General features: G+C 46.8%; 36 protein-coding genes and 1 pseudogene (1 of these 37 running past the window's edge). 11 read left to right on the top strand and 26 right to left on the bottom strand.

What is annotated here, in order from left to right:
* Positions 1–282 precede the first annotated feature (282 nt).
* Together ACGF7G_RS11220 and ACGF7G_RS11225 are read left to right on the top strand one after the other, a co-directional pair.
* Positions 283–480, top strand: coding sequence for a hypothetical protein (locus tag ACGF7G_RS11220; RefSeq protein ID WP_387465512.1), 198 nt, complete (start codon positions 283–285; stop codon positions 478–480).
* A 3-nt stretch (positions 481–483) separates the two neighbouring features.
* On the top strand, positions 484–675 hold the full coding sequence (locus ACGF7G_RS11225; protein WP_387465514.1) for a hypothetical protein: 192 nt from the start codon (positions 484–486) through the stop codon (positions 673–675).
* A 1,636-nt stretch (positions 676–2,311) separates the two neighbouring features.
* On the opposite strand, the gene nuoN is transcribed toward ACGF7G_RS11225, so the two are convergent.
* The 14 genes from nuoN to hexA form a co-directional block, all read right to left on the bottom strand.
* Positions 2,312–3,769 carry an NADH-quinone oxidoreductase subunit NuoN gene (gene nuoN / locus ACGF7G_RS11230; RefSeq protein WP_132354644.1) on the bottom strand — a complete coding sequence of 486 codons (1,458 nt, stop codon included), beginning with the start codon at positions 3,767–3,769 and terminating at the stop codon, positions 2,312–2,314.
* 6 nt (positions 3,770–3,775) lie between these two features.
* On the bottom strand, positions 3,776–5,296 hold the full coding sequence (gene nuoM / locus ACGF7G_RS11235) for an NADH-quinone oxidoreductase subunit M (RefSeq protein WP_387465516.1): 1,521 nt from the start codon (positions 5,294–5,296) through the stop codon (positions 3,776–3,778).
* Between the two features lie 20 nt (positions 5,297–5,316).
* Entirely contained in the window at positions 5,317–7,164 is a 1,848-nt protein-coding gene (nuoL, locus tag ACGF7G_RS11240; protein WP_387465518.1) for an NADH-quinone oxidoreductase subunit L, read from the bottom strand.
* Positions 7,161–7,463: an NADH-quinone oxidoreductase subunit NuoK gene (gene nuoK / locus ACGF7G_RS11245; RefSeq protein ID WP_036843392.1), complete on the bottom strand. Its 303-nt coding sequence runs from the start codon at positions 7,461–7,463 to the stop codon at positions 7,161–7,163. Before nuoK ends, nuoL begins: the two co-directional genes overlap by 4 nt.
* On the bottom strand, positions 7,460–8,005 hold the full coding sequence (nuoJ, locus tag ACGF7G_RS11250; protein WP_133815970.1) for an NADH-quinone oxidoreductase subunit J: 546 nt from the start codon (positions 8,003–8,005) through the stop codon (positions 7,460–7,462). The genes nuoK and nuoJ overlap by 4 nt, the downstream gene beginning before the upstream one ends.
* Before the next feature lie 12 nt (positions 8,006–8,017).
* A complete protein-coding gene (gene nuoI / locus ACGF7G_RS11255; RefSeq protein WP_036843389.1) occupies positions 8,018–8,560 on the bottom strand; it encodes an NADH-quinone oxidoreductase subunit NuoI in 543 nt (180 codons plus the stop codon).
* 14 nt (positions 8,561–8,574) lie between these two features.
* Positions 8,575–9,552 (bottom strand): NADH-quinone oxidoreductase subunit NuoH, encoded by a 978-nt coding sequence (nuoH, locus tag ACGF7G_RS11260; RefSeq protein ID WP_387465521.1) that lies wholly within the window; start codon positions 9,550–9,552, stop codon positions 8,575–8,577.
* A complete protein-coding gene (gene nuoG, locus ACGF7G_RS11265) occupies positions 9,549–12,275 on the bottom strand; it encodes an NADH-quinone oxidoreductase subunit NuoG (RefSeq protein WP_387465523.1) in 2,727 nt (908 codons plus the stop codon). The genes nuoH and nuoG overlap by 4 nt, the downstream gene beginning before the upstream one ends.
* A gap of 75 nt (positions 12,276–12,350) precedes the next feature.
* Positions 12,351–13,715, bottom strand: coding sequence for an NADH-quinone oxidoreductase subunit NuoF (gene nuoF / locus ACGF7G_RS11270; protein ID WP_387465525.1), 1,365 nt, complete (start codon positions 13,713–13,715; stop codon positions 12,351–12,353).
* Positions 13,712–14,260: an NADH-quinone oxidoreductase subunit NuoE gene (gene nuoE / locus ACGF7G_RS11275; protein ID WP_387465527.1), complete on the bottom strand. Its 549-nt coding sequence runs from the start codon at positions 14,258–14,260 to the stop codon at positions 13,712–13,714. The genes nuoF and nuoE overlap by 4 nt, the downstream gene beginning before the upstream one ends.
* Before the next feature lie 2 nt (positions 14,261–14,262).
* Positions 14,263–16,062: an NADH-quinone oxidoreductase subunit C/D gene (gene nuoC / locus ACGF7G_RS11280; RefSeq protein WP_387465528.1), complete on the bottom strand. Its 1,800-nt coding sequence runs from the start codon at positions 16,060–16,062 to the stop codon at positions 14,263–14,265.
* 90 nt (positions 16,063–16,152) lie between these two features.
* Positions 16,153–16,827, bottom strand: a complete 675-nt coding sequence (locus ACGF7G_RS11285) for an NADH-quinone oxidoreductase subunit B family protein (protein WP_133815965.1) — start codon at positions 16,825–16,827, stop codon at positions 16,153–16,155.
* 15 nt (positions 16,828–16,842) lie between these two features.
* Positions 16,843–17,292, bottom strand: a complete 450-nt coding sequence (locus ACGF7G_RS11290) for an NADH-quinone oxidoreductase subunit A (protein ID WP_023045489.1) — start codon at positions 17,290–17,292, stop codon at positions 16,843–16,845.
* 708 nt (positions 17,293–18,000) lie between these two features.
* Positions 18,001–18,933 carry a transcriptional regulator HexA gene (gene hexA, locus ACGF7G_RS11295; protein WP_387465531.1) on the bottom strand — a complete coding sequence of 311 codons (933 nt, stop codon included), beginning with the start codon at positions 18,931–18,933 and terminating at the stop codon, positions 18,001–18,003.
* Positions 18,934–19,742: 809 nt separating this feature from the next.
* On the opposite strand from hexA, the gene ACGF7G_RS11300 reads away from it, so the two are divergent.
* The 3 genes from ACGF7G_RS11300 (at position 19,743) to yfbR (ending at position 22,249) form a co-directional block, all read left to right on the top strand.
* Positions 19,743–20,957, top strand: coding sequence for a pyridoxal phosphate-dependent aminotransferase (locus ACGF7G_RS11300; RefSeq protein WP_021325725.1), 1,215 nt, complete (start codon positions 19,743–19,745; stop codon positions 20,955–20,957).
* Positions 20,958–20,984: 27 nt separating this feature from the next.
* Positions 20,985–21,191, top strand: a complete 207-nt coding sequence (locus ACGF7G_RS11305; protein WP_387465533.1) for a hypothetical protein — start codon at positions 20,985–20,987, stop codon at positions 21,189–21,191.
* A 464-nt stretch (positions 21,192–21,655) separates the two neighbouring features.
* Complete coding sequence (gene yfbR / locus ACGF7G_RS11310) at positions 21,656–22,249, top strand: 5'-deoxynucleotidase (RefSeq protein ID WP_387465535.1); 594 nt, start codon at positions 21,656–21,658, stop codon at positions 22,247–22,249.
* Here the strand turns inward: yfbR and ACGF7G_RS11315 are convergent.
* Positions 22,246–24,078, bottom strand: coding sequence for an SLC13 family permease (locus ACGF7G_RS11315; RefSeq protein ID WP_387465536.1), 1,833 nt, complete (start codon positions 24,076–24,078; stop codon positions 22,246–22,248). The genes yfbR and ACGF7G_RS11315 overlap by 4 nt on opposite strands.
* A gap of 153 nt (positions 24,079–24,231) precedes the next feature.
* A complete protein-coding gene (gene yfbV, locus ACGF7G_RS11320; protein ID WP_387465538.1) occupies positions 24,232–24,687 on the bottom strand; it encodes a terminus macrodomain insulation protein YfbV in 456 nt (151 codons plus the stop codon).
* A gap of 391 nt (positions 24,688–25,078) precedes the next feature.
* Between yfbV and ackA the strand changes: the two genes are divergently transcribed.
* From ackA to ACGF7G_RS11335, 3 genes are all read left to right on the top strand, one after another.
* On the top strand, positions 25,079–26,281 hold the full coding sequence (ackA, locus tag ACGF7G_RS11325) for an acetate kinase (RefSeq protein ID WP_387465540.1): 1,203 nt from the start codon (positions 25,079–25,081) through the stop codon (positions 26,279–26,281).
* Positions 26,282–26,365: 84 nt separating this feature from the next.
* Positions 26,366–28,492 (top strand): phosphate acetyltransferase, encoded by a 2,127-nt coding sequence (gene pta / locus ACGF7G_RS11330; protein WP_207627342.1) that lies wholly within the window; start codon positions 26,366–26,368, stop codon positions 28,490–28,492.
* Positions 28,493–28,639: 147 nt separating this feature from the next.
* Positions 28,640–28,867, top strand: a complete 228-nt coding sequence (locus ACGF7G_RS11335) for a type II toxin-antitoxin system Phd/YefM family antitoxin (RefSeq protein ID WP_387465541.1) — start codon at positions 28,640–28,642, stop codon at positions 28,865–28,867.
* 20 nt (positions 28,868–28,887) lie between these two features.
* Here ACGF7G_RS11335 and ACGF7G_RS11340 read toward each other — a convergent pair whose 3' ends face one another.
* A complete protein-coding gene (locus ACGF7G_RS11340) occupies positions 28,888–29,670 on the bottom strand; it encodes a TSUP family transporter (RefSeq protein ID WP_387465543.1) in 783 nt (260 codons plus the stop codon).
* A 492-nt stretch (positions 29,671–30,162) separates the two neighbouring features.
* Here ACGF7G_RS11340 and ACGF7G_RS11345 point away from each other — a divergent pair.
* Positions 30,163–30,354 (top strand): annotated as a pseudogene (locus tag ACGF7G_RS11345) (type II toxin-antitoxin system HicB family antitoxin); the annotation flags it as partial.
* Between the two features lie 99 nt (positions 30,355–30,453).
* Here ACGF7G_RS11345 and ACGF7G_RS11350 read toward each other — a convergent pair.
* Both ACGF7G_RS11350 and ACGF7G_RS11355 read right to left on the bottom strand, forming a co-directional pair.
* Positions 30,454–30,849 (bottom strand): DUF1240 domain-containing protein, encoded by a 396-nt coding sequence (locus ACGF7G_RS11350; RefSeq protein ID WP_387465569.1) that lies wholly within the window; start codon positions 30,847–30,849, stop codon positions 30,454–30,456.
* Positions 30,839–31,051 (bottom strand): hypothetical protein, encoded by a 213-nt coding sequence (locus tag ACGF7G_RS11355; RefSeq protein ID WP_387465545.1) that lies wholly within the window; start codon positions 31,049–31,051, stop codon positions 30,839–30,841. Before ACGF7G_RS11355 ends, ACGF7G_RS11350 begins: the two co-directional genes overlap by 11 nt.
* A gap of 863 nt (positions 31,052–31,914) precedes the next feature.
* On the opposite strand from ACGF7G_RS11355, the gene ACGF7G_RS11360 reads away from it, so the two are divergent.
* Entirely contained in the window at positions 31,915–32,682 is a 768-nt protein-coding gene (locus ACGF7G_RS11360; protein WP_133815954.1) for a hypothetical protein, read from the top strand.
* A 155-nt stretch (positions 32,683–32,837) separates the two neighbouring features.
* Positions 32,838–33,179, top strand: coding sequence for a hypothetical protein (locus ACGF7G_RS11365; RefSeq protein ID WP_133815953.1), 342 nt, complete (start codon positions 32,838–32,840; stop codon positions 33,177–33,179).
* Between the two features lie 93 nt (positions 33,180–33,272).
* Here the strand turns inward: ACGF7G_RS11365 and ACGF7G_RS11370 are convergent, their stop codons facing one another.
* The 7 genes from ACGF7G_RS11370 to ACGF7G_RS11400 all read right to left on the bottom strand — a co-directional run.
* Positions 33,273–34,727 carry an amino acid permease gene (locus ACGF7G_RS11370; RefSeq protein ID WP_387465547.1) on the bottom strand — a complete coding sequence of 485 codons (1,455 nt, stop codon included), beginning with the start codon at positions 34,725–34,727 and terminating at the stop codon, positions 33,273–33,275.
* 100 nt (positions 34,728–34,827) lie between these two features.
* Positions 34,828–35,820 carry a succinylglutamate desuccinylase gene (gene astE / locus ACGF7G_RS11375; protein ID WP_387465549.1) on the bottom strand — a complete coding sequence of 331 codons (993 nt, stop codon included), beginning with the start codon at positions 35,818–35,820 and terminating at the stop codon, positions 34,828–34,830.
* A gap of 12 nt (positions 35,821–35,832) precedes the next feature.
* Positions 35,833–37,176, bottom strand: coding sequence for an N-succinylarginine dihydrolase (gene astB / locus ACGF7G_RS11380; protein WP_133815950.1), 1,344 nt, complete (start codon positions 37,174–37,176; stop codon positions 35,833–35,835).
* Positions 37,177–37,202: 26 nt separating this feature from the next.
* On the bottom strand, positions 37,203–38,678 hold the full coding sequence (astD, locus tag ACGF7G_RS11385) for a succinylglutamate-semialdehyde dehydrogenase (protein WP_387465552.1): 1,476 nt from the start codon (positions 38,676–38,678) through the stop codon (positions 37,203–37,205).
* A 3-nt stretch (positions 38,679–38,681) separates the two neighbouring features.
* Entirely contained in the window at positions 38,682–39,713 is a 1,032-nt protein-coding gene (gene astA / locus ACGF7G_RS11390) for an arginine N-succinyltransferase (protein ID WP_387465554.1), read from the bottom strand.
* A gap of 21 nt (positions 39,714–39,734) precedes the next feature.
* Positions 39,735–40,943: an aspartate aminotransferase family protein gene (locus ACGF7G_RS11395; protein WP_387465556.1), complete on the bottom strand. Its 1,209-nt coding sequence runs from the start codon at positions 40,941–40,943 to the stop codon at positions 39,735–39,737.
* A gap of 836 nt (positions 40,944–41,779) precedes the next feature.
* A protein-coding gene (locus ACGF7G_RS11400; protein WP_387465558.1) for an amino acid adenylation domain-containing protein crosses the window boundary here: on the bottom strand, positions 41,780–57,671 show its 3' portion. It continues 3,620 nt past the right edge of the window; 15,892 of the gene's 19,512 nt are visible here — the last part of the coding sequence; its start codon lies beyond the right edge, outside the window; the stop codon is at positions 41,780–41,782.

The raw sequence follows: 57,671 nt of genomic DNA on the forward strand, positions 1-57,671 counted from the left end.
AGCGAGCTAAAATCGGCAAAGTGCACATCGGGGTTTTGGGTTCGCGGCGGTGAGTGCGGTGGGACGAAGTAGCTCTTTAACAGGTTGTTATTAAAGAAAAAATCCCGGTCAAAAAGTATGGTCGTGTCGGGGCAGTCCCTAAGATCCACTTGGGTTAATGATGTTATACAGAAGAATGAATCTTCCTAAATATAATCAATTAATGGAAACCGGGAAATGAGCTGTGGGTCACGGCACTATAGAAGGTAAATGGTTTGCATACTCCTATGAAGATGCCGTAAATTGGGTAATAAAATGGGACATGGAGGAAATTCATTCCAAGTTGTGCAAATAAATGTACCAGATGATATAGCTAAAAATATGCATATAGATCCGCATTTAGATGGAATTGGCCCAGCGAGATACGCTCAGTTGGAACAGTTAAATGATCCAAGAGTTAAAATATCATGGAGTAAAAGAGTTCAAGCTAAAAGGTGCTAAATAATGTATCTGGTTAAAATTAAATGGCTTTCTGAACAAAATGGTGGAAGGAAAAATCCTCCACCTGCTAGGCGTTATTTTGCGGTATCAAGATTTTCTGAAGATATTAAATACAGGAAAAAGGAAAAACAAGAAAATTCTTGGAATGAGAATAGCTTTACTCGATATCACCCTTTTAACAGTGAGCGGATTTAACTATAAATGCCGTTTTTTAAAAAGATGTTAATCAAGTTTAATCGAAATCCATTAACTATTAACAGAAAATTGAAAAAATCAGCGAGAAAAAGAATATTATCCGAAAAAACATAACGGGGTATCTTTATATCACCAAGCTATTTACGGATTGATTTATGAAGATAAAAGACTTATAAAAACTATTCATAATTGCCAGTAAAACAACACTAGTAAAGATAAAAAGCGAATGTGATTAACATTGGTTAAACGTAAAAAACAATATACCATGATGATTAAACTTAATAAAAACAAAATGTTAAAAGCAGTAAAAACAACGGTTAAAACTTTATTATACCAATTAAAACCAGAGATTAAAACCTACCCACCATAAATCTATCAGTGAAAATGAGAAAAAGCATTGGCTTTATTAATGCTTATATACCCTGTAAAAAGATACATAAGAATATATAATAGGTTATTCAGGCAATATATTTAAAAAAAGAACCGACTTTAATAACGCTTTCAATCGGATAGTGAATTCTTTATCAGCCAGTTAAATAATTATTCGTGAAAAATAGGAGTAACAAAATTCACAAATAAATGATTTAATCGAATACAAACTTGTTTACTCACAGAGTAATTATATTGCACTTATTATGTGGATCCGCCAATTCATATTGTTATTTTCTCCAAGATATTTTCATGCTCTGTTAACGCTTAAATCCCCATTTCATCATTATAACCCCTCTGGTAAATCAATTTTACTATTGTTAATATAATAAAGCGTTATTAAATGAATTTACCGATTTATTTAAGCATCATTTAATTAGACAACGTTGAGTGGATTTAAGTGAAAATCTAAAGTCATATGATGAGACTATTTTAATAAATAAACGATTTTATTTTAACAACCCCAATCTTTTCAAAATGATATTGACTAAACGCCCATGCCATTTATTACGCTAAAATGGCCACTTTAATGAAAACAAGACAAAAACCATAAAAAAACATCCCAAATGCAAAATAAATCCCTTTTTAAAAAGTTAAAAGCCTTTTATCTAGAGTTATACTTTGAATAATCAAATCACGTTTTAAATGCGCTATCTCTTTATGGCTTACTTCGTAAAATAACAACAAGAAAGCGCTTAAATAGCCATCTATTCAGATAATATTTTTTGCATGCTGATTTCTTTTCAACTCTTTAATTAATGGTTAATCGACTTAGATTGAATGCAATACATTCTCCTTTTAACAAGTGTATTTATTAAGTTATCAGAGAGGGTAACTAATCCGGTTAAATGTTTTTATTATTGGATTAATGCTGTCATTTTGCCACCTTATTAATCAATTTAAAACCCGTTTTCTCTGATGTTTTCTCCTCCAATGTCAGCAGAACATCGAATCTTTTACCCACTTTAAAAAATCTTTAATCACGGCTTTTTACCGTTAATGATTAAAATTTTTACCTGTTTTTTTCATAATACGCTTGTTCTTTTATCCCAGATTTTAAAACCACATTGACAGACGAAAAACGACTCTTCTTAACCGCTGTTTTATCGCATTCAGATAAGGTGTATCTCATCTTACCTGAATGCGTCCCGGTAAGGACAACCTTACCGGGTTTTAATTATTTCAAATAATTCATAACAACTAACTATTAGAGAATGATTTTCGCTTGCTGTACCACATCAATCAGTGGCTGAGGCCAGATACCCAGCGCCAGTACCAGTAATGCAGAAATCAGCACCACCATCCCGCCGGCAGTTAAGGCCCAATTCCTCGGTGTATCACGGTTAAGGGTTTTCGGAGCATGTAAGTACAGACTCACCATCACTCTCAGATAGTAATAAAGGCCGATAGCACTGCCAAGAACCACCGCCGCAGTCAGCCACCACCGTTCAGCCTGTACACCCACAACAATCACATAGAACTTACCAATAAAGCCCAATGTCATTGGGATCCCCGCCAGTGACAACATCATCACGGTCATTACCGCAGACAAAATCGGCTTATGCCAAAATAGGCCACGGTATGAGTAGAGGGAATCCGCATCCGGTCCTTTATATGGGCTGGACATCAGGCTAACGACACCAAACGCACCGATGCTGCTAAACAGATAACCCGCCAGATAGATACCCACCGTTTCTTCTGCAAGCTGGTTGTTTTGTACCGCGACCAGCGCCACTAACAGATAACCTAAGTGAGCAATAGAAGAGTAACCAAGCAGGCGCTTGATATTCGTTTGGGTCAGCGCCATCAAGTTACCGAACAACATAGAGGCAATCGCAATAACGGTTAATACCGTACGCAGCGCTTCACTGTCCGCCATCGGCGCTTCAACGAACAAACGCATCACCACAGCGAAAATCGCGATCTTACTGGCAGTTGCCAGGAAGGTAGAAACAGGTGCAGGTGCCCCCTGATAAACATCAGGTGTCCAGAGATGGAAAGGGACCAGCGACAATTTGAAGCCAAGACCCACAACCATCATCCCCAAACCTGCCAAGATTAAAGGCTGATAGATATAGCTGTCAGACAAACGATGCCCCAGTGCAGCAAAAGAGAGATCGCCAGATTCCGCATAGAGCAACGCGATACCAAACAGCATGAAAGATGATGCCGCCGCAGACAGTAACATGTACTTAATCGCCGCTTCCAGAGAGCGTCTTTGACGATATGCATAACCAATCAAACCAAATAGCGGCAAAGTAAGCAGTTCAATACCGATAAACAGTGATGCCAGATGGTTTGCACAAGCCAGAAGAATACCGCCCACGGTCGCAATCAGCACCAGCAGGTAGAACTCTTCTTTGTTATCCGGATAGTTTTCCAGCCAAGAATAGGCAAAAGTAGAAGTTGCCAAGCTCGCAACCAGTACCAGACCGATATAGAGCATAGCGTAGCCGTCCACATGAACCAGTGGGGTGACATCCATCGCGTCCTGCTGCCCAACAAAGTAGAGGGACAGCAGAGCCAGATTCAAACCTACTACGGTCAGCGTGGTATTGATAAAGTGATCGCGTCGCCACGCAATGGACAGCATCACAACCACTACCGTCAATCCGACGATCAACAGCGGTAACAGCGCGATCAGTTGTTGAGGAGTTATTGTCATGGCGAATTACGGCCTTGTAGTTGAAATTGAAGCTGAATACCAGGTCTGGATGTTATCCATCGCTGCCGCTGAAGTATCAAGGATAGGTTGTGGGTAGAAACCCATCACCACCAGTAATATCAACAGCAACATGACAATAGATATTTCCCGCATATCCATCCGTCTTAATGGTTCATCTGATTTTGGCGCGCCGTAATAAGCACGCTGCATCATATACAGGGCATATACAGAAGCGAAAACCAGGCCGAACACAGAAATCGTTATAATTAACGTGTATTCACTAAAACTGCCAAACAGAATCATAAACTCACCGACAAAGTTACCGGTTCCCGGCATCCCCAAGGTCGCAACCGCAAAGCACAGCGATAGCGCAGGCAAAAACTGCACTCGTCGCCACAACCCCCCCATTAGAGTCATGTCACGGGTATGCAAGCGCTCATAAAGCTGACCACAGAGAATAAACAGGCCCGCGGCTGATAAACCATGAGCAATCATCTGGATAATCGCCCCCTGGTAAGCAAGCTGGCTGCCAGAGTAAATCGCTATCAACACAAATCCCATATGCGAGATACTGGTATAAGCAATCAGGCGTTTGATATCTGTCTGGCTGAATGCCATCCATGCGCCATAGAAGATCCCAAGCACACCCAGCCACATGGCGATTGGGGTGAATTCATGAGACGCTTCCGGGAACAGTGGCAAGCCAAAACGCAACAGACCATAACCCGCCGTTTTCAGCAAGATCCCCGCCAAGTCAACAGAACCCGCGGTTGGTGCCTGACTGTGAGCATCCGGTAACCATCCATGCAACGGCACAACCGGCATTTTTACCGCAAAGGCAATGAAGAAACCCAACATCAGCAGGTATTGAACGGTATGTGACATTGGCGTATTCAGCAATTTCTCATAGCTGAATGTCCATTCGCCCGTCGCGTTATAGTGCACCAGTACCAGCGCCATAATCGCAATCAGCATCACCAGACCACTCGCCTGGGTATAAATGAAGAATTTGGTCGCCGCGGTGATACGGGTCTTACCACCTGATCCCCTATGTCCCCACAATGCAATCAGGAAGTACATCGGTACCAACATCATTTCCCAGAAGAAGAAGAACAGGAACATGTCGATAGCGAGGAACACCCCCATCACCCCACCCAGGATCCACAGCAGGTTCAAGTGGAAGAAGCCCTGATACGGTTGATTTTCCGTCCATGAGCAGAGAATCGCCATCAGCCCCAGCAGGGCAGTCAACACGACCATCAGCAGGGATAAGCCATCCAGTGCAAGGTGAATACTGATACCAAAACGTGGGATCCACGGCATAAGAAATTCTTCTTGCCATTGAGGTATCCCTTGCGGATTAGCCAAGGTATAGCCCCCCTGCAACCACAATTGCAGTGAAAGCACCAGAGTCAACCCCATCGAAATTAACGCAATCCAACGCGGTACACGAGTACCAAAGCGTTCAGTCTGCCAACTCAGCAAACCTCCGATGAAGGGCAAAAGAATTAGCCAAGGTAATAGCATGGCGCAATGTGTCCCTTAAATTAAACCAGTAGCAGCAGAGCTAAAACCAGCACTGCACCCAACCCCATAGAGGCAACGTACCAACGGACTTGTCCGTTTTCACTCAGGCTAAGACCTTTGTTACTCCAGCGTGATAACACCGCCGGAATATTCATCAGTGAATTTAGCGGATCGTTCTGTAACACACGGGTAATGCTCTTGAATGGCTTAACAAATATCCAGTCATACAGAACATCAAAACCCCAAGCATTAAACCACCATACGGAAAAGAAGCGTCCCGGAGCACTTTGTGCCACGCTATTCACCAACTGACGTTTACCCAAATACAGTGCCATTGCCAGCAAAATACCCGCTATCGCCACCACACCAGAAACCACTTCCAGCATCATTTTACCTGTATCACTGGTTGCATGATCTTCCGGCAATACCCCTGCCAGTGGTGGCGCGATCAGTGCGCCCACAAAGGTGGAAAGCACCAGCAATACCAGTAATGGCAGGTGATGGGTAATCCCTTTGACCGGGTGCGCTTTGGTTTTCGCCTCACCGTGGAACACGATAAAAATCATACGGAAGGTATACAAAGAGGTCATAAACGCGCCTGCCAGCCCAGCCAACATGAGGTTGAGATGACCATGTGACATTGCTCCCCACAGGATTTCATCTTTACTGTAGAAACCGGCAGTGACGATCGGCAATGCCGATAGCGCCGCACCACCGACCAGGAAGCAGATATAAACCAATGGTATGGATTTACGTAATCCACCCATTTTGAAAATATTCTGCTCGTGATGGCAGGCCAGAATGACGGAGCCCGATGCCAGGAACAACAGCGCCTTGAAGAATGCATGCGTCATCAGGTGGAAGATTGCCGCATCCCACGCCTGAACCCCCAACGCCAGGAACATGTAGCCAATCTGACTCATCGTTGAGTAAGCCAGTACACGTTTAATATCGGTTTGCACCAACGCAGCAAAACCGGCCAACACCAGCGTGATAGCGCCAATAGTCCCAACCAATTGCAGGATTTCCGGGGCCATCAAGAACAGGCCGTGACTGCGGGCAACCAGATAAACCCCTGCGGTCACCATCGTTGCGGCGTGAATCAGCGCAGAAACCGGCGTCGGGCCAGCCATCGCATCAGCCAACCAAGTTTGTAACGGCAATTGAGCGGATTTACCGACTGCTCCCCCTAATATCATCAGGGTCGCCCAGGTAATCACCGAAGAACCGGCTTCCAGATGTTGCGGAGCCAAAACCGCCAACTCGCGGAAGTTCAGGGTTCCCAGATTGTCATACAGAATAAACATGCCGATAGCCAGGAAGACGTCACCCACACGGGTAACGACAAAGGCTTTCATGGCCGCAGCACCATTTGCCGGGTTGGTATAGTAGAAGCCAATCAGCAGATAACTGCACAGCCCCACCCCTTCCCAGCCAAGGTACATCAGCATCATGTTATCTGCCAGAACCAGTATCACCATGCTGGCGATAAACAGGTTGGTATAAGCGAAGAAACGGGAATAACCCTCTTCTCCGCGCATATACCATGAGGCATACATGTGGATCAGGAAACCGACACCGGTGACCACACTCAGCATAGTCAGAGACAAACCATCAAGAACCAGAGTGAAAGGAATACTGAAATCCCCGACCTCCATCCAGTTCCACAAGTTTTGACTGTAAACCAGATCACCCGCCACATTCTGGCTGTTGAAATCAATAGCAACCCACAAAGTCACCAGCGCAGCCAGACCAACAGAACCCATCCCAACGGTGGCTGATGTGTTTTCAGACCAGCGGCCACGGGAAAATGCCAACAGCAAAAATCCCAGCAGTGGCAGCAGAATTGTTAAATAGAGTAAGTTCATCCGCGCATCTCACTGACTGTATCAATATTCAAACTCTGGCGACGACGATAAAGCTGCAATAACAGCGCCAGGCCAATACTCGCCTCGGCTGCCGCCAAACTAATCGCCAGAATGAACATCACCTGACCATCTGGCTGCCCCCAATAGCTGCCTACCACGACAAAAGCCAGGGCCGCTGCATTAATCATCACTTCAAGCCCAATTAACATAAACAACAGATTACGACGGATAATGAGCCCGGTCAGGCCCAGAACAAATAGGATTGCCGCCAAAATCAGTCCATGTTGAAGAGGTATCATGGTTGTTCCTCCGCATTTCGGTTACTGAGCACTTCACCCTGTTTGTGTTCACGGCCAATGTGATAAGCCACCACCATACCGGCCAGTAACAACAGAGAGGCCAGTTCAACGGCCAGCACATAGGGACCAAACAGGCTGATGCCCACTTCTTTGGCGCTGACAACTTCACCGGTGATATTGTCAGCAATATCACCATGAGAAACGTTGATAATGGTATACACCAGCACGATAAGCAACACGGCTGACAGCAGACCCGGACCAACCCAGGTTCGCGGTTTCAGCCAAATACGCTCCTGTTCAACCACAGATTTTCCAAGGTTAAGCATCATCACCACGAAAACGAACAGCACCATAATAGCCCCGGCGTAAACGATGATCTCCAGCGCCGCAGCAAAATAAGCCCCCAGCGAAAAAAATACCGCTGAAAGCGCCAGCAGAGAAACAATCAAATACAAAAGCGCGTGTATCGGATTGGTGTGTGTAATCACCCTGATGGTTGCCAATATCGCAACCAGCCCGGCGGTATAAAACGTAAATTCCATGAATATCGCTCCTTACGGCAACAGGCTTTTAACGTCGATAGGTTTTGCTTCGTCGTCGGCTTCACCTTTTGATTTGCCGTCAATCGCCATACCTGTCTTACGGTAAAAGTTATAATCAGGATATTTACCTGGCCCTGAAATCGTCAGGTCATCTTTTTCATACACCAGATCCTGGCGCTTAAACTCTCCCATTTCGAAATCCGGTGTTAACTGGATTGCGGTGGTCGGGCAAGCCTCTTCGCACAGACCGCAGAAAATGCAGCGTGAGAAGTTAATGCGGAAAAATTCTGGATACCAGCGGCCATCTTTATGTTCGGCCTTTTGCAATGAGATACAACCAACCGGGCAAACTGCCGCACACAGGTTACAAGCAACACAACGCTCTTCGCCGTCCGGATCGCGTGTCAACACAATACGGCCACGGTAACGGGGTGGCAAATAAACCGGTTCTTCAGGATACATTTGGGTTTCGCGTTTATGAAAGGCGTGCAGGCCAATCATCCAAATACTGCGTACCTGGGTGGCGAAACCAACCGCTAACTCTTTCAATGTCATGGTTCATTCCCCCCTTATTGAGCGTTGTACAAAATCACTGCCGCAGTCGCTAGCAGGTTTAGTAAGGTCAGCGGCAAACAAATTTTCCAGCCAAATGCCATTACCTGGTCATAACGCGGGCGCGGTAAAGATGCACGTATCAGGATAAACATCACCATGAAGAACGCCGTTTTCAGCGCAAACCAGACAAACGGCGGCAAGAATGGACCATGCCAACCACCAAAGAACATTGTCACAATCAGGGCAGAAACCGTGACAATACCGATATATTCACCAACGAAGAACAGACCAAATTTCATACCGGAGTATTCAATGTGGTAACCATCAGCCAGTTCCTGTTCTGCTTCCGGCTGGTCAAATGGGTGACGGTGACACACGGCCACACCCGCGATAGCAAAAGTCAGGAAGCCAAAGAATTGCGGAATGATATTCCACATGTGTTCCTGTGCGTTGACGATATCTACCATATTGAAAGAGTCGGCTTGAGCAACAACACCCATAAAAGAGAGGCCAAGAAACACTTCATAACTCAGTGTCTGTGCAGAAGCACGCATTGCCCCCAGCAGGGAGTATTTGTTGTTACTTGCCCATCCGGCAAACAGGACCGCGTAGACAGCCAGACCCGCCATCATCATGAAGAATAAAATGCCGATGTTGAGATCCGCAGCCATCCAGTTAGGAGTGATCGGTACAATGGCAAAAGCAAGCAACAGAGAACAGAAACCAATAACAGGCGCTAAGGTGAAGATCAACCGGTCAGCAAAACGTGGTACCCAGTCCTCTTTAAAGAACATTTTGAGCATGTCGGCCACGATCTGTAATGATCCCCCCCAACCGACGCGGTTTGGCCCATAACGGTTCTGGAACAGCGCCAGCAAACGTCGTTCACCAAAGCTCATCAATGCCCCACAGGCAACCACCACCACCAAGATCACCACCGATTTCAGAATAGCGATCAGTACATCAATAACGTCGGAGGTTAACCAACTCATTGTGCCGCCTCCCGCAGATTATTCACTGAAACACCCGCCAGTACCGGAGGAATACCCGGCATTCCCATTGGCAAACCAATCTGACCCTGAGCGAGCTTTTTACTCAGACGGACCGCCAAACGCAGTTGCTGACCAAAACAATCAAACTCCAGAACAGAACCTGTTTTTACACCCAGTTGATCCGCATCTTTGTTATTGAGCATCACATAAGGCTCCGGCATACGTTCCTGAATCACATCGGAACGCTGGGTTAATTCTTCACTGCCAAACAGGTGATGGTAAGGCGCGACGACCCATTGGTTATCCTGTACAGAAAATTCAGCCGGAATCTGATCAAAGTAGTTCAGACCCCCGTCAGTTGTTTCAATCAGGCGTACCCCCGGATCACCAAAGCGCAAATGGCCCCCCACCTCCGCTTGGAATTTATTCCACGCTTGCGGTGAGTTCCAGCCCGGTGCCCAGGCAAACGGAACCTGCTGACGATAGGCATCAGGGCTATTGTTGCCTTCCATTGAGAAAGCAAATGGGGAGTCAATATCTTGAGGTTGACGCTGCTCATGAACACTGAGATTCGCCAGCATCGCAGTACGGCCACTGTAACGGTGCGGTGAACGCGCCAGTTTCTGACCACGGATGCGGAATGTGGAATCAGGCGCGGCATCAACAATGCCCTTAAGCTGTGGCATCACGTCAACACAGGCATTAATAACGTGGTCAAGCTGAGTCCAATCCAAATGACGTTCGGTATGAGTCACGTGCAGGGAGTGCAGCCAACGCCAGCTCTCCAGCATCACCACGGATTTGTCATAGAAAGAGGGTTCGAAAACTTGGAAATAACGCTGCGCCCGGCCTTCCTGATTCACCAGCGTGCCGTCACTTTCTGCAAAGCTGGCAGCTGGAAGGATCAGATGGGCTTTATCCATGATAGCCGTGCGCTGGTGGTCAACCACAATCAGGTTTTTCAGCTTGTTCAGTGCGTCATCGACCTTATCAGCTGCCGCATGTCGATAGAGATCATTTTCCATCACGATAACTGTATCTGATTGACCACTGCTGATACGTTGCAAAGCCACATCCAGTGGTTGAGCCTCCATCATTCCCAATCCAATGCTGTTCGCATAGATCGCGACAAACGACAGACCGACATCTGAGCCTTTATCCTTCAGCGCCCAGGCAACATTAGCTGCCGCCTGAATGATCGCATCACTGCCCACGTTACTGCCGCTGATAATCAGTGGTTTCTTCGCGCCAATCAGTGCCTGCGCCACCATTTCCACTTTGGCTTTCAGTTCGTCAGGTAAATTTTCAACCGCCGGCGCCGTGTTATCCAATGCATGAGCGACTGCAAAACCAAAACGAGCTTGATCATCAACCGGCGCACGGTAATTCCACGCCGCGATATCATCCAGACGGGTATCATCCACGTTAGTCACAAACAGGGGATATTTAGCACGCTGGCCAATATTCATCACCGCGGCAATCTGCCAGTCAGCAACTTTCTGAGCCGCCGCCATTTCGCGGGCTTTGCCTTTCACCGCCTGACGAACGGATAGTGCCATACGGGCACCGGTCTGAGTCAGGTCTTCACCTAAGATCAGCACCGCATCATAGCTTTCAATTTCACGCAGCGACGGTGTATAAACACCACCCTGCTGGAGAATTTCCAGCATCATATCAAGGCGTTGCTGTTCAGCAGCGGCAATCCCGCTATAGAAGTTTTCCGCACCCACCAATTCACGCAGGGCAAAGTTGCTTTCCAGGCTGGCACGGGGTGAACCAATACCAATGGCATTTTTGGCCTGACGCAAAATATCCGCGCCACCCTGCATAGCCTGTTCTGCGTTAAGCGAGATCCAATGATCACCACGCAGTTGTTGTGGCTGGCGGGGCCGATCTTGACGGTTGACATAACCGTAACCAAAACGACCGCGATCACACATAAAGTAGTGGTTTACCGTCCCGTTATAACGGTTCTCAATACGGCGTAATTCGCCATAACGCTCCCCCGGGCTGGTGTTACAGCCAATACTGCACTGCTGGCAGATGCTTGGCGCAAACTGCATGTCCCATTTACGGTTATAACGTTCAGAATGGGTTTTGTCCGTGAATACCCCGGTCGGGCAGATTTCGACCAGGTTACCGGAGAATTCACTTTCCAAAGTGCCGCTTTCAGTACGACCGAAATAGATATTATCGTGAGCGCCATAGACACCAAAATCCGTGCCGTCAGCATAGTCGTTGTAGTAGCGCACACAACGATAACAGGCAATGCAGCGGTTCATTTCATGAGAAATAAATGGCCCCAATTCCTGATTGTTATGAGTACGCTTGGTAAAACGATATTTACGGAATGTATGACCCGTCATCACCGTCATATCCTGCAAGTGGCAGTTGCCCCCTTCTTCACACACCGGGCAATCATGCGGGTGGTTAGTCATTAACCACTCAACCACACTCTCACGGAACTGTTTAGCCTCTTTATCATCAATAGAGATAAAGGTGCCATCCATTGCCGGAGTCATACAGGACATAATCAGACGACCGCGCGTATCATCCGCATTTTGGTATTGCTTTACCGCACATTGGCGGCAAGCGCCAACGCTTCCCAGCGCTGGATGCCAGCAAAAATAAGGAATATCCAGCCCCAAAGAGAGGCAAGCTTGTAACAGGTTATCAGCCCCGTTTACATCATATTTTTTGCCGTCTACATGTATCGTAGCCATAGTCAGCATGCTTCCAAGTGACCTGCTTTTCAGCAAGTGTTAATCAAAAATTCTGCTAATTTCGTGAAGAACCCATTACCAACGCTGCTTTAGCAGGTTTGGTTGGATACCCGCAATCAGGTGGGAATTCCCATAGTTTTTGGTCACAATTCCAGCTTCGAATTCATCACGGAAATATTTGATGGCACTCTGTAAGGGTTCCACAGCCCCGGGGGCGTGAGCACAGAATGTATTACCCGGCCCAAGGAAACGGCAGAGCTGCTCCAGCGTTTCGATATCCCCCGGTTGCCCTTCGCCACGTTCTAATGCCCGCAGAATTTTCACGCTCCACGGCAGTCCGTCACGGCATGGCGTGCACCAGCCGCAGGATTCACGGGAAAAGAACTCTTCAAGGTTACGGGTCAGAGAAACCATGTTGATTTCGTGGTCAACAGCCATTGCCAATGCAGTGCCCAGACGGCTACCCGCTTTCGCGATATTTTCGAAATCCATTGGCAGATCCAGATGGTCAGCAGTCAGGAAGTCTGTTCCTGCGCCACCCGGTTGCCACGCTTTGAATTTCAGGCCGTCACGCATGCCGCCAGCATAATCTTCAAGAATTTCACGGGCTGTCACCCCGAATGGCAATTCCCACAACCCCGGATTTTTCACCCGACCGGAGAATCCCATCAGTTTAGTACCGGCATCTTTACTCTTGCCCGCACTCAAACCGATATACCACTCTTTACCGAATTCAAGAATTGAGGGAACGTTGCATAAGGTTTCAACGTTATTGACACAAGTGGGTTTGCCCCAGGCACCGGAAGTGGCTGGAAATGGCGGTTTTGAGCGAGGGTTAGCCCGGCGGCCTTCCAGGGAATTAATCAGCGCGGTCTCTTCACCACAGATATAACGCCCTGCGCCAGTATGAACAAACAGCTCAAAATCAAAGCCGCTGCCCATAATGTTTTTACCCAGCAAGCCCGCCGCTTTCGCTTCTTCAATGGCTTTACGCAGATGCACTGCCGCTTCTACATATTCACCACGCAGGAAGATATAGCCACGATAAGCTTTCAGGGCAAACGCACTGATCAGCATCCCTTCCACCAGCAGGTGGGGAAGTTGCTCCATTAACAGACGATCTTTGTAAGTACCCGGCTCCATTTCATCTGCGTTACACAGCAGATAACGGATATTCATGCTTTCGTCTTTTGGCATCAGACTCCATTTCAGACCGGTGGAGAAACCGGCACCTCCACGGCCTTTCAGCCCGGCGTCTTTTACCAGAGAAACCACTTCCGTCGGAGCCATGCCTTTCAGCGCTTTTTCAGCGCCGCGATAACCACTTTTGCTGCGGTACTCATCCAGCCATACCGGCTGTTTGTCATCACGCAAGCGCCAGGTAAGAGGATGGGTTTCCTCAGTACAGATAATTTCTTTTATTCCTGAATGTGCTGTCATGGATACTGCTCCAGTAACTTCTCAATCTCTTCAGGTTTGACCGAACTGTGAGTATCGTCATCGATCATCATGGTCGGACCTTTATCACAGTTACCCAGACAACAGGTTGGCAGCAGCGTAAAACGCCCGTCTTGCGTCGTCTGGCCCGGACAGATTTTCAAATGCCTTTCAATAGCGGCCTGGACATCCTGATAACCGGTAATGTGGCAAACCACGCTGTCACAGTAACGGATAATATGGCGGCCCACTGGCTGGCGGTAAATCTGGCTGTAGAACGTCGCCACACCTTCCACATCACTGGCGGGAATACCAAGCACATCAGCAATCGCGTAAATGGCACCATCCGGCACCCAACCACGATACTTCTGTACAATTTTTAATGCTTCGATAGAAGCGGCGCGCGGATCTTCGTAGTGGTGTTTTTCCTGCTCAATCGCATCGTGCTCTGCGGTACTCAGTACAAAATCTGCTTTTGCCTGAGACTCTGTCACGTTAACCACATCAAGGCGCGCCTGTTGAGCATTCGCGTTAATTTCACTTTGCATAGTTAGCGATCCACATCAGACATAACAAAATCAATACTGCCCAGATACACGATCAGGTCAGAAACCAAGCCACCGCGGATCACCGAAGGGATCTGCTGTAAATGAGGAAAACTCGGTGTACGGACACGGGTACGATAACTCATGGTACTGCCGTCACTGGTCAGATAGTAACTGTTGATGCCTTTAGTTGCTTCAATCATCTGGAAAGACTCATTTGCTGGCATGACCGGCCCCCATGACACTTGCAGGAAGTGGTTAATCATGGTTTCAATATGCTGCAAAGTGCGTTCTTTCGGCGGCGGGGTTGTCAGTGGGTGATCAGCCTTGAATGGGCCTTCCGGCATATTTTTCAGACACTGTTTCAAGATCCGCATACTTTGACGCACTTCTTCCACTTTCAGCATTACACGGTCATAACAGTCACCGTTATTACCAATCGGTACGTCGAATTCAAAATTTTCATAACCAGAGTATGGGCGCCATTTACGCACATCAAATGCGAGACCCGTCGCCCGCAAACCGGCCCCGGTCGTGCCCCAATCGAGAGCTTGTTTGGTATTATAAGCAGCAACGCCAATCGAACGGCCTTTCAGGATGCTGTTTTTCAGCGCTGCTTTCACATAGGAATCAAGGCGCTTCGGCATCCAGTCCAGGAAATCACTCAGCAATTTATCCCAACCACGCGGCAGATCATGCGCCACACCGCCAATACGGAACCAGGCCGGATGCATACGGAAACCGGTAATCGCTTCCACCAGATCATAAATTTTTTGGCGGTCAGTAAAGGCGAAGAACACCGGTGTCATCCCACCGACGTCCTGAATAAAGGTCGAGATATACAACAAGTGGCTATTAATCCGGAACAATTCCGACAACATGACACGAATGGTTTTCACCCGGTCAGGCACCTCAATACCCGCCAGCTTTTCCACCGCCAGCACATAAGGCATTTCGTTGACGCAACCACCGAGGTATTCAATACGGTCGGTATAGGGAATATAGCTGTGCCAAGACTGGCGCTCACCCATTTTTTCCGCACCGCGATGGTGATAGCCGACATCCGGTACACAATCGACAATCTCTTCGCCATCCAGTTGAAGAATGATACGGAATGCGCCATGTGAAGAAGGATGGTTAGGACCCAGGTTGAGGAACATAAAGTCCTCATTATCGGTACCCCGTTTCATTCCCCACTCTTCCGGCTTGAAAGTCAACGCTTCCATTTCCAGATCTTCTTTCTGCCGGGTTAGCTCGAAAGGATCGAATTCTGTCGCACGGGCGGGATAGTCCTTACGCAGCGGATGCCCTTCCCAGGTTGGCGGCAACATGATGCGGCGCAGGTTCGGATGGCCGTTAAAGACAATCCCGAACATTTCCCATGTTTCGCGTTCATACCAGTTGGCATTTGGGAATAAAGGCGTTGCCGTCGGGAGATGCAAATCTTTCTCACTGAGGGCAACCTTCAACATAATGTCGCGGTTACGTTCAATAGAAAGCAAATGATAAAACACAGAAAAATCCGCGTCAGGTAGCCCCTGGCGGTGAGTACGCTGGCGTTCATCCATGCCATGCAAATCAAATAGCATGACATAAGGCTGAGGCAGTTTTTTCAGAAAAGTGATTACTTCCAGTAATTGTTCACGCTTCACCCAGACCACCGGTATACCAGTGCGGGTTGGCTGAACAGTAAAGGCATCCGGGCCAAAATGGTTACGTAGTTCACTCACGACCGGATCATCAAGATGGTCATGAGTTTGCCACGCAGGCCGGGCGCTTTCTTGCGCGATCTGATCTATCATCATTCTTCACCACAACGCTTTGATCAGTGTTTGTTTTGATCAGGTATTGTTATCGCAACACATTGCTCTGGTTACGCTGTACGGCTAAAAGCCCTAAACTTCGTCTGGTGTACGCAGATTTTTCACTGCGATACGTTCCCCGTGCTTACGTTCTCTTTCTGACTGCATATTGGCACGGTAAACCCCTTGATCGCCCACGACCCAAGACAATGGGCGACGCTCTTTGCCGATCGACTCCTGCAACAACATCAGTGCCTGCATATAAGCTTCAGGGCGAGGAGGACAACCAGGGATATAAACATCAACGGGGATAAACTTATCAACCCCCTGAACCACAGAGTAGATATCGTACATACCACCAGAGTTGGCACAGGCTCCCATCGAGATAACCCATTTCGGCTCAAGCATCTGATCATAAAGGCGCTGAATCACCGGTGCCATTTTGGTAAAACAGGTGCCAGCGACCACCATAAAATCCGCCTGACGGGGTGACGCACGCAAAACTTCAGCGCCAAAACGGGCGACATCATGAACGGCAGTAAATGATGTCGCCATTTCCACATAACAACAGGAAAGACCGAAGTTATAAGGCCACAGGGAGTTTTTACGTCCCCAGTTCACCAAATCATGCAGAGCGTGTTCCAGTTTGCCCATGTAAACACTGCGATGGACATTTTGCTCCAGTGGGTCAGCGACAATTTCCTGTTTTTGCAGGGGATAACGGTCATTCTCACCGTTCGGATCTATGCGGGTGAGTGTATAATCCATCTTTATGCCTCGCTATTACTGCGGATGACTATTGTTAATGTTAATCACAACGCTTGGTTTACTGACCTGGCGACTTGATCGGGATGGCGTCCAATTCAGCGCACCAATACGCACCAGGTAAAACAAGCCTGCCAATAACACCAAAATGAAAATACTTGCTTCGATAAAGCCTAACCAGCCACTCTCTTTGATAGAGACTGACCATGCATATAGAAACAGGGCTTCAACATCGAAGATGACAAAGAACATGGCGACCAGATAGAACTTGGCCGACATACGGAGACGAGCACTGCCGACAGAATCAATACCAGATTCATAAGGGATATGTTTTGCCCGGGCTTTTGCTCTCCCGCCCAGAAAAAACGCCCCTAACAGCATCAAAGCACACAGACCGAAAGCACCTAAAAGAAATACCGCGAATGCCCAGTGATGGGCAAAGAGTTCAGTGGATGTTGACATACTCATTGCTTACTCATCAAAAGTGGTGTCAAAAATGTCTGCTCTTTTGTCTGGCAGTGTTGCACCACATCGATTCAAGGGAAGGGGTAACAACCAAATCTGAAACACTGCTAATCAATGATTGATGGAGTGAATCTTCTTGGTTTTTACTCCTCTCAACAATATTTTGTCTGTTATGACAAAATTAATCTAACATTTATTTACAAACAACAAACTTAATCTTAACGGATCGTGCTACCACACTGCTAAAACGTGTCAGTCACTTGACATGCAAACAGCGCCGGGATCCAGTTTAACCGATAACTCGCTTTTACTACATCATTATCTCAGGAAAAACCGGCCTTTCCACTGTTTCATAGGGGGTATTTCTTTGATCAAGTACACAGTTTGACAGAAAAAAATGTTGGCGCTGATGATAATTCATTCAAATCTGAGGAAATTATATTTTTCATCCGTAAGATAAGAAAAAAATCACGGTTAACTACAGAAACGCTTATTTTATCAATTCTGCAAATTATTACTTTGTTAACAATATAACAATTTGTTAACCAAAGCAGGGAGGGGTTAGGAAAAAAGCCACCGTATATTCAATGATCATGATAACGGCAAAATAAGGTGAATTTAGTTGATGATTACTTATAAATATATCTGGAAGGCTAATACCTCCTTTCATCCATAATGGAGGTATTAGCAAAAGATTAAGTGCTTTAGATATTACTCTTCAATAATGTCGCCATCATCAGAAAGCGGTTCTTCAGAAACACCCGATATAGTGTACGGGGTTTTCTTATTCTCTATCGCACTAAAAACAGTCAGAACAGATTCATTCTGTTCATTGCTATGTCTATATAGAGAGAACTGAGTTTCAGGCAAACGAGGAAGCCCTTCACTCTCACCTAAAATACGCAGATCAGCATTTTGCATTTCCAAAGGACGGGCAGTAATACCGACTTCTGCATTCACTGCCGTGCGAACAGCCGACAGAGAAGCAGCTTCATAAGCAATACGCCACGATACCCCGACTTCATCCAGCGTATCCAGCGCCAGCTGGCGGAATGGATTTGTTTCATCCATCACAACCAGCGGCACAGGCTCGTTTGGCTGTAGCTGAAAATCAGGAGCACAATGCCATAATACCGGTGTTGAGCGCAGAACAGTCCTTGGATGATGACTGATCTTTGCCGTTGTTAACGCCAAATCGATCTCATGGCTATCCAGCATACTTTCAATAAATTGAGTTCGCTTTATACGAACATCTATTGCCATCCGCGGATAAACCGAAGCGACGCGATTTAACAAAAAAGGGAGTAGTGTATCCACGGTATCATCGGATGCACCGATTCTTAACTCACCTTCTGCATCGCTATAGGTTAATGATGCACTGGCATCATCATTAGCGCGCAGGATTTGTCTTGCATAGCCAAGAAGTTGAAGACCATGCTCTGTAAGAAGCTTATTACGGCCATGGCGGGCAAATAACTCTCTGCCCACCAACTGCTCCAAACGTTGCATTTGCTGACTTACAGCCGATTGCGTTCTGCAGACTGCTGCTGCTGCTGCTGCAAACGTATTTAAATCAGCAACAGCAACAAAAGTTCTTAGCAGATCGAGATCGAGATTCATTATCGGACGATTTGCATTTATCATTGTTTATTCATCACTTTTTTTTGATTTTAATTACTAACTAACCTAGTGTTTTTACGTAAGCACTATCAAATTAAATAACATCGATTAGACAGTACTCTACTCTATTAAATAGGGCAAAGATTTACTGCTGTTTTTTTACCTATTGAGCCCATAGTGGGTTTTATTTTCTCCTCTCTCTTAGTCAAAGTTACTCGGATTCCTAAATAAATTGAGGACAATCCCTATTTACAACACCCTATATGTGATTTCTAGTTTGGTTATTTTGTTTTCTGACTCACTTCAAAGAATAACATAAGTTATATCAGAAAAACTAAATATAAAGTAAAAATCTACAATATTACTAATGTTTGATAATCCTATTCAGATAAATTTACAATTAGTTTCCAGAAATGCTCAAAAATATTGTTCGATCTTTCTAAAATATATAGTTCTAAATTGCTAATTCAAGACAAATCTTATACATAAGAATAAATTATACAAATACAATCATTTTTATTGGCAAATTGAGTTGTGCTCATTTTCCCCCCACAACCACGCAACCACGCCGCTGTGATGTTAAAAATGCTTCATATCCACACTAAAAAATAAGAACAATTCAGATTATAAATTCAATATTACGATAAATTTAAGCATTTAACACTGACATAATTTACATAAAAAGATACTAGAATAACAATACCCTTACTAAAACAACCATTTTAACCAAATATATCAATGCATCTTCAAAACACCTGGAGGGAAGAGTACATTAAATGTCAGACGCTATATGCCAGGCACCCCTTTTTACCAAAATTAAGGTAAGACTCTCTATGCTAGCAGTTAAAAAATCCAGCAAATTGGATAATGTTTGTTACGACATCCGCGGCCCCGTACTCAAGGAAGCTAAACGCCTTGAAGAAGAAGGTAACAAAGTCCTCAAATTAAATATCGGTAATCCAGCCCCTTTTGGTTTTGAAGCACCCGATGAAATCCTGGTAGATGTTATCCGCAACTTACCAACAGCACAGGGTTATTCAGATTCAAAAGGTCTATATTCTGCTCGTAAAGCGATCATGCAACATTATCAAGCCCGGAATATGCTGGATGTGAGTGTTGAAGATATTTATATCGGTAATGGTGTTTCTGAATTAATCGTTCAAGCAATGCAGGCATTACTGAATACCGGTGATGAAATGCTGGTTCCTGCCCCCGATTATCCTCTCTGGACTGCGGCGGTTTCACTTTCCAGTGGGAAAGCCGTACATTATATGTGTGATGAAGGGTCAGATTGGTTTCCTGACTTAGATGATATCCGTAACAAAATTACCCCTCGCACACGCGGGATTGTGATTATTAACCCCAATAATCCAACGGGTGCTGTATATAGCAAGGCGCTGTTACTGGAAATTGTTGAAATAGCTCGTCAGCATAATTTGATTATTTTTGCTGATGAGATTTACGACAAAATCTTATATGACGATGCAGAGCATCATTCAATTGCCGCACTTGCCCCTGACCTGTTAACGGTAACATTTAACGGATTATCTAAAACATATCGGGTTGCCGGTTTTCGTCAGGGCTGGATGGTATTAAACGGTCCGAAGAAGCACGCCAAGAGCTATATTGAAGGTTTAGAGATGCTGGCATCAATGCGTTTATGCGCCAATGTGCCAATGCAACACGCTATTCAAACCGCGTTAGGCGGTTACCAGAGTATCAGTGAATTCATTTTACCTGGCGGTCGTTTGTATGAACAACGTAACCGCGCGTGGGAATTAATCAATCAAATCCCTGGCGTTTCCTGCGTAAAACCTAAGGGGGCTTTATATATGTTCCCGAAAATTGATGCGAAGCGTTTTAACGTTCATGATGACCAGAAGATGGTGCTTGATCTCTTATTACAGGAGAAGGTCCTGCTCGTGCAGGGAACGGCATTTAACTGGCCGGAACCCGATCACTTCCGCATCGTAACACTGCCAAGGCTTGATGAATTGGAAATGGCCATTCAGAAATTCGCCCGATTTATTGGCAAATATCATCAGTAAAAATAAGAAGAACCATTCGATAAGCGGATGCTACTGATAACAGACATTATTTATACCATGAGTTCTATCGGTGCAGAAGAAAACCGACTTTTTTCTACACCGATTACACCGATAAATGAATCTGACCGATTTATCTTCACTGGTGAACACGTCACCAGTCAGCCAGAAATCTCTGGTAACCATTTCCATTATTTTACTTTATTGATATCAAATGACGACACTTTACAAAATTAAGGTCAGTCAATTTTCATTTTTACCGGTAACATAGACTCGTTTTTTTTATTTTCACCGGAGAATTTATGGCGATTATATAAGGCATTGGCGGGATAGAAAAGAATTAAACATCGCATTTATTAAACTTGATAAAGGAGATCGATTGAATGAATAATGAGCTATTGTAAATTATATGAAATTTTTGTATGCGTTTTGTATATAAAATGGAGTGGAAAAATAGATTTCTTTAAAAAAATATACCTATTACGATTATAACATTGCCAGTTAATAGTAAATGTAAATTAGTCGGTCATATTACTGACGTTATACGCCTTGGGCTGCCGTTGGCAAATATTGTTAATGTGTCAGAGAAACAGAGTTTTTCTGCTGCAACTAAGGGATAAAAATTAAAGGGCGACGTTAAGGTTTACATCCCCCTGCCAACCGCTCACAATAAAAACAATTTTCCACGGTAAGAGATGAATATGAGCCACTTTTTTGCCCACCTTTCCCGTCTGAAACTGATTAACCGCTGGCCTCTTATGCGCAATGTGCGTACAGAAAATGTTTCTGAACACAGCCTGCAAGTGGCCTTTGTCGCACATGCTTTAGCCATTATCAAAAACCGCAAATTTAGCGGCAATGTGAATGCTGAACGCATTGCGTTGCTGGCGATGTATCACGACGCCAGCGAAATTATCACCGGGGATTTACCCACCCCTATCAAATATCACAACCCACATATTGCACGGGAATACAAAAAGATAGAAAAAATCGCGCAGAAAAAATTACTGGAAATGCTACCAGCAGAGTTACAAGAGGATTTTCGTCCGATATTGGATGACAGCCAGCATACAGAAGAAGAAATTTCTATTGTTAAACAGGCCGATGCCCTGTGCGCTTATCTCAAATGTCTGGAAGAGCTATCAGCCGGTAACAGTGAATTCAATCTGGCAAAAACCCGGCTTGAAAAAACCCTGGCTGCTCGCCACAGCCAAGAGATGGATTACTTTATGGCAGTTTTTGTGCCGGGGTTCAGCCTGTCGCTGGATGAAATTAGCCTTGATATCCCAGATTAAAATGGGAACAACCAAGGGATAATCAGCACACTAATCACCATCACTAAAATGGTAAACGGCACGCCCAAACGGACAAAATCAGAGAACTTATAACCACCTGGGCCAAGAACCAGTGTATTCACCGGTGATGAAACCGGGGTCATAAATGCGGCAGAAGCAGCCACACCAATAATCATGGCGAATGGCATGGGTGACACTGCCATTTCACGCGCTGCGGCAATGGCTATCGGTGCCATTAATACCGCCGTTGCCGTATTGGAAATAAACAAACCAATGACGGCACAAAGTACAAACAGACATAACAGCATTATCCTCGGCCCCATATCACCCGCAATATCCATCAAGCCGCAGACAATCAGATCAACCCCACCCGTTTTCTGTAATGCCAGTGCAAACGGCATCATCCCGACAATCAGGATAATACTGGGCCAATGAATAGAACGGTAAGCGCTTTCCATATCGATACAGCGGAATTTCCCCATCAACAGACAAGCTATCAACGCAGCAATCACATTGGGTACTTCATCGGTAAGCATCATGGCAACCATCAGCGCCAAACTAAAAAGTGCGTGCGGAGCCTGAGACGTTGCCGGCGCTACTTCCTCAATCTCAATGGGTAAATTGAGGACAATAAAATCGCGCATTTTAGTTTGCAGGACGTGGATCAGTTTCCAATCACCAATAACCAGTAAAATATCCCCAAGTTGCAGTGGTTCATCTACCAGTTTACCCAACAACGGTTCACTATCACGCCGAATGCCGATAACATTTAAACCGTAGCAGGTACGAAAACCTATTTCCCGCAGGGATTTACCCAATAAATTGGACTCTGGGATCACAGAGACTTCGGCCATACCCACATTACGGGATTGTTCGGAGAAATATTCCCCGCGCAGCACCATTGGCTCCAACCATTGCTCGCTGCAAAATTCACGCAGATCCACTTCACTGTCTGACATATCAATCAGCAAGACATCCCGCTCTCTCAATTCTGTATTACCGATCGCGCTGACCATAACGCGTCGGAAACGCCGCCAGCGCTCAATACCAACGACATTAGCCCCATAGCGGGCACGCAAATTCGATTCATCAAGAGAGAGGCCAATCAGCGGGGAACCTTGCCGAATTGCCAGGCGACGAGCACGACCTGATAATTTATAGTCGCGGATAAAATCACGGAAAGTACGGCGATTCCATTTATCATCACCGTTATCAGACTGGTTGCTAGCCAGCCAATGACGCGCAATCAGCATATAGCCAATACCAACAAACAGAATCAGAATACCGATGGGGGTAATAGAGAAGAATTTGAAACCGGGCAGCCCTTCCCGTATCAATTCACTGTTAACGACCATATTGGGTGGCGTCGCGACCAACGTCATCATGCCACTGATAAGCCCGGCAAAACTCAGGGGCATCATCAACCGCCCCGGCGAAATTTTCATTCTGGCCGCAACACTCAGCACCACTGGAATGAAAATCGCCACTACCCCCGTAGAGCTCATAAAAGCACCAAGACCGGCAACTGTCATCATCAGTAACGCCAACATCTTGGTTTCACTGTTGCCGGCAACCCTTACCAGCCAGTCCCCCATTTGATAAGCGACACCGGTTCTCACCAGCCCTTCACCAATAACAAACAGAGCGGCTATCAACAAAACGTTGGGATCACTGAAACCACTGGTTGCTTCACCCAGTGTCAAGGTTCCACTCATGACAAATGCGATAATCACCAATAACGCGACAATATCCATACGGAGTTTATTGGTAGTGAAAAGAACGATAGCTATCAATAACAGGGTCAGAACCCACAAGAGTTCGCTATTCAAAATGGCCTCTATCAACGAATAAAGAAGATATGGTGTCGAAAACGTGATTAGTAGACCATTTTATTGAGGGAAAATCTCCAGTTGCGATCAACAATATGTCTGTTTGTTGTCGTGAATCGTCATGTCATCTGCGGCTTTTTCAATCTCTTCCAGCTAAATATCATCAAGAAACGACCGATCGAGTTGTTTAAACGCCCGTTTCAGCAATTCTGCGAGAGATTGATAAGTCGGCGTTTGCTGCACTGGCGCCATGGCAATACCTGCTTCAACAAATTTATTACGGATTTCATGAAACCATTTCAGCAACGTCGCCGGCAAAGGTGTTGATGCCCGTTTCCCCAACCACCATAACCCTTGCATAGGTAAACTGCACGCAAACAGCGCAGTAGCAACTGCCGGACCCAGTTGACCACCCAGTGCGATTTGCCACGTCATCGTAAAAATAGCCAACGGCGGCATAAACCGGATACCAAAGCGGGTTACTTTAATCATCCGGTTTTCAGGAAACATGGGCGCAAGTTGTTTCTCAATCGGCCAAGTCTTCATATATTGCTGTCCCAGTTGCATCCTTCTCATCCATCCGCCACTGGCAGGAGGCATTGTGCTCATTATGACCTCGATCAATTAAAAACATAATTTTTAAAAAAAGTCTGTAAACGATAAAATATTTTTTGTAGGATTAAGTATATTTTGTCTTTACTGCTGGCTATCGGTATCCTACACCCACTTTTATACTGTCCATAGCAGTAAAACAGCATATTTTACCTTTTTTACTACATTTAGGCTCATTTTGTTAACAAATAATCCTGTAATTTAACATCAGGCAGGTAAAAAAGGTTCTTAAAAAAATGTAACCTTATCATCATGCTCTTTACACCTGGCATGATGTTAATCATTTAACGTCATCACTATTATACGCTATGCTGATGAGTAATTGATGTTTTATTAATCACACGTCTTATCTGTAAGACTCAATGACAAACAAGATATAGGTATTTCCATGTCAAGTAAGCTGGTACTGGTTCTCAACTGCGGTAGCTCTTCTCTGAAATTTGCTATCATCGATCCGACTAACGGTGAAGAATATCTTTCTGGTCTAGCTGAATGTTTTAACCTGCCTGAAGCCCGCATTAAGTGGAAAATGGATGGTGCAAAACATGAAGCCGCTTTAGGTGCTGGTGCAGCCCACAGTGAAGCATTGAACTTTATTGTTAATACTATTCTGGCGGAAAAACCAGAACTTTCTGCTCAAATCGACGCCATTGGTCACCGCATTGTTCATGGCGGTGAAAAGTTCACCTCTTCTGTCACCATCAATGATGACGTTATTCAGGGTATTAAAGATGCGGTTCCATTCGCACCACTGCACAACCCTGCTCACCTGATTGGTATTGAAGAAGCGAAAAAAGGCTTCCCACATCTGGCGGGCAAAAACGTTGCCGTTTTCGACACCGCTTTCCATCAAACGATGCCGGAAGAAGCTTACCTGTATGCACTGCCATACAACCTGTATAAAGAGCATGGTATCCGTCGCTATGGCGCACACGGAACCAGCCACTTCTTCGTTTCCCGTGAAACAGCGAAAATGCTGAACAAACCGGTTGAAGAGCTGAATGTTATCGTCTGCCATCTGGGTAATGGCGGTTCTATCTCCGCTATCGTTAATGGTCAGTGTGTTGATACTTCTATGGGATTGACGCCACTAGAAGGTCTGGTCATGGGTACCCGCAGCGGTGATATCGATCCTGCTATCATTTTCCACCTGCATGACGCTCTGGGCATGAGCGTTGAACAGATCAACAAACTGCTGACCAAAGAATCTGGCCTGCTGGGTCTGACAGAAGTCACCAGCGACTGCCGTTATATAGAAGATAACTACGAAACCAAAGCCGATGCTAAACGTGCTATGGATGTCTACTGCCATCGTCTGGCTAAATACGTTGGTTCATACTCTGCCCTGATGGAAGGCCGTCTGGATGCCATTATCTTTACCGGTGGTATCGGTGAAAACTCTTCGCTGGTACGTGAGCTGGTACTGAAAAAACTGGCTCTGTTAGGCTTTGAATATGATCACGAACGTAACCTGGCTGCCCGTTTCGGTAAATCCGGTACTATCACGACTGACAACAGCCGTCCTGCTCTGGTGATCCCGACGAATGAAGAATTAGTCATAGCTCAAGACGCTGCGCGCCTGACCGCGTAAGACTTTGCGCACCGCCAGCAACTGCTGGCGGTACTATTTTGACCAACGAGCAACCGTAAAGAGGTTTCCGTGTCCCGCACAATTATGTTGATCCCTACCAGCACCAGCGTCGGCCTGACCAGTGTTAGTTTGGGAGTTATCCGCTCAATGGAGCAAAAAGGCGTCAGCCTGAGTGTTTTCAAACCCATCGCCCAGTCCCGTTGCTGTGGCGCACAAGACCAAACCACTGCAATCATTCGTTCTCACTCCAGCATTAAAACCGCTGAACCACTGGATATGGCCTATGTGGAATCTTTGCTGACCACGAATCAGAAAGATGTCCTGATGGAAAAAATCGTGGCTCTTTACCACGAAAACACCAAAGACTCAGAAGTTATCTTGATTGAAGGTCTGGTTCCAACCCGTAAACATCCGTTCGCCCAATCGCTGAACTATGAAATCGCCAAGACCCTGAACGCTGAAATTGTGTTCGTACTGGCGCTGGGTAACGATTCCCAAGAGCAGTTGAAAGAACGCGTTGAACTGGCCCGTGCTGAATTTGGTGGCAACAAAAACCAGAACATTACCGGTGTTATTATTAACAAACTGAATGCGCCAGTTGATGATCAGGGCCGTACCCGTCCTGATCTGTCAGAGATCTTTGATGAATCCTCAAAAGCCATCGTAGCTAACATCGATCCAAACAAACTGGCTAAAAATAGCCCATTGCCAATCCTTGGCTGCATTCCGTGGAATTTTGATCTGATTGCGACGCGTGCAATCGATATGGCAAAACACCTGAACGCCCGCATTATCAACGAAGGCGCAATCAAAACCCGTCGTGTGAAATCCGTGACCTTCTGTGCACGCAGCATTCCACATATGCTGGAGCACTTCCGTCCGGGATCCCTGCTGGTGACTTCCGCTGATCGTCCAGATGTTCTGGTTTCAGCTTGTCTGGCGGCCATGAACGGTGTTGAAATCGGTGCGATTCTGCTAACCGGCGGCTATGCCATTGATGAACCTATTAAGCAACTGTGTGAACGTGCTTTCGGCACAGGTCTGCCCGTCTTTATGGTTGATACCAACACCTGGCAGACTTCCCTGAGCCTGCAAAGTTTCAGCCTGGAAGTACCGGCAGATGACCATGAACGTATCGAAAAACTGCAAAACTACGTCGCACACCACATCAACAAGGAGTGGATCGATTCGCTGACAGCGAACTCTGAACGTCCACACCGCCTGTCGCCACCGGCATTCCGTTATCAACTCACTGAGCAGGCACGCAAAGCAGGTAAGCGGATTGTTCTGCCTGAAGGTGATGAACCTCGTACCGTGAAAGCGGCGTCTATTTGTGCTGACCGAGGTATTGCGCGCTGTGTGCTGCTGGGCGATCCAGAAGAGATCCGTCGTGTTGCGGCTGCTCAGGGAGTAGAACTGGGTACCGGTATTGAAATTGTTGATCCAGTTGCTGTACGTGAGCGCTATGTCCCACGTCTGGTTGAACTGCGTAAAAACAAAGGCATGACCGAAGTCGTCGCACGCGAACAACTGGAAGACAACGTTGTTCTGGGTACACTAATGCTGGAACAGGGCGAAGTTGACGGCTTGGTTTCCGGTGCGGTACACACCACAGCAAACACGATCCGTCCACCATTGCAGTTAATCAAAACCGCACCTGGTAGTTCACTGGTATCATCCGTATTCTTTATGCTGCTGCCAGAACAAGTTCTGGTTTACGGTGACTGTGCGATCAACCCGGATCCGACAGCTGAACAACTGTCTGAAATCGCCATTCAATCGGCAGATTCAGCTAAAGCATTTGGTATCGAGCCTCGCGTTGCGATGATCTCCTACTCTACCGGTAACTCCGGTGCAGGTAGTGATGTTGAAAAAGTTCGTGAAGCAACCCGTCTGGCACAGGAAAAACGTCCAGACCTGATCATTGATGGCCCATTGCAATATGACGCCGCTATCATGGCAGATGTGGCGAAATCCAAAGCGCCAAACTCACCGGTTGCCGGTCAAGCTACCGTGTTCATCTTCCCTGATTTGAACACCGGTAACACTACTTATAAAGCAGTACAACGTTCTGCGGATCTGGTTTCAATCGGGCCGATGCTGCAAGGGATGCGTAAACCGGTTAACGACTTGTCCCGTGGCGCTTTGGTAGACGATATTGTTTACACTATTGCACTGACGGCGATTCAATCGGCACAAGAAGAAGAATAACGACTTCTGGCACATCAAACTCATTTAAGGACTGAATTCCACACAAGATTCAGTCCTTAATCACATCATGGACGGTAGTGGCAAGCGCTGACACACCAGACTTGAGGAAGCATACTATTTAGTTACAAAAATGATTAGCAGGTCACAATGAGAATTAAAACGATCAGTTTTATAAAAAAGAACGCCGATGCTCTTGAATTATCTGAACCCATTCTGGTCACACAAAATGGTGTACCAGCCTATGTTATTAAATCATCCGCAGAAAGAAAACAACGAGATCAGTCAATCGCTTTGCTTAAAATACATAAAGTCAATATCGCCAGTATTAACACTAGCGCTATAGATACATACCCCAATCCTCAACCTACCGAATAGTTTGTTTTAATTTGGTGCAATTATAGAAGATTAAGGATCATAACCCGTAACGGATTATCTTCAGCGTTAATAAGTTTAATCGCTAACACACAACATACCAATATCAGCATCGGTCTTACTAAACGAGGACCTACTTTAACAGCACAACGTGCACCTAGCTGTGCTCCAATAAAAGATGCTATAGCCATTGCTAAAGCCAATGGCCATATAATGACGCCTTTAGTGATAAAAATAAACAATGCACCAATATTACATGAAGCATTTGCTAACTTAGTAAAACTCATTGCCTTCATCATATCCAGGCCACAGAAGAACATAAAACTCATCATGAGAAAAGAACCCGTTCCTGGACCAAATATACCATCATAAAAACCAAGTACAGGAGCGATTAAAAATGAAAATAACAATATAGATATTCTTTTTTTATTATTTTCATTACTCAATTTCGGTGAGAAAATAAAATAAACTGCAACGACAATTAATAATATTGGCACGCAAGCTTCTAATACACTCTTACTGATAATACTTACAAACAAAGCCCCACCAACTCCCCCTAATAAGCTAAGAAATATTAAAAATATTGATTTCCTCCACTCGATTAACCCTTTACGTGCAAAAGTTACAGTAGCTGATATACTTGCCGAAGTTGCCTGAAATTTATTAGTAGCCATAGCACTGATTGGTTCTATCCCTGCAAGGAATAGAGTAGGTAATGTTATTAATCCTCCTCCACCAGCTATTGCATCAAAAAAACCTGCTAGAAAAGCAATAGTTGCCAATATTCCTATTATGTCCCAATCCATAATGATTCCGTATATTATCAAATATTTAAAAATAACCTGAATTATTAATAATGCAAGCTATTTAAATAGCTTTTCATCATCATGTCTCACTTTCAATCAGACCTTATACGCCGAAAAATATGATACATTTACCAATCTGATTAAAAAAATAAATAAAGCATCGATGTAGCACTACTTTGAAATGGTTATCCAATATATTATTATTTTAGAATAATTAAAACTCAGAATAATAACTACATTTAATTATATTTTATTGTAACGACATAATGAACAATTATCTATCCCTCAAGTAATAAAGGATCATCTGAAATGACAATACCTTCCGTATATTTCGAGAGGCCAAATAACCGTACTAACAATCGACGATTGTCTTTTACGATATCACGACAATGTAATGCCCGATAATTATTAATAACAATTGCAGATTCTTGTGTTAATACACATTGGTACGGTATAGCATCATAAACAGCCTGACAAAATATTTGTGATTATTCTGGTGGTCAATGGGTCTTAATTTATATCAATGTGGATAAATTCGATGACAGAGCAGAACGTATCAATATTACTCTTCCACATCGTTTGTTATACCGTATTGACATGATTATTCATGATCATCCTGAATATGGCAGCAGAAGTGGTTTTCTGGCTCAGGCTGCGCTCAATGAACTGCAAAAAACAATTTAATTGTGCCTCATATATGAGACACTTCGCATTTATATTTATTTGCAAAAATTTAAGGCTAATAATTACATAGACTAGGTTCTCATAGGTAAGTAAATAATATTAATCACATAGCTTAATATCTTTTACATAAGTATTAGGGGACATCCAGTATATTTTTTCACATACCAAATAATTATCACTTTTTAATTTATAATTTACGTATAAAGATATTGGGAAACTTAAAAAAATTGAAACAATAGCAATAAACCCAAAATAATTAATAAAACTATCATGATATTTTTGGCAACGGCTTGTTACATTAAAAAAAACAACAAAAATCATAAGGTATGAAAGCAAAGGAAAAAGTATCATAAAAACACTACTTGAAAATGTTATTTTTTCATCCATTTTAACTAAAGAAATTAAATTTTCTCCGGTCAAAGAGAAACCTGATAATGCTAAAAGAAAAACAGCAAAAGCGCCGATAATATGTATAACTTTCTTTCTATTTCCAATAACGACCCCAGTTATAAAGAAATTGATTAAAATTAATTTCTGGTGCTTTTAGTTTTCTCTCCATTTCTTTTTTGAGTAAATTAATGACAGTTTCACTAATTTTAAATTTCTTATCTATAATATCAAGTGTATATACCGTTAACACTCCCACAAGAAGCATAGCACCAGCCACAACAATTACGCTAGCACCTGTCACAAACAAAGCCACTCCTTCCAATAAGTAAATAAATTTTTAATTAAAAAACACATAATAGTAATTTAAAACACTATCCCACTATAAAACTGATTATGCCATTAATATAAGATTATTTCGTTAGCCTCTCTCATTATTACCCACCTTTAAATAAAGATAGATGACACAATCATAAAAAACAAATTCAAGAATGACTAAGTTAAAAAAACTTGTTGAAATATTAAAAAACAAGATAAAAATAAATAACTGAAAATTACCACAATATTATACACACAATAGAATAATCATTATTTTTATGCCATAACAATCTAAATACTCTATCTACAGTTACTTTTATAAAAAAACATTTTAATAATAAAGTCAAATAATTATTTATATCTCTTGTAAAATAACTGTCAACGGAAATAATATATAAGCACTTAAGAATTAATATATTGATAAATATCACATCATTCTTTTTTTTACTTTACCGGTACGGTTTCATTCTTTGGTAAATAATACCCGATTCATTCAATGTGAGAAAATAATTCAGAGAGAACTTACTCAGCTATATTCACAATTACAGTAAAAATGAAATTGGGTGAGAATCTATTTATTTTTATAAAATGTGATTTTAAACACAAAATTGAGTTTGCTATTAATAATTAATAGCCTAATACTTATAATAATTAAATCTCAGTATTGATGTGGTTTTGATGCATTTTGAATTATTAAAATGAGAATATAATTTCGTTATCCCTCTTTTCCAAGAGGATCATGGAAATAACCACCGAAGTTGTCTCTGAGCTTAATTAAAAAGAATAGTGAAAATAGGGTTTATCATCAAATTATATATTAATAAAAACATCCCATTAAATTATATGGAGAAAATTATGGTCATCAAAGAAGGCGGATTCCCCTTTAAGCTATACAGTATCACCCCAGATCAAGTCACTGCCGAAAGTTTGAAAAACACGTTAACTATCCTTGGTCTTACCTGCGAAGATACAACCCTAGATAAACTTCAGCAATACATTACAGATGTTAGATCACAATTATATAATGGAGCGTACCAAGCATTCGGAATTAATCACCTTCATGACTCCGTCGTCGCAATATCCAAGGGGCTTTGGGAGCCTGATGGAGCGCTACATGAAATGAGACAGCTAGATTACATTACCAAAAATGAAGAAATTTTTAACTGGCTTAAAACCCAATACAAGGATTTCCCTGGTCAGGTCTCCATGATATCTCATAACAAGGCTTATTATTCAACTGTGGATGCAATCAAAGAGGCATTTGTTAAAGCCGCGTATATAACATCAGCAACACTGATTTCTCCACTTGATAAGAAAAGCATGGAGTCTATTATGAGTGGTTGGCTTGCCGGATTGAGCTCGGATGACAAAGCAGATTTCGACTCTGGTCAAAAAACAACAGCCATCCAAATCGCCCTTAACCCTGATGGCGATAACGTTGATGCTATTGGTGAAGCAGTAGTCGATTGGAGGCTTCAAATTGTAAATTGGAAAGGAAAAGGTAAGAAAAATCCAGGAAAGGATACGACAATTGATATTCAATCAAGATCAGTTAATTACACTGAGACCAGTTTGTTAAAAAAACATTACAATGCCGCTGTTAATCAATTCGGAGGCGTATGAATTAAATACTAAATCCAAAACTCTATTATTTTTATATACCCATACAAAATTTCCGGCTGGGTATACATAAAGTATAAGAAAGATTTACACCTAAAAATATACAATTGATTTGCGTACAATAAAATCCGTTGCGTGGGAAAATATATGGAGGATACATGAAAAACACCAATATCTTAAAAATAAATGAAAGAGTATCTGGCGTCATTAAATACTATACTTTTCCTGTTACTATCGGCGATGGTGAGGTATCTGTGTCATTCACATTGGTAGACAAAGAAAATAATTATTACAATTTCGTACTTGATGGAGCCACAACTTCTTCAAAAGAGCTAACAGGTCTACTTACTATACTCGGTACTGCAATAAATTATGCTCTACAAGTAAGCGTAGATTTTGTCAGAGTATCCAAAAATGGAAATTACAATCTTACTTCAAAAATAACCTGTAATCCTCCGGATAAAGATTATCGTGATCATGAAACGAGGAGTGAATCTTAAATATAAGATGGTAATATATGCACAAATGCTTGGTTCATATATTACCACCAATATAGCTTACGTAAATAATAAAATAATAATCCCACCATCTGCCTATAAACGAAAACCCTCTTTTGCTGCCTGATAGCGTTGTTCTTCCCGCGCTTCATTTTTCTTCTTTATACGCCATAAAAGACTTAACGCAATAAACCATAAAGGGGTGCCACAGAGTGCAACCAGTGTATCCGGATCAAAAACCATGACGACGATGGTCAGGGCGAAAAAAACCAATGTTATCCAGGTCATTGGTACCGCCAGAGGCATCTTAAATATTGAGCGCTGATGCAGATCAGGATGATGTTTACGATAAGCTAAATAAGCAATCAATATCATACACCAGCTATAAATAACCATAATAGAGGCAACGGTTGATACAATAGTAAATAATCTCATGACATTCGGCATGATAAATAAAAGTGACGTACCAACGATCATACAGAAGCCAGAAAATATCAGGCTATGTACAGGAATCGCGGTATTACGAGACAGAATTTTAAATTTCCGATGGGCATTTCTTTCAGTTGATAAACCATAAAGCATACGCGTACAGGCGTATAACCCACTGTTAGCGGAGGACATTGCCGACGTTAATGCAACAAAGTTCACAATAGCGGCTGCGGCAGGTAAACCAGCCAAAGCAAATAAGGTCACAAAAGGACTGGTTTCAGATGAAATCCTCCCCCAAGAAGTCACCGCAATGATGCTTAACATGGAGAAAATATAAAAGATAATGATCCTTATCGGAATATTATTAATCGCTTTCGGCAATATCTTTTCCGGATCTTTTGTTTCCGCTGTCATGGTGCCCACCAGCTCAACACCCGTAAAAGAAAAGATCGCTATCTGGAAACCGGCAAAAAAACCAAAAATGCCATTCGGCAGAAATACTGATGGATCAGTCAGGTTATTAACCGATGCCGTCATACCATCCGGTGATTGCCAACCTATCATTACCATACCGATACCCACAATAATCAACGCCAAAATCGCAACCACCTTAATAATGGCGAACCAGAATTCAGCTTCGCCAAATAACCGTACAGAAAGCAGGTTGCAAGTACAAAGTAAACCCAGAGTCAAAAACGCAGGTACCCAAAGAGAAACACCCGGGAACCAATATTGAATATATCCACCACAAACAACAACATCAGCAATACAGGATACAATCCAACTCATCCAGTAAGTCCAGCCAAGAAAAAAGCTGGCTTTCGTCCCTAAATAATCAGACACGAAATCAGCAAAAGAGCGATAATTCAGTTTAGTGAGAAGTAATTCCCCCATCGCCCGCATCACCATATAGACAAAAAAACCCACAATCGCATAGGTAATAATGATCGATGTACCGGATACGGCAATAGTCTTTCCTGACCCCATAAATAAGCCTGTACCAATAGCACCGCCAATGGAAATTAACTGAATATGGCGTGCACTCAATCCCCGATGAAGCTCTTGCGAACCAGAACATTTTTCTGCCGAAATGTTTTGTTGATTTTTATTATTTTTTATCATGATAATACCCGTCCGTCATTAAAGCGAAGAAACAGACCGCTGAATCTTTCTGAAGAAGACGTTGCCACTGCTTCAGAAAGAAAATGGAGTTATGTTTTATTTAATTATTTTTTTCATTTAAGGCAAGTAACAATCCCGCCCGCAATCCATTAGCAACCTCAGCATTAGGAAATAAAATAAATTTCGCCGGAAATTTAATTTGCCAATGGCGATCATGCTGGCTGGCAATTTCAAATCCCTCTGGCAATTCAGTGAAATTCATGGTGTCTGCGGGAATATGAAGCTGGAAACTTTCATCGTTCTTAATAATGGCATCCATTACCTGGTAATGTTTCAGTTCAGGTTTAATTCGTGTGGCTATTGGCGATAAAGAGATTAAGCCACAAAGGGAATCCGCCATTTTTTGGAACCGTTTTAAATCATTGCGACCAAAAGGCATTGCCTTACCCATTTCCATCGTACAGCTATCCGCCCCAAATTTTTCATGCAGAAAATGGCTGAAAGTTCCTCCTTTTGAACGATGATAAACCAGCGCATCAATATCGCTGTCATTCAACCATTGCATAAATTCGGCAGAAAATGGACGGCTTTGAGCCGGTAACAATGCAAATTGTTCATGATGAGAAGCACGTATAGCGGTATGCAAATCAATATGCCAGCGCATATTTGTCGAAGATACGGAGGATTCAGCAAAAAAGCGACTGACAATATTTTCAAGTTCAGCCGCGCGTGATCGCTCATTTCCCAAAGGGAAATCCAGATAACGACCACCAAACATACGATTCAAATCGTTATGCAGATAACGTCGATTCACCCGCATAGCCGGTAAGTTACCAAAGATAATCAGCAGGTTATTTTTTAGTGGCAACGTGCCATCTGCCAACTGTGCCAGTAATTGAATCAGTATTTCAATGGGCGCGGTTTCATTACCGTGAATACCTGCGGAAATAACCAGAGACCGGTTTTTTCCTTCATGGGGAACATGGGGAATGAGTTGCAATACCCCTTCTGCCAGCCAGCTCGCATTCATTGTTTCTGGAAACGTCAAGTGGTCGGCCAGTTTCTTTTCAAGCAATGCGGTTAACAGATCCATATCTGCTCCAATTTAGCGTTGAAATTCATAGATCGACCCCAAATGCAGGATCTGCGTAAGCTCATCCAAAGCGGTATAAACTTCACGCAGTAATTGGGGATCAACCAGATCGCCAGCAGATAACTCATCACGATAGTGCTGTTCTATCCATTGAGTCAGGCTCTTATAAAGCCGGGGATTCATTATTGTCGCAGGATTGACCGCGTTAAATTCAGCATCATTTAGCACCACCCTCAGACGTAAACAGGCCGGGCCGCCGCCATTACGCATACTTTCCCGCAGATCAAAAACGCAGACTTCATTAATGGGTGATGACGTTTGCGCAGTCAGTGACTGTAAATAGGCCCAGACAACTGCACTCTGGCGGCACTCTTCCGGCACAACAATCATCATTTTTCCATCAGCTTTACTCAGTAATTGACTATTAAAGAGATAAGAATCGACCGCATCTTTGATACTGACCTGCTCGGAAGAGACTTCAATTGCGACAAAATCATGTCCCAATACCGCCATTTTCTCTTTAATTTCAGCCAAAGCCTGATCCTGATCCAGATAAGCATACTGATGATGAAAAAGGACATTTCGGTTGCTCACCGCAATCACATCATTATGGAAAACACCGCTGTCAATGGCGACCGGGTTTTGCTGCACAAAAACGGTTTGTGCCGGATTAAGCTGATGCAGCCGTGCAATGGCTTCACTTGCTTCCAGTGTTTGCCGTGCGGGATAGCGCTGGGGCACCGGACTACCACGAAACGCGCTACGGCCATAGACAAATACCTGCACACCTGGCGTATCATATTCACCCCCGAGGCGATTATGGTTTGCCGCCCCTTCATCACCGAAATTTTCATGCTGCACAAGCGACTGATGATGGACAAAATGATTTTGATTAGCAAAAGTGGCTTTTAACGCGGCTGCCGTGGTTTCTGCTTCCAGCGAACGGTGCAGTTTGTTATTTAAATTTGCCACGGTGAAATGTACCCGTCGGTCAGCACTATCCGCCGAAGGGGACACCGTTGCCGCGTTAGCTGTCCACATTGATGAAGCAGAACTCAATTTTGATAATAACGCTGGAGAATATTGAGCGGCTTTATCAAGTATCTGTTCATCACTGCCCGTAAAACCTAAATTACGTAAGGCTGGAATATTGGGACGTTGTTGTGGTGGCAGTACTCCCTGAACAAACCCCGCATCAGCCAGCGCTTTCATTTTCATCAGCCCTTGAAGCGCAGCTTTGCGTGGGTTAGACACCCGGTCCCGATTATGTATAGATGCTTTATTGCCGACTGAAAGCCCTGCGTAATGATGAGTCAGACCAACCAAACCATCAAAGTTTGCTTCAAAACCGGACATAGATACCTCTGGAAAGATTGTATAAGTTAATCAGGGAAATGGATCCCCGGCGCAAGCGTTTCAGGTAAAGCGAGTTTGTCAGTAACCAGAGATGCCATAGGCCAAGCGCAGTAATCAGCCGCATAATAAGCGCTGGGGCGGAAGTTTCCCGAAGCACCAATGCCACCAAAAGGCGCTTTACTGGAAGCCCCCGTCAACGGCTTATTCCAGTTGACAATTCCGGCTCTCGCATCTTCTGACAGGCGTTGGAACAGCGAAGCATCCGGCGAAATCAAACCAGTAGCCAATCCGAACCGGGTGTTATTCGCCATTGCCAGTGCTTCATCAAACGTGTCATAACGCATAAGAGTGAGTAGCGGGCCAAAGTACTCTTCATCAGGCACATCAGCCACCTGGCTAACATCAATAATTCCGGGTGTCAGCAACGTTGATTGAGGATCGCGTTGTTCCAACGAAACCAGCGAAATCCCACCGAGTTTTTGCAGCTGATCTTGCGCTTCCAACAGATTCTGAACCGCCTGTAAAGAAATGACGCCACCCATAAAAGGTTGGGGTTGTGCATCCCAATGAGCTGGAACAATCTGTTCAGTCACCGCCACCAGACGCTTAATCACCGTATCCCCGTGCACGCCATTTTTTACCAGTAATCTGCGGGCACAAGTGCAACGTTGGCCGGCGGAGATAAATGCTGACTGCACAATGGTGTAAACGGCAGCATCAATATCATCACAGGCATCTACGATCAGTGCGTTGTTCCCTCCCATTTCAAGGGCCAGCATTTTCTCTGGCTGACCGCCAAACATGCGGTGAAAGTGAAAGCCAGTATTGGCGCTCCCGGTAAACAGCACCCCATCGATCTGTTTGTCCTCCAGCAGCGCCGTGCCGGTATTGCGCGCGCCCTGAACCAGATTAAGCACACCGGCGGGCAAACCGGCTTTTTCCCACAGTTTTACGGTCTCTTCCGCAGTCATCGGTGTCAGTTCACTCGGTTTAAACACCAGCGTATTACCGGCAATAAGCGCAGGGATAATATGACCATTCGGTAAGTGACCCGGAAAATTATACGGACCAAAAATCGCCATCACACCATGAGGGCGATGGCGCAGTAAGGCCCGGCCGTCCGGCATAATGATTTCTGACTCTCCGGTGCGTTGTTCCCATGCTTCGATAGAAATCGCCGCCTTACCTATCATAGATTGTATTTCAGTACGCGCTTCCCATAATGGCTTGCTGGTTTCCTGACTGATAACCCGCGCCAAAGCCTCTGTCTCGTCATTGAGCAAAGCAGCAAACTTCTGGACAATCTTAATTCGCTCGCCAACCGGCAAATGTGACCACGAATAAAACGCTTCACGGGCAGACTGGCAAGCTGCTCTAACTTGAGAAGGATCAGCGCTGTTAGCTTGCCACAGAATTTTCTGATCTATTGGGGCGAATTTAGTCATCAACTCACCTTGTCCCTTAACCCATTCGCCCCCAATGTAATGTACTTTATGATTCATATCTTAGTGTTCCCTTGGAAAAAGAGTGACGAGTCGTACCTGATTTTGGTCATTGATTTGGAGTGCATCCATTTCCGCTGATGTTAAAGAAATCTCATCGCTGTCATACGCAACATTCAGTAATAGCGCCCGAAAGTCACTAAAGCGCTGATTAGCAATGATGCAAGGTACCCCACCGGTTCTGGCAATTGACTTAACCCGGCTGACAGGAACAAGCCGGCTCTCTTTTACTGCGCGTATCCGGTCAATCTCGGCTTGTAGTAAAGCGCCCGCATCAAAAATATCGATATGGCCTTCATAGGCCAGACCTTCTTTTTCAAGGATCGTACGGGCCGGGACTGTTTTTTCATGAACCTGCCCTATTACCCGCTGCGCCTCAGCGGGTAATAGGGATATATAAACAGGATGAAGGGGCATCAATTCGGCAATGAAGGTTTTCGATCCAATACCCGTTAAATAGTCTGCCTGGGAAAAAGGAATACCAAAAAAGTGCTGTCCCAGCGCATTCCAAAAAGGTGAATTTCCTTTCTCATCTGCGACACCACGCATTTCAGCAAATATTATTTTAGAAAATAGATCCCTGAATGCCGCAATAAAAAGGAAACGCGCTTTAGAAAGAAACGTGCCGTTTTTCCCTTTATGATATTCCGGATCCAAGAACAAGGTACATAATTCGCTGTTACCGGTCTGATCTTGTTCCAGCGATAACGCTTCAATAACTTTATAGATTCCTAACTCACGTGACGAACGAATGGTTCTTTGTACACGAAAGTTATAAAACGGCTCCTCCAGCCCTACTGCCGCTTCTATGGCGCTGACACCCACGACACGATTCTCGCTGGTATTTTCCAGTACAAAAAGGAATCCCTGCTGGGCCCTGGCCAGTTTTCCATCGAAAGTATCCACGCTACGTGAAATACGTGAACGTAATTGCTCCAGGTTATTTGGTAAAGATGTCAGACCTATACCAGCGCGTTCAGATAAGGACTGAATACCATTTAAGTCACTATGCCGGACAGTTCGGAAAAGCATCATAACGTCACCTTCAACTTACCATTAACCCACGAACCGCATGATGGCGCTTTCAAGGCGAACCAGACCTTCATCAATATCAGCAAATTCGATGTTTAATGCTGGCGCAAAGCGCAATACATCCGGGCCGGCAATCAAGGCAATTAATCCTTCCTCTGCGGCTATATTGGTTAATTGTTTCGCCTTACCCTGCCAGGCTTGATTCAATTCAGCGCCTAAAAGCAGCCCTTTGCCCCGCAAACAACTGAATAGTTGATAGCGCTGATTCAATTCCGATAACTTATCCATGAAATATTCATGACGCTGCTGAACTCCGGTGAGGAGCTCTGTCTGGTTAATAATTGAAAGCACCTTATTGGCAACAGCGGCGGCCAAAGGATTACCGCCAAACGTCGTGCCGTGTGTTCCAGGTTGAAAAACTTCTGCAATAGGTTGTTTTGTCAACATGGCACCGATAGGGAACCCCCCTCCGAGACCTTTGGCACTGGTAAGAATATCAGGCTCAACACCATATTCCTGATAAGCATAAAGATAGCCGGTACGACCCATGCCAGTCTGAATTTCATCAAAAATGAGCAGCGCTTGAAAACGATCACATAATGTACGTAATTCCTGCAAAAATGCAGGATCGGCGGGAATAACGCCGCCTTCACCGATAATCGGCTCGACAATAACCGCACAAGTATGTTCAGAAATGTGTTCTCTGATCGCAGACACATCGTTATAAGGAAGATGCGTAATTTCTTGAGGAAGAGGAGCATAATCTTGTGAATATTTTGGTTGTCCTCCTACCGTAACAGTAAATAATGTCCTGCCATGAAAAGAATCTTTAAATGAGATAATCTCGTTCTTATTTTTTCCATATTTATCAGCGGCATATTTTCTGGCTAATTTTAATGCCGCCTCGTTAGCTTCTGCCCCTGAATTGCAGAAAAACACTTTATCAGCAAACGTATTTTCCACGAGTTTCTTTGCTAATTTCAGCACCGGCTCATTAGTGTAACCATTTCCTATATGCCATATTTTTTCAATCTGAGAAATTAACTCAGCCTTTAATTCGGGATGGGCGTGACCTAATGAATTAACCGCAATTCCACCAGCAAGATCAATATATTCCTTGCCATCCTGATCCCATACTCTCGAACCTTCCGCCCGAACAGGTATGAACTTGGCAGGAGAAAAACAAGGTACCATATAGTGATCAAACCAACTTCTCTGAATATTTTCTGACATAGATCATTTCCCCTTAAAATAGAGCGTATTCGGATGAGTGAAAGCAATATGCCCCGCACCATTTTTCATCTCATACTTACACAAATTATTAATGAATACCGAGATAAAAGGTTTACTGAGTTGAAACCTAAAAAACCTTAAAAATAATAAAATTACAGGATCTCGTTAGTATTATTCTTATTAATCCTCATCACTATTTTCGAAAAATAGTTGCTCAACCATTGGACAGATACTGTTGCTCGCGCTTAACAAAGTCAATACAAGTTATAAACAAAAAAAATACTTTTTGATCTCGTTCAAAATTCCAATAAGTATTTTTATGCACAACTTATGCGCATTAAGTGAATAATAAATGAATAAATAGTGAATACATTAGACCTGCTACATATAGATGAAAAAAATAAATAAATAATTATTCATTAATAACGCCAGAAATTTATCTATTCAAATGTAAAATAAAATTTGACGGAATTTAATTTTGTAAAAACCGGGGGAATCTATCATCAAAATAACAAAATAAGTGAACAATCTGACGACAACTTAATACAAAATTAACTATCCTGCCAAGAAGATTAGCCATGTGTGAACTTTCTTGGATTTCAAGCAATAACAGATCACTGTCTGGCTGGATTATTTGTAACAACTTGATCATATTCTGCTTTATCCTAATGATTTACTTGGGTAGAAAAACAGATAAGAGACGATCCAAAGACAATTATTTATGGAAATGATCCCTTTCCCTATTCTGTTCTAACTCGAAAAAATCCGGTATAAACAATGTATACCGGATTATCACACCAACGTTAAATTATTCAATATTCCTTAATATACCCGTATTACAGTGTCTCCTCATCACAACCGATTGCCAACACCTTATTCAACGCTTGAGCTAAAGCAATTCTATGAGCCTTATTCTCCAATAAACTAAAATGGTCACCCAGAACAGCAATCAATTGGAGTAAAGAATCAGGCATGACTTGTCCCCAACCTAATGATCGATCGACAGTTAACAGTTTCGGTTTTTCATCCGTAACAAAAGGACTCGCAGGGGGAAGTTCCGTCGCATAAAACTGATGCAGCGTTACCGCTAGTCCTTGCGGCTCATAATTTCCGACTATTTGCGCATAACGCTCTATCTGCTGCCAACTTTTTGCAACTAAATCAGGGCGCAGATTGGCGGGGTATAATGCTAATTCTTGCGCTGCTGCAATAAATTGCACCAAATTCAGTTCATCAATTTGCCGGTACAACGCCGCAACCTCTTCTGGGCGTTCCTCCCCAGACTGCTTTGCCAACTCAGCAAAGAACTGATGTTTAGGCTGCACAGGCTGTTCGCTGACATAATGAGGTGCTGGCGTATCAATCAATCCCAGGAAGTTCACCGTCTCACCAGTATGCAAAAGCTGCTGGGCAATGGCATAAGCCAATATACCGCCGGAAGAGTAACCACATATCCGATACGGACCTGCCGATTGAACCGCTTTCATCAAGCTGATCATGCTGGCCGCTTGCTCTTCCATCGTTGGCACCGTTTCATCACTGATGGACGACCAAGATACCGTATAAATCGGATAGCTTGACTGGATATGTTGAGCCAGCGCGAAGACATAAGAATAGTCTTCCATTCCACTGGGCACAAAGAACAACGGCAACTCTGTTCCACCTGTTCGCACCGGTATGGCACTGCTTTGTGACTGAGACTGCAAATCTGAGGTGATCTTCGCCGCCAATTCTGACAATACCGGGCATTGGAACACAGCATTCAATGTACAAATCATCCCCTGACTGGCGGCAAGATTTATCATGCGCACGGCAAGCAGTGAGTGACCGCCCAGTGCGAAGAAGCTGTCGTGCCGGCTGACCTGCTCAACCCCCAGCAATTCACACCAAATCGCCGCCAATGCCGTTTCTGTTTCCCCATACGGAGAAACGTAAACCTGATGGGCAACAGCTTTTTCGTCCGGTGCAGGTAATGCCTGACGATCCAGCTTGCCATTCGGGGTCAGCGGGAAGGCATCCAGACGCATAAAAGCACTTGGCACCATATAATCAGGCAATTGTGTACTCAGATGAGCGCGCAAATTGGCCGCTAATCTGTCATTTACCTCAGCCACCACATAAGCCACCAGATGTTTATCCCGCCCATCACCCAACGCCAACACCCGCGCTTCACGTACTGACGGGTACTCTGTTAGCCGCGCTTCGATTTCTCCCAGCTCAATACGGAAGCCGCGGATTTTAACCTGCTGGTCATTACGACCAACAAATACCAGATTACCGTCCGGTAGGTAACGGGCCAAATCCCCGGTTCGGTACATGCGTGCACCCGGTTTATTGCTAAAGGGATCCAGGAGGAAACGTTCCGCCGTCAAGTCAGGGCGGTTTAGATAACCCCGTGTCACACCCGCGCCACCAATATACAGCTCACCGACGCCCCCCAAAGGTACCGGCTGGCCCTGGGCATCCAACAGATAAACCCGTGTGTTGGCTGTCGGACGCCCGATAGGAACCCCTGTATCCGTATAGTCTGGTGGACAATGCCAGGCGGTGGCGCACACCGTGGTTTCTGTCGGGCCATAATCATTAAACAGATTTACCCGGTCACACAACACCTGGAGCAACGCCGTGCTCGGCGCTTCACCCCCCAATACCAATGTTGGCTTGATCGTTATCGCCGGTAAATCGTCCCCTTCCTGGAGCAAAGCCGGTGTCAGGAAAGCGTGCGTCACTTGCCGTTCTTCCAGATAATGCCAAAGGCGTAACGGATCCTGACGAACCGTGTCGGCTGGAATGACCAGACTGGCCCCAGCGCCCAATGCAGTCATCATTTCCGCGACACTGACATCGAAACCGAAGGAAACAAATTGCAATACCCGACTGGTTACACTCACGTCAAGCCGGGCAATTTGTGCCAAAGCCAGATTAACCACACTATGATGCTCGACCATCACCCCTTTCGGCTTGCCGGTCGAACCGGAGGTGTAAATCACATAGGCCAGATGCTGTGCAGTCAATGCCGGTACCTGTGGGTTGTTGTCCGGCTGGGCTGGTAATGAATTCAGGTCAAGCACGGTGAATCCTGTAAGTGCTTCCTCACCCAACGCTGTACGCCCGATATTATCCGTCAACAAAATAGCCGGCGCAGCATCCATCAGAATATGCACCAAACGTTCACCCGGATAGGCCGGATCCAATGGAACATAAGCGCCACCGGCTTTTAATACTGCCAGCAATCCCGCCACCATTGCCGATGAACGTGACACGCAAATCGCTACCCGCTGATCCGGTTCCACGCCCAATACAATCAGTTGATGTGCCAGCCGGTTAGCATGGGCATTCAGTTCGGCATAGCTGAGAGTCTGATCTTCATGCATCAGTGCCGTCGCATCTGGCGTTTTCTCTGCCTGTTGTTCAAATAACTGATGAATGCACAACAGGTCAGGATAAGCTGTTTCAGTAGCGTTCCAGGTTGCCATCAGCAGCCTGCGCTCTGCCGGAGCTAAAATATCGATTTCCCCAACCGGCCGTTGAGGATGAGCCACCATGACTCGCAGTACCGTGTGCAGATACCCCACATAGCGCTCGATTGTGGATTGATCAAACAGAGCGGTAGCGTAACTCAGTGTACCCACAATCCGCTCTTCTTCCTCAGACAGTTCCAGTTCCAGATCAAACTTGACTATATCAAGAACCGGATCAACCGATGAGACAGCCAACTCGGGCAGTTCCCATGGCGGGCTCTCATTATTTTGCCAGGCAAACATCACCTGGAACAGCGGGGTATGTGCCAGTCTGCGCGGTGGTTGTACAATTTCCACCACCTGATCAAACGGTAAATCCTGATGCTCTTGTGCCGCCAATGCGGTTTGCCGCATACGCGCCAGCAACTCAATCACATTTGGTGCCCCCGATAAATCAATACGTAAAGCCAGCGTATTGACAAAGAAACCAATCAGGGATTCCACCTCCTGGCGACTGCGGCCTGCACTCGGTGTGCCAATAACCACATCCTCCTGACCTGACAAGCGCGACAGGACCGTCGCCCAGGCTGACAACAGCGTCATGAATAACGTGACGCCTTGCTGTTCGCTCAAGCGCTTAAGGGATTGCGTCAATTCCGCATCCAGATCGATGGGCACCATATTCCCCGCAAATGATTGCAGGGGAGGACGTGGTCGATCGGTTGGCAAATCCAGCAACACCGGCGCGTCAGCCAGCATGGTACGCCAATAGTCAGATTGGACTTGAACCCGTTCAGCTGGCAGCCACTGACGCTGCCAGGCAGCGTAATCAGGGTATTGGATCGCCAATGGCGGTAGCGGGTCAGATTGCCCAGCAAGAAAAGCGGTATAGAGAGCACTTAACTCACTCATCAACACGCCTACAGACCAGCCGTCTGACACAATGTGATGCTGGGTGAGCAAGAACTGGTGTTCATCATCTGTGAGTCGGATCAGAGAAGCACGAATAAGCGGACCATGACAGAGGTCAAATGACGTGCGGACTTCCCCGACACTCAGGCGTTCAAGCACGGTTTCAGCATCCGGTGTCCCACGCAGGTCATATTGAGACAACGGCAAGCCACGATCCGCCGCCAACAGTTGTACTTGTGGCTGACCGTCAACGGAGACAAAGACCGAACGTAACGCTTCATGGCGGGCAAACAACGTGTCGAGCGCCTGCTGCCAGGCAACGATATCCAACTGACCACACAAGCGCAGTACCATCGGAATATGATAGGTATCACTAACCCCCTCAAACTGGGCAAGGAACCACAGACGCTGTTGGGCAAATGATAGCGGTAGCCCCCCCTCACGGGATATCGGCATGATGACAGGCAATACTTTGTGCTGTTCATCAAACTGGGCACGCATTACCTCAGCAAAGGCGATTAAAGTGGGGGCTTCAAATAACGTGTTCAGTGGCAGTTCGATACCTAACGCCGCTACCCGGTTCATCATCCGCACCGCCAGCAGCGAATGGCCACCCAGCGCAAAGAAATTGTCATACCGGCCAATCTGTTCAATCCCCAGCAACTCACGCCAAATAGCGGCCAGCGCAATTTCAGCTTCCCCCTGCGGGGCTTCATAGCGCTGACGGGCAAAGGCTTCTTCCCCCGGAACCGGCAATGCCCGACGATCCAGCTTACCGTTAGGAGTTAACGGAAAAGCCTCCAAGCGTACAAAAGCCGCCGGTATCATATAGTCAGGCAAAGCAGCTCTCAGGCAGGAATGCAGGCTGTCAATCTGCCCGTCCTCCGCCGGGGCCACCACATAGGCGACCAGCCGTTTATCCGCCCCGTCACCCAACGCCAATACCCGCGCTTCACGTACTGCCGGGTGTTCTGTTAGTCGCTCTTCAATTTCTCCCGGCTCAATACGGAAACCACGGATTTTAACCTGCTGGTCATTACGGCCAACAAACACCAGGTTGCCGTCCGGCAGGTAACGGGCCAAATCCCCGGTTCGGTACATCCGTGCACCCGGTTTATCGCTAAACGGATCCAGAAGGAAACGTTCTGCCGTCAAGTCAGGGCGGTTTAGATAACCCCGCGCCACACCCGCGCCGCCAATATACAATTCCCCCACCGCTCCCAGTGCTACTGGCTGACCGAAGGCATCCAACAGATAAACCCGCGTGTTGGCTGTCGGACGCCCGATAGGAACCCCTGTATCCGCCGCATAGTCTGGTGGACAATGCCAGGCGGTGGCGCACACTGTGCTTTCTGTCGGGCCATAATCATTAAACAGATTTACCCGGTCACACAACACCTGGAGCAACGTCGTACTGGGCGCTTCACCCCCCAATACCAATGTTATCTTGATCGTTATCGCCGGTAAATCACCCCCTTCCTGGAGCAAAGCCGGTGTCAGGAAAGCGTGCGTCACTTGCCGTTCTTCCAGATAATGCCAAAGGCGTAACGGATCCTGACGAACCGTGTCGGCTGGAATGACCAAACTGGCCCCAGCGCCCAATGCAGTCATCATTTCCGCGACACTGACATCGAAACCGAAGGAAACAAATTGCAATACCCGACTGGTTACACTCACGTCAAGCCGGGCAATTTGTGCCAAAGCCAGATTAACCACACTATGATGCTCGACCATCACCCCTTTCGGCGTGCCGGTCGAACCGGAGGTGTAAATTACATACGCCAGATGTCGTGCAGTCAGTTCAGGTGTCTGCGGATTGCTGTCCGGCTGGTCAAACAGGCTACTCGGGTCAAGCAAAACCCGTTCTGTCAGTGCCTTCTCACCCAACGCTGTACGTCCGACATTATCCGCCAACAAAATAGCCGGCGTGGCATCGATCAGAATATTCGCCAAACGCTCACCCGGATAGGCCGGGTCCAGTGGCACATAAGCACCACCCGCTTTTAATACTGCCAGCAATCCCACCACCATTGCCGGGGAACGGGTCACACAAATTGCCACCCGCTGGTCGGGTACGACACCCAGTGCGATCAACTGATGTGCCAGCCGGTTGGCACAGGCATTTAATTCGGCATAACTGAAAGTCTGCTCTTCATACACCAAAGCCGTAGCCTCTGGGTTTTCCTCCGCTTGCTGTTCAAACAATTGATGAATACATAACTGCTCAGGATACGCGGTTTCCGTGGCATTCCAGGTTTTCAGCAATAACGTGCGTTCCGTTTCAGGCAGGATATTCAGCGCCTGTACCGAGGTCTCCGGGGCCTGCTCAAGCGCCGCGACCAAACTCTCCAGCGCCTGTTGCATATAACCGCATATCCTGTCCGGATCAAACGGTTGCACTACCTGAGCCGTCAACCCCAGGGATCCACCAAAATCCTCCACTGATAGCGCCAATGGATAGTTGGTCCGCTCCTGTCCGCTAATAAATTTAATACCGCTGATCAGTTCATCCGACGTGTCCGGCAAGGCATTATGCCGATAGTTCAACAGACTATTAAACAAGGGGATCTCACCCCGCACACCGCTGCAACGCTGGGCCAGTACCAGTGAGGCATGTTCATGTACTAATAATCCAGCCAGTCGGTTATGGGCTGCCTGCACACTGTCCCATACCGGGGTCTCATCCACATCCAACCGTAACGGCAAAGTATTGATAAACAATCCCATCCCGCTGTCAGCACCGTCTCCTGCCTGCATACGCCCAAACAGCACGGTGCCGAACACCACTTTCTGCTGACCACAGGTACGCGATAACACCTGCGCCCAAGCCAGATGACACAGTGCTGCCAGACTGACACCTAAACACCGGGCCTGATGACGTAAACGGTCATTCAGTGTGCTCGTCAACATCCGCTGGAATTCCGTCACCTGTGAGCCATCACGATACACCTCCGTCAACCCAAACGGCAGGGTGGGTTCATCGACCTCCGCCAGCATGTCGGTAAAGAAATGGGTATGCGCTTCCTGACTGATACCGAGCCGGGCCTGCGCCACCAGATTGCGGAAAGGCACCGGCGCAGGCAAATGCGCTTCCTGACCGGTAAGATACGCCTGGACTTCGCGATCCATCACTTCCAGCGTGGTATGGTCACCAATCAGATGATGCTGATATTCAAACAGGATCCAGCGGCCCTCAGTGCTTTCCTGCACAATCACATAATGCAGCAAAGGTGCCCGGCTCAAATCGAGACGATAATGACTTGGGTTAAAACGGCTGGTTAACGGGTCACTGATCGGCCTATCGGCCGGATCCAGCGTCAATTCAGTGACGGATAATTGGGCCTGACGCCAAACCACCTGCGCCGGCACAGACAATCCTTGCCAGATAAAGGCGGTACGTAAAATATCGTGCCGATCAATTATTCGTTGAACCGCCGTCAAATAATTATCCAATAGCGTCCGGTCAGCAAAAACCATCTGACTGATCAACAGATACGGATCGTCTTCACTCTCCAGCAAATGGTGGAACAAAATGCCATCCTGCAACGGCGACAACGCATAGATATCCTGAATATTATTGATCCCCCCAGGCACCAGCCCGACAATGTGATCAATTTCAGGCTGGGTCAGATCAATTAACGGTAATAGATCCGGGGTCAACGCCACCGTATCCGGTGTAATACGGTTATCTGGCACCGGAATTTCATCATGCTGAACCAAAGACTGTGCCAAAACATGAAGTGTTGGATGCCGGAATAACGTTTGTACCGATACGCCCAGACCGATACGCCGCAATCGTTCAATCATCCGTACAACAAGGAGTGAATGACCACCCAGCGCAAAGAAACTGTCATGCCGGCTAACCTGTTCAACTCCCAGCAACTCACACCAGACTGCCGCCAGCATTGTTTCTATCTTCCCTTGCGGGGCGGCATAAATCTGACGGGCAAACGCCCCCTCCCCCGGAGCCGGCAACAGCCGGCGATCCAGCTTGCCGTTCGGGGTTAATGGGAAGACATCCAAACGCACAAAGGCCGATGGCACCATATAGTCAGGCAAAATTGTACTCAGATGGCAACGCAAACTGTTAACCAGCCCGTCTTCCTCTGGTGCCACCACATAAGCCACCAGCCGTTTATCCTGCCCATCATCCAACGCCAATACCCGCGCTTCATGTACTGCCGGGTGCTCTGTTAGCCGCGCTTCGATTTCTCCCGGCTCAATACGAAAACCGCGGATTTTAACCTGCTGGTCATTACGACCAACAAATACCAGATTACCGTCCGGCAGGTAGCGGACCAAATCCCCAGTTCGGTACATCCGTGCACCCGGTTTATCGCTAAACGGATCCAGAAGGAAACGTTCTGCCGTCAAGTCAGGGCGGTTTAGATAACCCCGCGCCACACCCGCGCCGCCAATATACAATTCCCCCACCGCTCCCAGTGCTACTGGCTGACCGAAGGCATCCAACAGATAAACCCGCGTGTTGGCCGTCGGGCGACCGATAGGAACCCCTGTATCCGCATAGTCTGGTGGACAATGCCAGGCGGTGGCGCACACCGTGCTTTCTGTCGGACCATAATCATTAAACAGATTCACCCTGCCACACAATTTCTGGAACAGCGCCGTGCTGGGCACTTCACCCCCCAGTATCAATGTTGGCTTGATCGTCATCGCCGGTAAATCGCCCCCTTCCTGGAGCAGAGCTGATGTCAGGAAAGCGTGCGTCACTTGCTGTTCTTCCAGATAATGCCAAAGGCGTAACGGATCCTGACGAACCGTGTCGGCAGGAATAACCAAGCTGGCCCCAGCGCCCAATGCAGTCATCATTTCCGCGACACTGGCATCGAAACCAAAGGAAACAAATTGCAAGATCCGACTAGTTACACTCACGTCAAGCCGGGCAATTTGTGCCAAAGCCAGATTAACCACACTATGATGCTCGACCATCACCCCTTTTGGCGTGCCAGTCGAACCGGAGGTGTAAATCACATACGCCAGATGTCGTGCGGTCAATGCCGGTAGCTGTGGGTTACTGTCCGGCTGGTCTGGCTGTAAATTCGGGTCAAGTACCGTCAGACTTGCCGGTACTTTCTCACCCAGTACGACACATCCGGCATTATCCGCCAACAAGATAACCGGTGTGGCATCGATCAGAATATTTGCCAGACGTTCACCCGGATAGGCCGGATCCAGTGGCACATAAGTGCCACCGGCTTTCAATACCGCCAGCAATCCCACCACCATTGCCGGGGAACGGGCCACACAAATCGCCACCCGCTGTTCCGGCTCTACACCCAGCGCCATCAATTGATGAGCCAACCGGTTAGCCCGGGCATTCAGTTCGGCATAACTGAGGGGCTGGTTTTCATACACCAAAGCCGTAGCTTCTGGGTTTTCCTTCGCTTGCTGTTCAAACAATTGATGAATGCATAACTGCTCAGGATACGCGGTTTCCGTGGTATTCCAGGTTTTCAGCAACAACGTGCGTTCCGTTTCCGGCAAAATATTCATTGCCCGTACCGGGGTCTCCGGAGCTTGTTCCAACACCTCGATCAGACTTTCTAGCGCCTGCTGCATATAACCGCATATCCTGTCCGGATCAAATGGTTGCACTACCTGAGCCGTCAGCCCCAAGGATCCACCAAAATCCTCCACCGAGAGCGCTAATGGATAGTTGGTCCGCTCCTGTCCGCTAATAAATTCAATACCGCTGATCAGTTCATCCGACGTATCCGGCAAGGCATTATGTCGATAGTTCAACAGACTATTAAACAAGGGGATCTCACCGCACACACTACTGCAACGCTGGGCCAGCGCCAGTGAGGCATGTTCATGAGCCAATAATCCAGCCAGTCGGTTATGGGCTGCCTGTACGCTATCTCGTACCGGGGTCTCATCCACATCCAACCGTAATGGCAAAGTATTGATAAACAATCCCATCCCGCTGTCAGCACCGTCTCCCGCCTGCATACGCCCAAACAGTACGGTGCCGAACACCACTTTCTGCTGACCACAGGTACGCGATAACACCTGCGCCCAAGCCAGATGACACAGCGCTGCCAGACTGACGCCTAAACACCGGGCCTGACGACGCAAACGGTCATTCAGTGTGCTCGTCAACATCCGATGGGATTCCGTCACCTGCGAGCCATCATGATGCACCTCCGTCAACCCGAACGGCAGGGTGGGTTCATCGACCTCCGATAACATCTCGGTAAAGAAACGGGTATGCGCTTCCTGACTGATACCGAATCTGGCCTGCGCCACCAGATTGCGGAACGGCACCGGTGCAGGCAGGCTCGCCTCCTGACCGGTAAGATACGCCTGCACTTCACGATGCATCACTTCCAGCGTGGTATGGTCACCAATCAGATGATGCTGATATCCAAACAGGATCCAGCGTCCCCCAACGCCTTCCTGCACAATCACAAAATGCAGCAAAGGTGCCCGGCCCAAATCAAGACGATAATGACCTGGGTTAAAATGCCCGATTAACGGGTCACTGATCGGCCCGTCGGCCAGATCCAGCGTCAATTCAGTGACGGATAATTGGGCCTGACGCCAAACCACCTGCGCTGGCACGGACAATCCTTGCCAGATAAAGGCGGTACGTAAAATATCGTGCCGATCAATTATCTGTTGAACCGCCGTCAAATAATTATCCAGCAGCGTCCGGTCAGCAAAAGCCATCTGACTGATCAACAGATACGGATCGCCTTCACTCTCCAGCAAATGGTGGAACAAAATGCCATCCTGCAACGGCGACAACGCATAGATATCCTGAATATTATTGATCCCCCCAGGCACCAGCCCGACAATGAGATCAATTTCAGGCTGGGTCAGATCAATCAACGGCAACAGGTCCGGGGTCAACGCCACCGTATCCGGGGTAACACGGTTATCAGGCACCAGAATTTCATTGTGCTGAACCAAAGACGGTGCCAGAACACAGAGTGTTGGATGCTGAAATAGCGTTTGTACCGATATGCCCAAACCGATACGCCGCAAGCATTCAATCATGCGCACGGCAAGCAATGAATGACCGCCCAACGCAAAGAAGCTGTCATACCGGCTGATCTGCTCAATGCCCAATAACTCACCCCAGATGGCGGCCAGGGTCATCTCAGCCTCTCCTTGCGGGGCGGCATAAATCTGACGGGCAACATCTTCTTCCCCCGGTGCCGGTAACGCCCAGTGATCTAACTTGCCGTTCGGCATCAACGGGAAGGCATCCAGACGCACAAAAGCCGCCGGCACCATATAATCAGGTAAAACTGCACTCAGGTGTTCGCGCAAACGGACAGCCAACCCCTCTTTCTCTTCCGCAGCTACATAGGCCACCAGCCGTTTACTCTGCCCATCATCCAACGCCAGCACTGCCGACTCTTGCACCGCTGGATGTTCCATCAACCGGGTTTCGATTTCCCCCAGTTCAACCCGGAAGCCGCGGATTTTCACCTGATGGTCGTTTCGGCCCAGGAATTCCAGGTCGCCATCCGGCAGGTAACGGGCCAAATCTCCGGTACGATACATGCGCGCACCGGATACCGAACTAAACGGATCTGGTATAAAACGCTCCGCACTCAATGCCGGCTGGTTAAGATAACCGCGCGCCACCCCGACGCCACCAATATACATTTCGCCAATGCCGCCTAATGGTACCGGTTGACTCTCTCTGTCCAACAGGTAGACGCAGGTATTCTTCAGCGGCCGGCCGATAGAACCCGCATCCTCCAGAGATAATATTTCCTTACAGGTCGCCGTCACGGTATTTTCCGTCGGGCCATACGCGTTCAATAGTCGGGGGCGGTGGGTTTCCTGGGTAAACCACGCCTGAATGGCGTTCTTCTTGACCGCCTGCCCCCCAAAAACCATTAACCGGAGCTCATTGGGTAATGACAACGCATTCTCTGCGGTCATCAGTTCGGACCAAAATGACGCGGGCAGAAACATCACGGTGATACGGTATTGCCGGGATAAGTCAATAAATTCCCGCATAGACGCCAGCCAGCTATCATCCCGCATCACCAGTGTGGCACCACGACATAATGACGAGAAACACTCTTCCACTAACACATCAAAGGCAAAAGAGGCAAATTGCAACACCCGGTCTTGTGCCGTAATGGCGTAGGTCTCATTCACCCCCAGATGACGCTGATACACCGCCTGATGTTCGACCATCACCCCTTTCGGCTGACCGGTTGACCCGGAGGTGTAAATCACATACGCCAGATGTTGAGGCGTCAATCCAGTCAGCGGTGGATTGCGGTCTGGCTGGTGCGGCAAGATATTTGGGTCCAGCACCGTCAGCCCGGCCAACGCCTCCTCACCCAGTGCTTTCCGGCCAGTCGCATCAACCAGAACCACCGACGGGGCGGTATCGTTCAGGATATACACCAGCCGCTCTCTGGGATAAGCCGGATCCAGTGGCACATAAGCGCCACCGGCTTTCAACACTGCCAGCAGCGCCACCACCATCACCGGTGAACGGGCCACACCAATCACCACTCGCTGGCCCGGTGTCACCCCCAGCGCCATCAGTTGATGAGCCAGCCGGTTAGCGCGGGCATTTAATTCCACATAACTGAGGGACTGATCTTGATATTCTAACGCCGTGGCATTCGGGGTTTGCTCTGCCTGCTGCTCAAACAGCTGATGAATACATAACGGCTCAGGATAAGGGGTTTCCGTCGTGTTCCCGATTTTTAGCAACAACGTGCGTTCCGTTTCCGGCAGGATATTCAGCGCCCGTACCGGGGTCTCCGGGGCCTTCTCAAGCGCCGCGACCAAACTCTCCAGCGCCTGTTGCATATAACCGCATACCCGATCCGGTTCAAACGGCTGTACCACATGAGCGATCAGCCCCAATGTGGTGCCATCATCCTCTATCGACAGGCCAAAGGGGTAGTTAGTGCGCTCCTGTTCATTCAGGAATTCAATCCCGGCCATCGTTTCATCCAGTGGATCCGGCTGCTCATTATGCCGGTAGTTCAACAGGGCACTAAAGAGGGGTGTACCGCTGGCAACCCCGCTGCATCGCTGGGCCAGCGCCAGTGAGGCGTGTTCATGCTCCAGCAACCCGGCCAGCCGCAGATGCACCGCCCGCACGCTGTCCCGTACCGGGGTTCCATCCATATCCAGCCGCAGCGGCAGAGTATTAATAAACAACCCCATCCCACTGTCAGCCCCTTCTCCCACCGCCATCCGCCCAAGCAGCACAGTGCCAAACACCACTTGCTCCTGCCCGCTGGTTCGCGACAGGACTTGTGCCCAGGCCAGATGACACAACGCCGCCAGACTGACGCCTAAACACCGAGCCTGACGGCGCAGGCGATCACTTATCCCAGCCGTCAGCATCCGGTAGGCTTCCGTTACTCTTGAGCCATCACGATGCACCTCCGCCAGCCCGAACGGCAGCGTTGGCTCATCCACCACCGCCAGCATGTCGGTAAAGAAACGAGTATGCTTCTCCTGACTCACCCCCAGCCGAGCCTGTGCCACCAGATTACGGAACGGAACCGGGGAAAGCAGACTGTCCTCACGTTCGGCAAGATACGCTTGCACTTCACGGTGCATCACTTTCATTGTGGTATAGTCGCCAAGCAAGTGATGTTGCAATTCCAGTAAAAACCAGCGGCCATCGGTCTCCTGAGCAATCACAAAACGAAGCAAAGGGGCCTGGCTCAAATCAAGGCGATAATGACAGGGATTAAAACGTTGAGCCAGTTGATCACAAACCGGCCCATCAACCGGGTCCAGTGTCAATTCAGTCACTGACAAAGGGGCCTGACGCCAGACCACCTGCGCCGGCACAGACAATCCTTGCCAGATAAAGGCGGTACGCAGAATATCGTGGCGATCAACGACTTGTTGCACCGCGACCAGATAACGGTCCAGCAGAGACCGATCAGCAAAAGCCATCTGACCGGCTAATAAATACGGATCACCTTCGCTTGCCAGTAAGTGGTGAAATAAAATACCGTCCTGCAACGGTGACAACGCATAGATATCCTGAATATTGGCAACCCCACCTGGCACTTGCCCGACAATATCGTCAATCTCTGGCTGAGTCAGATCGATCAGCGGCAACATCGCCGGTGTTAACACCGTGGTGGCTGGCGTAATAACATTGGCAGGTACCCTCACCGCGTGATGCCGCCCCAATGTTTGCGCCAGTTCAGACAGCACCGGCGACTGGAACAGATCACGCGCCGTCAGGGTCAACCCCAGATGACGCAAGCGTTCAATCATGCGCACGGCGAGCAGTGAATGACCGCCCAACGCAAAGAAACTGTCATGCCGGCTGACCTGCTCAATGCCCAATAACTCACCCCAGATGGCGGCCAGGGCCATCTCAGCCTCTCCTTGCGGGGCGGCATAAATCTGACGGGCAACATCTTCTTCTCCCGGTGCCGGCAACGCCCGGTGATCTAACTTGCCGTTTGGCATCAACGGGAGGGCATCCAGACGCACAAAAGCCGCCGGTACCATATAATCAGGTAAAACTGCACTCAGGTGTTCGCGCAAACGGGCAACTAACCCGTCATTTGCTTCTACCGCCACATAGGCGACCAACCGTCTGTCTCGTCCTTCATCCAGCGCCAGCACCACCGCTTCCTGCACTGCCGGGTATTCCATCAACCGGGTTTCAATTTCCCCCAGTTCAACTCGGAAGCCGCGGATTTTCACCTGATGGTCGTTTCGGCCCAGGAATTCCAGGTCGCCATCCGGCAAGTAACGGGCCAAATCCCCGGTGCGGTACATACGCGCTCCGGATACCGGGCTAAAGGGATCCGGCATAAAACGTTCTGCACTCAACACTGGCCGGTTAAGATAACCCCTAGCCACCCCGACACCACCAATATACATTTCGCCAATGCCGCCTAATGGTACCGGTTGCCCCTCTCTGTCCAACAGATAGACACAGGTATTCTTAAGTGGCCGTCCGATAGAACCCGCATCTTCCAGAGACAATATTTCCTTACAGGTCGCCGTCACCGTATTTTCTGTCGGGCCATACGCGTTCAATAGTCGGGGCCGGTGGGTTTCCTGGGTAAACCATGCCTGAATGGCACTCTTTTTGACCGACTGACCACCAAAAACCATCAAACGGAGCCCATCCGGCAGCGACAATGCATCATCTGCGATCATCAGTTCGGACCAAAACGACGCTGGCAGAAACATCACGGTGATACGGTATTGCCGGGATAAGTCAATAAATTCCCGCATAGATGCCAGCCAGCTATCATCCCGCATCACCAGCGTGGCACCACGACACAATGACGAGAAACACTCTTCCACTAACACATCAAAGGCAAAAGAGGCAAATTGCAACACCCGGTCTTGTGCCGTAATGGTATAGGCCTCATTCACCCCCAGATGACGTTGATACACCGCCTGATGTTCGACCATCACCCCTTTCGGCTGCCCGGTTGAACCGGAGGTGTAAATCACATACGCCAGATGTTGTGGCGTCAATCCAATCAGCGGTGGATTGCGATCTGGCTGGTCCGGCAAGATATTTGGGTCCAGCACCGTCAGCCCGGCCAGCGCCTCTTCACCCAGCGCTTTCCGGCCAGTCTCATCAACCAGAACCACCGACGGGGCGGTATCGTTCAGGATATACACCAGCCGCTCTCTGGGATAAGCCGGATCCAGTGGCACATAAGCGCCACCGGCTTTCAGCACCGCCAGCAAAGCCACCACCATCATCGGTGAACGGGCCGCACCAATCACCACTCGCTGGCCCGGTGTCACCCCCAGCGCCATCAGTTGATGAGCCAGCCGGTTAGCGCGGGCATTTAATTCCGCATAACTGAGGATCTGATCTTGATATTCTAACGCCGTGGCCTGCGGGGTTTGCTCTGCCTGTTGCTCAAACAGCTGATGAATACATAACGGCTCAGGATAAGGGGTTTCCGTCGTGTTCCCGATTTTTAGCAACAACGTGCGTTCCGTTTCCGGCAGGATATTCAGCGCCCGTACCGGGGTCTCCGGGGCCTTCTCAAGCGCCGCGACCAAACTCTCCAGCGCCTGTTGCATATAACCGCATATTCTTTCCGGATCAAACGGCTGCACTACATAAGCAGTCAGCCCCAAAGAAGAACCGCCATCCTCCACCGACAGCCCAAACGGATAGTTAGTCCGTTCCTGTTCGCCCAGGAATTCAATCCCGGCCATCGTTTCATCCAGTAGATCCGGCTGCTTATTATGCCGGTAGTTTAATAGGGCACTAAAAAGGGGCGTCCCATTGGCAACGCCACTGCACCGCTGGGCCAGCGCCAGTGAAGCATGTTCATGCGCCAATAACCCGGCCAGCCGCAGATGCACCACCTGCACGCAGTCTCGGACC

It is taken from the genome of Photorhabdus sp. RM323S (assembly GCF_042879375.1).
GTDB classification, from domain to species: Bacteria; Pseudomonadota; Gammaproteobacteria; order Enterobacterales; family Enterobacteriaceae; genus Photorhabdus; species Photorhabdus tasmaniensis.

What these genes read in the sequence shown, in the direction of transcription:
- ACGF7G_RS11370 (WP_387465547.1), bottom strand. Translation starts at nt 34,727, where the DNA reads ATGATAAAAAATAATAAAAATCAACAAAACATTTCGGCAGAAAAATGT.
- yfbR (WP_387465535.1), top strand. Translation starts at nt 21,656, where the DNA reads ATGAGCCACTTTTTTGCCCACCTTTCCCGTCTGAAACTGATTAACCGC.
- nuoN (WP_132354644.1), bottom strand. Translation starts at nt 3,769, where the DNA reads ATGACAATAACTCCTCAACAACTGATCGCGCTGTTACCGCTGTTGATC.
- ACGF7G_RS11395 (WP_387465556.1), bottom strand. Translation starts at nt 40,943, where the DNA reads ATGTCAGAAAATATTCAGAGAAGTTGGTTTGATCACTATATGGTACCT.
- ACGF7G_RS11335 (WP_387465541.1), top strand. Translation starts at nt 28,640, where the DNA reads ATGAGAATTAAAACGATCAGTTTTATAAAAAAGAACGCCGATGCTCTT.
- ackA (WP_387465540.1), top strand. Translation starts at nt 25,079, where the DNA reads ATGTCAAGTAAGCTGGTACTGGTTCTCAACTGCGGTAGCTCTTCTCTG.
- nuoI (WP_036843389.1), bottom strand. Translation starts at nt 8,560, where the DNA reads ATGACATTGAAAGAGTTAGCGGTTGGTTTCGCCACCCAGGTACGCAGT.
- ACGF7G_RS11300 (WP_021325725.1), top strand. Translation starts at nt 19,743, where the DNA reads ATGCTAGCAGTTAAAAAATCCAGCAAATTGGATAATGTTTGTTACGAC.
- nuoM (WP_387465516.1), bottom strand. Translation starts at nt 5,296, where the DNA reads ATGCTATTACCTTGGCTAATTCTTTTGCCCTTCATCGGAGGTTTGCTG.
- hexA (WP_387465531.1), bottom strand. Translation starts at nt 18,933, where the DNA reads ATGATAAATGCAAATCGTCCGATAATGAATCTCGATCTCGATCTGCTA.
- nuoH (WP_387465521.1), bottom strand. Translation starts at nt 9,552, where the DNA reads ATGAGTTGGTTAACCTCCGACGTTATTGATGTACTGATCGCTATTCTG.
- nuoK (WP_036843392.1), bottom strand. Translation starts at nt 7,463, where the DNA reads ATGATACCTCTTCAACATGGACTGATTTTGGCGGCAATCCTATTTGTT.
- ACGF7G_RS11340 (WP_387465543.1), bottom strand. Translation starts at nt 29,670, where the DNA reads ATGGATTGGGACATAATAGGAATATTGGCAACTATTGCTTTTCTAGCA.
- ACGF7G_RS11225 (WP_387465514.1), top strand. Translation starts at nt 484, where the DNA reads ATGTATCTGGTTAAAATTAAATGGCTTTCTGAACAAAATGGTGGAAGG.
- astA (WP_387465554.1), bottom strand. Translation starts at nt 39,713, where the DNA reads ATGATGCTTTTCCGAACTGTCCGGCATAGTGACTTAAATGGTATTCAG.
- nuoC (WP_387465528.1), bottom strand. Translation starts at nt 16,062, where the DNA reads ATGATGATAGATCAGATCGCGCAAGAAAGCGCCCGGCCTGCGTGGCAA.
- ACGF7G_RS11285 (WP_133815965.1), bottom strand. Translation starts at nt 16,827, where the DNA reads ATGGATTATACACTCACCCGCATAGATCCGAACGGTGAGAATGACCGT.
- ACGF7G_RS11290 (WP_023045489.1), bottom strand. Translation starts at nt 17,292, where the DNA reads ATGAGTATGTCAACATCCACTGAACTCTTTGCCCATCACTGGGCATTC.
- nuoE (WP_387465527.1), bottom strand. Translation starts at nt 14,260, where the DNA reads ATGCAAAGTGAAATTAACGCGAATGCTCAACAGGCGCGCCTTGATGTG.
- nuoG (WP_387465523.1), bottom strand. Translation starts at nt 12,275, where the DNA reads ATGGCTACGATACATGTAGACGGCAAAAAATATGATGTAAACGGGGCT.
- astE (WP_387465549.1), bottom strand. Translation starts at nt 35,820, where the DNA reads ATGGATCTGTTAACCGCATTGCTTGAAAAGAAACTGGCCGACCACTTG.
- astB (WP_133815950.1), bottom strand. Translation starts at nt 37,176, where the DNA reads ATGTCCGGTTTTGAAGCAAACTTTGATGGTTTGGTTGGTCTGACTCAT.
- pta (WP_207627342.1), top strand. Translation starts at nt 26,366, where the DNA reads ATGTTGATCCCTACCAGCACCAGCGTCGGCCTGACCAGTGTTAGTTTG.
- yfbV (WP_387465538.1), bottom strand. Translation starts at nt 24,687, where the DNA reads ATGAGCACAATGCCTCCTGCCAGTGGCGGATGGATGAGAAGGATGCAA.
- astD (WP_387465552.1), bottom strand. Translation starts at nt 38,678, where the DNA reads ATGAATCATAAAGTACATTACATTGGGGGCGAATGGGTTAAGGGACAA.
- ACGF7G_RS11305 (WP_387465533.1), top strand. Translation starts at nt 20,985, where the DNA reads ATGCTACTGATAACAGACATTATTTATACCATGAGTTCTATCGGTGCA.
- nuoL (WP_387465518.1), bottom strand. Translation starts at nt 7,164, where the DNA reads ATGAACTTACTCTATTTAACAATTCTGCTGCCACTGCTGGGATTTTTG.
- ACGF7G_RS11365 (WP_133815953.1), top strand. Translation starts at nt 32,838, where the DNA reads ATGAAAAACACCAATATCTTAAAAATAAATGAAAGAGTATCTGGCGTC.
- ACGF7G_RS11360 (WP_133815954.1), top strand. Translation starts at nt 31,915, where the DNA reads ATGGTCATCAAAGAAGGCGGATTCCCCTTTAAGCTATACAGTATCACC.
- nuoF (WP_387465525.1), bottom strand. Translation starts at nt 13,715, where the DNA reads ATGACAGCACATTCAGGAATAAAAGAAATTATCTGTACTGAGGAAACC.
- nuoJ (WP_133815970.1), bottom strand. Translation starts at nt 8,005, where the DNA reads ATGGAATTTACGTTTTATACCGCCGGGCTGGTTGCGATATTGGCAACC.